Raw genomic sequence first — 57,671 nt, 5'->3', positions numbered from 1 at the left:
CTCTCTCTTCAGCATTGATGATAGACCCAGATTTATTGCTTGTTGATGAGCCCTCCGCTGGACTTGCTCCAGATCTTGTCGATAATATGTTTGACCGACTTGTTGATATTCGCGATGAAACGAATACGGCGATTTTGATGGTTGAGCAGAACGCTCGTCAAGCGCTCAGCGTGTCCGACCGTGGATACGTTCTTGATATGGGAGAAAACGAGTTTGAGGGTGATGGGACAGCATTACTCGAAAGTGATGAGGTAGCAGCATTATATCTCGGCGAATGATATGCACTCAATTGTAAACAGCAAACAAAATAGCCGCGGGTAGATATCGATCTCTGAAGGTATATACAAGAATACACTGAATATCTCAATAGTTAATTTAATTTCAATTCAATGCTGAGGGCTCGTCTGCCGTATTAACATCATCAATCTCAATGAACTCATAGCCACACCCATCACAAGCCCATTTGATTTTTGTCCCGAGGTGGACTTCCGTCGATGCTGTCTTCCAAAACTGTATTTCTCCACATTCAGGACACTCATACTCTCGTTCAAGACTCATACAAAGAACTGTGAGCGACGTATTATTGAAAACACTGATTTAATAATTGAAGAGAAATTGAATCCAAATTTTGATTTCTAACTAGACCTGCTCAACGCAGCGTTATCAATATATACGACTGATATGGATCAATTATGCTCACATTTATTAAACCACACGGCGAACGCTACTGGGCTTGACCACAAGGGAATTCATTGAGCACACTCTCGCTGTTGTATATTCAAACATAAAATTATGAATCTTATACCTCTGAGCACCTGTCGAGACGTTTACGTTCGTTGATGTTTAGATACTGATGTGGACGGAGATCGCCTCGTCGTCGGAATCGCAGCCGTCTTTGCAGGTATCACGACTTTACTGACAATACTCTCGTTCGTCTATCAGTTATTCTTACTTGTCGTTGCTGTCCCCTTCGCAATAGCGACGTATCTTCTTTGGTATCATGCAAGTGGACGCATTGAGAAAAAAATCCGTGCAGGTGCAACCCGACAACGGGGTAGTCGCCGTCGTGCGAATCAATCCAGAAGTGCCGCGCGTGGATCAGGTAGTTTTGAGGGATTTGGACCAGGACGGCGTGCAGCAAACCACCGGCAGACCCGCGAGCGGAGCAATCGAACATCACGACGCTCGAGTGGACTTAGCACTGTAGAGGCATATCAAACACTTGGCGTTGATTCTGATGCTGATCAAGCAACGATTAAACGTGCATATCGTGAGCGGGTCAAAGAGACTCACCCCGATACCGAAACAGGTGATGAAGAAAGGTTCAAACGCGTGAATAAAGCATATGAATATCTCTCTGAATAAGTAATCGCAATCATATGTTATTCTTTACCCCATTTGATTTCGAGGAATTATCGTGACTACCCACGTCACCAACTAGCGTGGACATCAGAGGTTTAGTGTTTATTGACTGTTTCAGTCATGACCCATATGCGAGATAATAAAACCCAACGAGGATTATTAATATGATTATACCATCTGATGTGACTCAGGATGCAGCTTTGAGCTTCTTGAATAACAATAGTTGAACTCAATCTTTCGCTTGCATGATACTGTCGTGTTAATTGATATCCACAGTATATCTCAATATCACTAGTGTGAGAAGGGAAGCCACACCACGAAAAAGGTTTTATTAACTCATTACGTACCAAATAGTATGAGCGCTGATCGAGCCGCTCTTGAGGCGGCTCTTGATCGCGGCGAGGAGGAGGGGGGCAACGTTGAATTTAAAGAACGACTCTCCCGTGAGGTGCACCTCGCAGACGGGCGACTCGAAAGCCTTGCAGCGCAACTACGTCACCGAGTACTCTCAGGTGATGGCACTGCAATGTATGTTATCGGTGTAACCGACGATGGTGGCATTGCCGGTATTTCTGCAGATGCGTTCTCAGAGTCTATGGATGTTCTTTCTGTGCTTGCTGAAGAGGCTGGAGCGCATATTGAAGATGTTGAGACTTGGGGCGTTGGCACTGAGATAGAGCGTGGTCGTGTCGGGGTTGCAACCATTACTGAAGGGTCGATGCTCAATGTCGATGATGATCACATCGTCGTCGGGACAGCCGGTCATGTTGATCATGGAAAGTCGACTCTTGTAGGCTCACTTGTTACCGGGACTGCGGATGACGGGCAAGGACAGACCCGTGGATTTCTTGATGTTCAACCTCACGAGGTCGAACGCGGTCTTTCGGCTGACCTCTCATATGCTGTGTATGGATTCACCAGCACCGAGACCGTCCATATGGATAATCCACATCGAAAATCAGACCGAGCCCGGGTCGTCGAAGAGTCTGATCGTCTTGTTTCATTCGTTGATACAGTAGGTCATGAGCCGTGGCTCCGAACAACTATTCGTGGACTTGTTGGTCAACGACTTGATTATGGTCTTCTCGTTGTCGCCGCTGATGATGGTCCCACAAAAACAACACGTGAACATCTTGGTATTTTACTCGCAATGGAACTTCCGACGGTTGTTGCGATCACAAAAGTTGACATGGTCGATAATGAGCGTGTTGCTGAGGTTGAACGCGCCGTTGAACGATTACTTCGCGATGTCGGTCGAACGCCATTTTTAATTGAGCGACATGGAGTCGCTGCGGCTGTCAATGAACTGAGTGACTCAGTGGTCCCGATTCTTCGAACGAGTGCAGTGTCGATGACTGGACTTGATGACCTTGATTCGATGTTTGAGTCGCTCCCGAAGACGACCAACCATGATCGAGACGACTTCCGGATGTACGTTGACCGAACGTACTCAGTGACCGGTGTTGGTGCTGTCGCCTCAGGAACAGTCGAATCCGGTTGTGTTGAAGCTGGTGATGAGTTACAACTTGGTCCAATGCCAGATGGCTCATTCCGCGATGTTGAGGTTCGTTCAATCGAAATGCACTATCATCGCGTTGACCGCGCGGAAGCAGGAAGAATTGTTGGCATCGCCCTGAAAGGCGTCGATGAAGAAGAAATTGAGCGCGGTATGGCACTTCTCCCAGCAGAGAATGACCCGATTCCTGTTCGATCATTTGAGGCTGAAATAATGGTTTTAAACCACCCGACGCGAATCCGAGATGGATATGAGCCAGTTGTTCATCTCCAAACAGCGAGTGAGGCTGTCATTTTCCACCCAGACGATGGACAACTCCTTCCTGGTGACACCGGCATTGCGACTGTTGAGTTCAAATTCCGCCCGTATCTTGTTGAAGAAGGACAACGATTTGTGTTCCGTGAAGGGCAGTCGAAAGGTGTCGGAACGGTTGTTGACATTACTACCTCTATTGACACATCGGACTCATAGCGTTCAGACCGCTTGTTATAATGTTTCCTCTTGATTGATATTTATACCTGTAATGTTTGATATCAACAGTCATGACTCGCGGTGTTTATTCTATCTCAAAATTCAGAGTACGTCACAGTCATAACATGTGTTCCTCCCGAGAGATTGAAACTGTCGGCTCCCAATGATTTAGATATGCTTTCGATATCAACCCCAGTCATTGGACTTACTGTCCTACTCGTTGGTGTACAGGTGTTGTATTCAGCACTTGATGCAATTAATATCAGCTATGGGACCACGGCTGTTCGCGATGCAGACACGTGGATCCGTGAGGGACTCAATATTTCAGACCCCGAGCGAATACTTTCATATCAACGCTCAACAACAATTCTCTCACGGATTCAATCATGGGTTGGACTCGCAACTGTGCTAGGCGTTGTATTGACCGGTGCCTACGCTGGTCTGGTACAAACACTCACAAAAACTGGATTTGGTCCATCGGTACAGGGTATACTACTCATTGCCGGTGCTGTTTTTGCGTCGCGTTTGTTCAATGCACCATTTGATATATACAAGACATTTGTTATTGAAGATCGATTTGGATTCAATAATCAGTCAATAATGTTATGGCTCCGTGATTGGATTATCGGTCTTGTCATTGGACTCATTGCAACGACCCTAATCGGGGGGGTGGTCCTTTGGGTTATACAGGCTGTCCCATCGTTATGGCCCGTTCTTGGGTGGCTCGTTGTAATTGGCGTATCACTCGCAACAATGGTTATTTACCCACGAGTAATCGCACCACTGTTCAACGATTTTGAGCCGATCGAGTCTGGAGCGCTTCACGATGCAGTCGAAGATGTATTTGAGCGAGCTGGATTTGATTGTGAACAAATATACGAAATGGATGCAAGTCGTCGCTCCTCGCATTCAAACGCGTACTTTATTGGATTTGGTCGTGCGAAACGAGTCGTATTGTTTGACACTCTTATTGAACAGATGAATACTGACTCAATTCAGGCGGTCCTTGCACACGAGCTTGCGCACTGGAAGAGAGCACACATCTGGAAGCAACTCGCTGTGTCTGCAGTCCAAATGGGAGTAGTCTTTGCTTTCCTGTGGTGGATTACTAGTTCTGGGTGGGTATACACTGCATTTAATCTCCCATCAGTGACGTACGCTGCATTAGCGATTGGGCTATTATACGCCGGACCAGCTCTTGGATTACTTTCACCTGTGACAAACCGGCTTTCACTGTCGCATGAACGCGAAGCCGATGATTTTGCAGCTGAGACCATGGGTGGATCAAGAGCCATGACACAGGCGCTTCAAACGCTTGCTGGTGAAAATTTACAGAATCCATTTCCACATCCAGCATACGCCGCATTCCATATGACTCACCCACCGATTCCGACGCGTATCCGCCGACTCCGTGAGCAGCACGGCAATAATGATGCTGATGATGGTCTTCTTAACACGGATGACTCATCCACTGAGACTGATGGAGACACCGATGATGATCCAGCAACACCAGCAGCCTGATATTAATTTTAGCTTCAGCGGGTTTTGTGAACCTGATGTCGGTTATTATGTACGCTACAGCAGTACAGATGTCAACAACTTTGTGACTAATATGACATTCACCGAACTAATGAAATAAATACGTAATCTAAATGATAGGATCACGGAGAGTATGATCAATAATCAAATGATTCAGCAACAAGTTCCTCATTTGTGTCACCAAGAACATGCGTTGGACCGTCAATTACATCAACCGTCACTTGTGCAGGCGCAAAGACGCTTTCCGGAACGTCATAGAAATCCCAATCTGCCTCGGCGAAGATTTCTTGAAACGGTGTCCCATATTTATTATGAGCAGTCGAAGGAAGCTGTTCAAGCACAGGATCATCCGTTGTGACGGTGAGATGCACGGTACCTCCATATGCTAATGCATCGTTTGTTCGCCCCATTGCAACGCTTTCATTATGACTGATTGGTGCGATTGGTGCTGACCCATAGGCTGAATGAACGTTTCGGACATCGTATCCAAGCTCAAATAATCGGAATAATGCAAGCTCTGCAGCCCGTGCTGCGGCTGTGACACTACCGACGATGGATCCAGTGGCATATGTTGGGAGCATAACTCCACCCGGATTTACATCTGCCTTCTGGGCAACATGGTCAATGACAGTCTTAGACGGGAGTGAAATGCTTTCAATACTAAGCACAGCCAACTCAAACTCATCAAAGTACTCTAAAGTGCGAAATTCATCTTCTTCGGCGACAAGTGCACGAGCTGGTCCTGCTCCAAGCCCTTCGAACACTGGGTCATCGAATTCAAGCTCCCATCCTGCCTTTTGTGAGCATAATAATGCTACTGCCGGATGGTCTGTTTGAACTTCAACATGCGGCGTCTGTACGCCTGCAACATCATCCATCCGCGTCTGTATCGTCGCCAACCCGGCAGTCTGGATCTCAGCGAGCAATAATCCGGCCTCAACACCACCTTCTGCGTTTACACCAAAATCAAGTACTCTCGCACCGGAATCTAATTCCTGTGGAGTGATTCGGAGTTCCTCAGCAAAATCAATCGCTTCGTCAACAAGCTCAACCGCCATCCGGTTGATTGAGTCCATACTCAACATTGCGGGGCACTAGATAAAGGGGTTCGCTCAAGCGTCAGAGGTAATCATTTTGTTATTTTTATTATTTGCGCAGACATATCTAATATACGCAATATGACATACAAATATGATACAATATCTGGATGTCAAATCTAAAATTTCTAACTTCTGCCTCGGCTCTACATCCAGCTTTATGAACGTTTTTATTATACCCGAGAACAAAATTAGAGGAATCACTCACTAATCATTTGTCTCTGCTTTTGTCTTCGATTCTTCGGTTGGCGATGTAATACCACTTTGAGCAGGTCGACCGAGATTCTCTTCGACAGCATCAACCTTCTCCTGAGCAGTCGTCTCGCGTGCCCGCTTGTCGTCAATTTTCAAAACGGTACTCACACGATCTGCGTCGACAGCATCATGAGCAGCCTGTGCAGCAGCAAACAGTGTCTCCGTATCATCTGCTTCAATAACTGTCCCCATTGGATTTGTCTCATAACTAACTGGGAACTCATCAAGTGCTGCCACGGCATCCGCAACATGACTTGCCATACTCTCTTCGATAACTGGTGCAACGCTCAACAGTGCAATCACACTCATTGTTAGCTGTCCGTTATCCAGTAAGAAAATCATTCGCTCGTGGATGGTGATTCTTATTGAAGAATCATACCCACTAGTATTGATAGATTGATTGAACAATTATACTATATCATTGATGTCAACTATGATCAAATTCAATCCGGATTACCGTTGCACGCTCAATATGATACAAGCTCATCCGCGAAATCGACGATCCCTCACGATGATCGTGTACTCTCATCTAGATTGTAATAATAGCGCTCGTCTCGATGCACTCAATAATGTCACGCGCGATATAATCATCAAGAGTAAATATATTATCACGATTTAAACATACCTATTGCTGTTTGTAATGTCTGCAGATTTACACTCAGTTGGATAATAATCAGTATATCGCGGGAGAAGAAAGCAGGATATAGAACCGAGGGGATATACTCGATATATGAGACTATATGTTCAATCGAATTTTATTACCAACAGATGGGACCGATGCGATGCAGACGGTCATCGATCATGTGGTTGACATTGCTACTCGCCGCGATGCAGTAGTACACATTCTATATGTTGTTGATGATCGAGCATTCCTTACCCTCCAGGACGGCATGAAAGCCGACGTAATCGCTGAACTTGAGACCGAAGGCGAGGCTACTCTTGAAACGACTACTCGTCTGTTCCATGACTCTGACATCACAACAACGACTGCACTTCGTAAGGGCGACCCAGCTGATGAGATTATCTCATACGCTACTGAAGCAGATATTGACCTAATCACAATGGGGACCCGTCGATCTGATTATACGGAAAATCTCGTCGGTAGCGTTTCACAGTCGATTGTTGCCCGCGCAGATATCCCCGTATTAACAACGAACCTTACACACGATGACGATAGCTGAACGTATCAGTGTCGCACGTGATGCTGCGCGTGCTGGTGCAGACGTTGCTGCTGATAATTTCCGAACTAAACTTATTATTGAAAAAAAAGATGCCAAGACAGATGTAGTAACACAAGTCGATCGCGATGCTCAAACAGCGGTTATTGAGTCGATCCGTGCGACATTCCCTGACGATGCTATTGTCGGCGAAGAAGGGGATGCACTGAAAATGGTTCCTGAAAATGGTGCTGCATGGGTTATCGACCCGATTGATGGCACAAATAACTATGTTCGTGGAACGCGAACGTGGGCAACGGTCGTTGCTGTCGTGTGCGATGGTGTTACCACTGCTGGGGTCATCACACTTCCAGAACTCAACGATGATTACTGGACAGATGGCGAATCAACATATCGGAACGGTTCCCGTGTATCAGTTTCGGAGACAGCAGACCCAGAGGCGGGCGTTGTCTCCCCAACGATGTGGTGGGATTTCGATTCACGCGATGAATTTGGCAATGCATGTCAAGCTGTCGTCGATCGTTTCGGTGACCTTCGCCGAATCGGTTCTGCACAGGCTGCTCTCGCCAGTGTTGCTGATGGTTCGCTTGATGGTGTTATTACAAATCTTCGGACAAACCCCTGGGATACACTTGCCGGTGTAGCGATGGTTCGTGCTGCCGGTGGTACTGTGACAGATATTCACGGTGACACCTTCCGACACGACTCCGTTGGGCTTGTTGCCTCAAATGGCGTGATACACTCAGAGGCTCTTTCAGCAGCACAGTCTATCGGTAATCCAGATGCAACCACAAAATGAACCAATATGGTATTTGTGATCTTTACTACTCCTTATCTAGAATAACCCCCCGATTTAACTCAGTATTATGACAGATATCTGCCTGCATTATAATGCGTCATCACGCAGATATTATGAACTGAAACACAGACTCGGAGGTGTGCGGAAATATGTCAATTTTCGTCTGATCTTCAGCTCGGAGACTGCCTGTTTATATGATATTGTCAGATATCATCTGATAGTTCGTTAGAAATTATTGCATCGGCACGATTGGTAGACACCTAATGATGCGTATACTTCATTCACCCGCAATTGAATGATCGATTATTATAGAGTAATCAATAGAGCTGTCGCCGCATGCTTTGAATTAGACCGGAATTCTCAACAGTGATGCCATCGCCAATATATATATGTCTACTGTCGCTGCTCGCTTCGATACTTCCCCAGAACGTCTGTGGGTCGGCACCGTATCAACGACAGTTGCTGTGCTTGTTATTGGGTCGCTCATTGCCCCAGAAGCAGTTTATGATAGCTTTCTCTGGCATTATTTCTGGGGACCGGTTCAGGCAGACGCCAACTCTGCAGTCTGTGCGGTTAGACCTGGATCGACAGTGCAATACCTAACTAGTACGGTAACCTGTGCTAACGCTGCTGAGCCTGTTGCTTATCCTGGTTATACGCTCGTTTCTGAAATTGGATACATGATCACCCTACTTGTCGCGCTAATCGGGATTGTATTTCTCCTTCGGCAACTCAACATTGGATCTGATCGACAACTATTCTACGCGCTTACCCCATTCGTCTTTTTTGGCGGGGCACTCAGAGTCATTGAAGATGCAAACGATGCAATACCGTCCGCTGACGCGCTCATTAGTTATCCACTCAACACACTTGTTATCAGCCCGATTATCTATTTCACCGTTTTTGCAGTCACACTCGCTGCTGTCGGACTCACTGTTTGGGCAGAACGTCGCGGTATCGTCGGTCGATATGACCGACTTCTGTTCATCACTGGAATAGGTGTACTCACACTTGCTCTTGGGTATCTTATTTCACTCGTCGTTACCTCTGCTCCTAGCGTTGAATTTTACCCACAGGTGCTTCTCAGTGTACTCACTGGGGCAACTCTCGTAACCGGAGTCACATGGTGGGCAATCAAAACACTCGCACCGTCTATCAACCGTGGTACAGAACTTATTGGATTAGTTATCATCTGGGGACATGCCGTCGATGGAGTCGCAAATGTAATTGGGCTTGATTGGATGCGCGCGATTGGCGCTGGACCGAATCTTGTCCCGAAACACCCCGTTAATCAACTCGTTGTCGACGTCACTGGATCGATACTTCCGGTATCAGTTCTGAGTATTACCGGTGACACATGGCCATTTCTCATTATAAAGCTCCTTGCAGCGACATTCGTCATCTGGGTGTTCGAACCAGAGATATTCGAGGAGAGTCCTCGGTATACAATGTTACTTCTTATTGCGGTCTTGGCGGTTGGATTAGGACCAGGCACGCGTGATATGCTTCGAGCGACATTCGGAGTTTGATATTTTGAGTTATAGATGCAATATAAAATCAAATTTCTAAATCTATGATCGTGGCTACGTTGTTATCTAATATGATATCTTTTAATCTTATCTTGATACCCGAGCTGTGATACCGATCTGATCACTTTGCCAGTAATACCGGCAACTACCCCAATCTGGATATGACTAGCTGCACGAGTACTGTTGGTAATGGTACGCGGTCATGATGAGCTACTCATACAGGTCAACTGTCATGGGAATGGGTGAAACGATCGATCAAGCCTTGAATTGAAGCCAAACTCGCGTGGTATATTCCTAGCACGCTCACCAAAGAAACTATTCTGTTGAAATAGAGGTTGTGCTCTTGGAATAAGCACTCTGACAACTTCAAACCCAAGTTTCGAAACATCGCGCGTCGTTATTCGTGTCGCATACACGTCAAGATCAACCTCAATCACACGGTCAATGAGCGACTGAACTGCGTGTTCCCCGGTTGGTATTGGTGAGGGTGCTATATCTTCCGCTGAAATTGTGTTTTCGCTCATAATGAACTCCCGTGCACGATCCGGGAATGTTGCATACTCACCAATCGCCCCGGCAGCATCCGATGCATCATCTTCTCCCATTGCTCGCAACTCCATCCAATTTTGTAACGCCTCTGTAAGCGACCCTTGTGCGGTTGTAAACGGGTCAAGACCTGCGGCTGACCCAATAGCGAACCGTGGCCACTCACCATCATTACGGTAAACCGCAGTTGCAATCACGGGAATATCAATATCTTGAGTGAGTAAAATTGTCTGTACATTGAGTCCTACTCCCTGAGCGCGCTGACAGAGTGTCTGATACTGTTCATCATCAACTGTCAGTTCAATTGGTTCGAACGTTGAATACCAAGCGAGCATTGCTGCGTCGCGTTCGATGACCTCAGAGAGCCCAGCACGCAGAGCTTCAACGCCTCCATTCCCAAGTCCGAGACCTGTTGTGATTGCTGGACGGTATCGCTCATCTGGCGGTGGATGGTAGACGAATGTTGCCGGCAGTGTCACACGCTCATCATTTGACAGATCTACGCCGGGAACCCATGAGATTGGCGTGCTCGGATCGTATGTCGGCGTTTCCTTTGGTTGCACGAACTGTTGAGGAGAGACCGGTCCATTCTGTGCATGCTCGGATGCTGTGATAAACATCTCAGTTCGGTAGACTCCTGCACAGTATCGCTCAAGTGCTTCTCCGAGTGCCTTCATATATGCAGCATTCCAGTCGATATCAACACCAGCAGCAAACTCAACGGCACGAACATCACTAATTGACTTCGTTGATGCTGTTTGTGCGATATAATATGGAGCAGGGAATGACTCACGCTCACCAACCTGTGTGATGATCCCGAGTCGATCATCGACAGCCCGCTCAGCACGAGAAAGCGATACTTCAAGATCTACATTGCGGGTTGTCTGCTGTGGAATGAACTGCTCAACTACATCACCACTGTGAGTGCTTACCTCCGGGATATCTATTAGATCTCGTTCAGGTCCGACTGTTGTTCCCGAGATCTCGAGCACGGTTCCGGAGACATCACTGTCACTATCGCCATCAGATCTATTGCACATTGCAACAGCTCGCTGACCAGCGAGTGAACCTGCTGTGATGATGACTCGGTCTGTAAATTCTGTATTGCTCGATGATCTCGCCGCTATAACACGTGTTTGCAATGTCTCAAAAGTGGGTCCACATACAGGGAACGCGGTAATTGCAGCATCAACCTCGTCGATAGAACATCCACCCATTCCACCGAATTCAACAAGAACTACAGGTGAGCCAGCAGTGAGTGCTTCCGAAGTTACTGCCGTTATATCATTCGTTGCCTGATTGGTTGTCGTTATAACGACAGTTACATCTGCATCTATCGGTGAATCAGTGCGAATGAATGTTGATTTTGACTTTGAGTTTGACTCTGAGCCACCTGCATCAGGGTCTGGATTCATATCAGATACGATTACCTGGCTTGCAGCATTAATCGCAGCAGACGGCCCTGATCCGACAACCGCAAATGCATAGCTCACAGGGATGAGTCATCAGCCAATAATAAAAATACACACGAATATACAATGACCTACTATTGTCATTGCTGATTTCAATCTATGCGAGTAGATTTTTTGCGACACCAGCTAATTGATCGGAACTAGCACTCACAAGCCGATTATGACCAAGCTTCAATCGAAGCCGCGGTCGACCGACATCAATTGGGACTTTTTCAGTGTCAATAAGACCTGATTCTTCAAGTTCCGTTTTTGTTCGTGAGAATGTTGCCTTACTTGCAATTCCGACATCTTCGCCCCATTTTGAAATATCATAGAGGAGCACATTATTTTTTGCAGCGACCAATAGGCTAATTGTTACTTCGTTGAGTCCCTTCCCATCACCACGGGCGGTCTGTAGTGTTGTCAGCATCGAATCAAAATCTGATCGTGTCTCATCACCAATTTCACTTGCGAGTGTTGACCGGACGGATGAAATCGCTGGTGTCCGTAGTGGATACGATGCTGCTGATTCAAACGTCTGCTCATACAAACCGCGTACGTCGGCAACAAATTCGGTATCATCCGCAACCATCCCAGCAACTCGATTATTCACTTGAACTATAGTAACAGTTGAATTCGTGGTCACAACCAATGAGTTCGGCTCTGAAATGTCACCTGTTCGGAGTGTAAGTACATCTGAGTCGACGAGTTCGGCTGCATTGCTCGCAACAATAAAATCATCCATCACATCCTTCAGTAGTTGTTCATTAGACAATAATCGAACATTAGTATTACTGATGAGCGTATCAGAACAGTCTGTAACGAGTGCCTTAGCGAGATTTTGAGTTGGATTAATCATATACACCGTTCCCGTCGCTTCTGAAAGCACGGAGCCAAGCACATGCGCCATATCTGTGCCAAGCACATTCGCATCAATACTCATGGGCGATATAGCGTACTACAGCGTATTGAAATTTATTACAAGCTAAATTTCGTGGAATACTCTATGAAATCTGTTTATTACCGTCAAAGCACTCGTTAAAACGGTATTTGTATCTATAGATGACCATACACAAATAAAATAATTGTTGACTGATATATTATGGATTAGTTCATAACTGTAGTGATACAAATGTCGCTAACTTATGTTGAACGAAACCACCTGCATTTATGAAATATCAATTTAGTCTTATTCTAAATATACAATTACCGACACGACGAGGGAAAATAGACAGGTAAAATCACGGGAAGTGGACACACTTATTGGAGTAACGCCCTCGATGATTTGTATGGAACGTAGTCATATTCGCGATGTCGATCCGGATGCAGCCGATGCCCTTTCGAATGAACGACAGCGTCAGGAGGATACGCTCGCGATGATTGCGAGTGAAAATCACGTCAGCGAAGCCGTACTTGAAGCACAAGGAAGCGCACTGACAAACAAGTACGCTGAGGGATATCCCGGTGAGCGATATTACGCTGGCTGTGAATACGCTGATGACATTGAGACACTTGCAATTGAGCGCGCCGAAGAACTATGGGGTGCTGAACATGTTAATGTCCAACCACACTCCGGGACTCAAGCGAATATGGCTGTATATCTCACTGCGCTTGACCCCGGAGATAAAATACTCTCACTGGATCTCACACACGGTGGGCATCTAAGCCACGGTCACCCAGCAAATTTCACCGGACAGACGTATACTGTTGAGCAGTACGAAGTTAACCCTGAAACGGGATATATCGATTATGAGGGTCTCAAATCAAAAGCTGATGAATTTAATCCCGATATTATCGTTTCTGGATACTCTGCATATCCACGAGAGGTCGAATTTGAGCGAATTCAAGAGGCTGCAGATCTTGCTGATGCATATCATCTTGCTGATATTGCCCATATCACCGGTCTTGTTGCAGCCGGTGTTCACGCCTCCCCCATCGGCGTAGCAGACTTCGTGACTGGATCAACACATAAGACAATTCGTGCAGGACGTGGCGGTATTATTATGTGTAATGAAGAACACGCCGATGATATCGATAATTCGGTATTCCCAGGTGCACAGGGTGGACCGCTTATGCACAATATCGCTGGGAAGGCAGTCGGATTCAAGGAAGCACTCTCCAGTAACTTCGAGGCATACGCTGAACAGACACTGAAGAACGCGGAGGCACTCGCAGATACGTTCACCGACGCTGGACTTTCTGTTGTCTCCGGTGGTACTGATAATCATCTTGTTCTTGTTGACCTTCGACCATCACACCCAGAAACAACTGGAAAAGAAGTTGAAGCAGCCCTCGAATCAGCTGGCATTATCATGAACGCGAACACGGTCCCTGGTGAGACACGGTCAGCATTCAATCCAAGCGGTATTCGTGTCGGAACTCCAGCACTTACTACCAGAGGATTTACTGAGTCGACAGTTCGCGAGGTTGGTGAACTTATGATTGATCTTATTGACAATCCAAACGATGATGAGTTGATCGCCACTGTCAGTAACCGCGTCGATACATTGACAGATGAATATCCGCTATACGGATAACTGAACTACTCTCTGCAACTCAAACGCTGCTGAATCCCTCTGCACGGATGCTATTTTTTGTTTCATCTCAATGGTTACCTCCTAATAATATCTAACTAAGTTACTTTTCGATATCTCTCCTTGATCGAAAATCAACAGTAGATAAACACAATCTGATTGATTACAGCGGTAGCAAGGCGAAAGCCCACCCCCGCCCCGTTTCCGGCTGAGATCAACCCGACAACTGCGAATCAATCCACGCTCGTAGCCACGGCTGGAGTTGGATGCTTACGTAACATCATTAGCTGAGGCTGCTCTATATATTGATGATGCCTCGTTGTGTTCGACAGGGAACGTACCAATGTCCACAAACCCCAATCCCACTTCATCTGATGCCCGAAGTACTGCAAATCGGCACTAACGAGCGAGGCACGTGACCGTCTTGAAGAACTCATCGAGGAGAAAGCCGACGACCTTGACCTCGAAATACTGGAGTTGGCGATTCGCCCCGACCACGTACACCTGCTCATCACAGGCGACCCGACTCTCGCCCCAAACAAAATCATGCAACAGCTCAAAGGCTACTCTTCGCGCCGACTTCGGGAGGAGAGGAGTTTGAGTTCGGCTTGCCGTCGCTATGGACACGCTCGTACTTCGTCTCAACTGCGGGCGACGTATCCAGCGAAGTCACTGAAGAGTACACCGATGTCAAAGCAAAGCAGGTGAGTAGCATAGCATGCAACGGAACGGAACGGAACGTCTCAACCACGGTGGGGGTTAAAATCCACTCGCTGATCATCAAGAAAACCGACCTACTCGCCCGTGAGTACGAAGCGTTCCAGACGGCTGTTCACGGCGGAGACGCTGACCTCTACCCTGCGACCGGTCAGCAGGCGTCGAAAGTACAGCGACAGAAATGTATGAATCCCGGCACTCAAGAACCTGTCGTCCTTCGCAACGACGTGTTCGACGTGTCCCACGACGAGGACACCGTTCTTTCGTCGTGGTGGGTCACAGTCCCCGTCTACGACCCTGAACAGGCGGGGAAACTCCATCTGGCTCCTGCCCACGTCTCGTACAAGGACTACCAACTCGTCCGTGAGGGTGATATTCGGGACAGCGAGTTAGTGCGTCGTGGCGGTGACTGGTACATCCACCTCGTCGTCAAGCGGTCTGTGACCGTCCAAGACGAGTCCGACGACGTGCTGGCTATCGACATGGGCAGGCATGGGTCGCCACCTGCGCGTTCCTCTCCGACCGCTAAACCACCTTCTACGGCGAGGAAGTGCGTCGTATCCGCGAACACTGCGAGCAGTTGCGGAAGTCCATCGGGAAAGCGAAACCGTGACAAGGGCAGCAGGTCATGGGACGCATCGGTGATTCGGAAGCGCGGAAAGTAGATGACCGACTCCACAAGATTGCTCGCTCCACCGTGGAAGTCGCCGAGAAACGGAACGCCCTTACAATCCGGTGGGATTCACAAGGGTAATAATAAGGCTGGTACGTGAATGACTAGACCCACAAGATGCCGTTCGTCCGCCTGCTCAACTACATCGAGTACAAAGCCCACGACGCGGGTATCGAGGTGCAGTTGGTCGAAGAATACGACACGTCGCGTCGCAGACGTGCAATCGGTGTGTGAGAGGTTCGAGACACGCAGGAACACTTCGAGTCGAGTGTCCAGAGTGTGGGCTGGACGGGACGACAATGCGGACAAGAACGGTGCGCTGAATACTGGGAAGCGAGCCTTTGGGCAAGTTCCCGAAACCGCTGTCCGAGGCGGGGCGGGGGCTGGACTGGCACAGCCCGACACGCAGATCATCGTCCAACGTGACGAGGAACCTGCGAACCTCTCTGTATCCGTATCCGTAGATTCAATCCCCAGCGGGGGAACCGCACAGCGTTAACCGTGGGAGGATGTCAGGTTGCTAAATCACAGTCATAATATAATTGATACAGAATGAATCCTATCTTTATTTCTGATATAATACACTCATATTGCATCTCATCCACACCGATGATCTGTCACGTATAAACAGCATCCACATATACCAGATACCATGTCAGGAGAACATCTGCTGACAAGTTCATGCCTGTGAGCCAGTATTTGTCTCAACACGACACAGTTGTTTATTTACATATCGAGGTTTCGGTGAGCGACCAAATTAATGCGTTTCAAGTATGTCGCTGTTGAGTATTTCTGTATGACTCAGACACAGACACGACTGATCGATGGCACAGAAGTCGCCGCATCGATCAGATCTGAGCTTATTAGCAGTGTTAGACGAATCGATAATACTGGAACGACGCCACAGTTGGCAACGGTCTTGATGAATGATGATCCAGCAAGCCAGACGTATGTTTCAATGAAACACGATGACTGCGAGGAAGTCGGAATTGCAACACGGGATATTGAGATTGATCCGGAGGCACCAGCTGCTGAACTGTTTGATACAGTCGACGAACTAAATGCTGATCCATCTGTACATGGAGTCCTTGTGCAGATGCCCCTACCCGATCATGTAGATGAACGTGAGGTCCTTCGTCGTGTTGATCCGAAAAAAGATGTTGATGGGTTTCACCCCGAGAATGTTGGGCGGCTCGTTGCTGGACAAGCGCGATATAAACCATGCACACCGCATGGGATTCAAAAACTGCTAACTGCGGCTAATGTCGAAACCGAGGGAGCGGACGTAGTCGTCATCGGTCGATCAAATATTGTTGGAAAGCCAATGGCAAATTTGCTCATTCAGAAAACTGACGGAGGAAATGCAACAGTGACCGTATGCCACTCCCGAAGTGATGACCTGGCTTCAAAGACTCGCACAGCTGATATCGTCATCGCTGCTGCTGGTGTTCCTGAGATGATTGATGGGGATATGCTCTCATCCGGAGTTGTAATTATCGACGTCGGAATCAATCGCGTCGAGACTGAAACTGGAAGTGAACTTGTTGGTGACGTTGCATTTGAGTCTGCAGCCGAAAAAGCAGATGCAATCACACCTGTCCCTGGTGGCGTGGGACCAATGACGCGAGCGATGTTACTGTGGAATACAGTGAAAGCAGCCGCGGTAGCCACAGAGGTGTCCATCGAACTCCCCTAGACGAGAGAGAGTCGAGATCTTTTTTAATTAACTTTAGTCTCAGAGTTACGCCCGATGTCACTGAATATTGAAACAGCTCGTGAGATTCATTCTGTAGCTACAAACGCGAATCTTCCGTATATTTTTATTCTGCAGGACTGTTATCGTCGAAATCCACCTGGACCATCCGGGCTGGTAGGACCGTTCGGTTTGGATGGACCTGCTGTATCAGAGGCAATCCGCACCTGATCGGTATCGGGTTGAGGTTCGATTTCATTACCATTCTCGAATCGAACAAATGAGAGATAAAATGTGCGATCACAGGGGCTGGTCATAGTTGGATTCTCCACATCATCTGCATTACTCTGGTCACCTGTCCATCGGATTCCAGTTTCTGTTTGACCCACATCCGATTCTGGAGGCATTTCTCCACAGACAAATCGAATTCCATCAACTGACTCATACGATGCATTCGCTGAATCATGTGGATCAGCGTATGTCCATCCTTCAAGTGGATATGGTGTGACCGACTTATCAGCGAGGTACCCCTCGCGTTCAATCTCTACGACAGCTCCACAGTGTGGACAATAATATGTCACGGGATAACTCATTAAATCAATGTATGTCCTGGACCTGATTGACCATATCGGTCCGTTCAAGCTACCCCGTGATGCTCATCTCAACTACCGTCACTCTAGGCCCGCATGAAAGGGTCTCCGTACTTGCCTCAGATCGCTCTGAGGAGGATATATTAGTTCATACCGTAGTAGTTTCCGCATATCGGAAAGAAACACCAGCCCGCTCAGCTGTCGTCTCGTCTCGTTTTGAGTCGCCAATAAAGACTGCTGTATCTGGGTCCACAGAGAGTTCATCAAGAGTATGTAATAATGGGTCCGGTTCAGGCTTTTGTGCCTCAATAGTATCTCGACCGATAACCGCAGTCAAATTCGAATCAAGATCTTGTATTTGGAGCGCGATCTTACAGGCAGCCTCGCAGTTGAGTGAGCAAACTCCCTCCTGAGGAGCAACGCTCCCGACATCATTCGCGTGTCTTAATCGGTCAGCTGCTCGCGCTCCGCGTCGCTCGTGCTCGGCAATAACAGCCTCAACATCATCGCGAATCCCTCGTTTAGACGCGAGATTCAACATTTCCCACAAATCAATACCACCAATATCAATACCTGCTGTCTGAAAAACTTCTGCGACATCAGCAGCAACAATGTCCCAGTTGACAGATAACTGCACTAACGTTCCATCGAGATCCCACACAACAGCCTCAAACTCCGACAGTGAATCGTAATCCATCAGTGACTATCTCATGCATGCAAAAAAGAAGGTTTTGAATATTGAGAACAGAATCAGCTCACCATTCAATGTCTCCTCGTAATGTCTCACTATCAAATACCTGAGATAATACCCAGAATTAACTGAAAATCAAATGACAGAAGCCGTCCAGGACAAAAGAAGATGATGATAGCTAGACTAACTTGACTGTCAAGATTTATTCGTCTGCTCTCCGTTTAATATGTATGTCAGCCGATGGCAACCGGACAACAACTGTCGCAGCATATGTCGTCATTATTGCTGCTGCTGTTGTAATCGCATCAGTTGCTGCTCCGGTCGTTTTTAATACGGTCTCTGGATCTGGGTCTGGTGAAAATGGTGAATCAAGCGTAGCTGTCATTACATTTCGTGGTGGAACAACAAGTGCGAACGTCGCTGCCGCCACGGAATCACTTCGTGATGCACGAACAAACGGATCTGTTGATGCAATCGTGCTTCGAATAGATAGCCCCGGTGGTCCTGTCGACGCAAGTGAAGAATTTTATCTTGCCGTCAATCGCACAGCAGCTGAGATGCCTGTTGTCGCATATGTTGAGGGGACGGCTGCCTCGGGAGGATACTTTGGGATTGCTCCCGTCGATCAGATCGTCGTCAAGCCGAGCTCAACGGTCGGAAGTATCGGTGTTATTATTCAGGCGCCACTGAGTGCAGTTGAGAACATTGAAAATCAACGACAAGTCTTCATCCGGTCAGGTCCTGATAAAGCCCAGATTACTCGTGATGGGCTTCGGGAGAATCTTGAGTTACTTCAGGAGGCATTCGTTGATACAATCATGACGCATCGCGGCGATGAACTTTCACTCAGTCGAACAGAGGTTGCAACTGGACAAACATTCCTAGGTCCGCAAGCCGTCGAAAACGGATTTGCTGACCAGACTGGTGACCTCAATTTCGCTATTGAGGAAGCTGCTGAGCGTGCTGATGGAATCTCCGGAGACGAATATGATGTATATTACAAGTCAGCGGGCGCACAACAACTGAATGTCATCGTTCTTGGTGAAGATGAGTCCAGTCCGCTCGGAGAGAACACTGCTGATACTGTTTATGTTGACGCGCGTCCAAACGACAATACAGAGGCGACTGATCAATTCGTTGAACCAATCAAGTATTATGCTGTTTGGGGCGTTCCGCAAACAACAAATCAAACCGTGGAGGTAAGCAGTAATGAGTGATCGTATAATCAAACCACTCGCCGTATTCATTCTTGTTATCGTTGTTATCCTTGCTGGCACAGCGTTGATTGGCCTTCTTTCAGGAGCCAGTGGAACACCTGATGGACAGCGGATTGATGGGCAATCGCCATCACAATTTCAAGCATCGAATCTGAACCAGGATGTCGACCCAGAATCGGGATCCATCACAATTGAATCTGGGATAGCTACGACCAACGGTAATGGTGGGTCTATTCTTGTTGATTTACGCCACGGCAATGCCGTTACGCAAGCTGAAATTGAGCCAATAAAGAGTTCAATGTTTTCTGCTGGTCACTCAGTTGAGTTTGATAATGGTGAGGATCCACTCAATGAAACACTTGATGAGTATGATGGATATCTCATTATCCAACCAACCGAAGGATTCTCTGAGTCAGAGCGTGAGGCAATTGATGAGTTTACTGCGAACGGAGGACGCGTTGCTATCCTTGGCGAACCGACGCAACCTCGTGTTGTTTCATCAGGACTTTTTGGAACGTCGACTTCGCTTGTTTCATTTGGGGCTGAGGATCTGACTGATGAATACGGAGTTAGGATTGGACCAGAATTGCTGTACAATACTGCAGATGAGGCAAATGACAATGGATTCAAAAGTATCTATACAACGCCGGTTCGTGGAAATCAGCTGACCGAAGGCGTTGAAACGGTTACATTTGATCGTGGTGGCTATGTTCTCACGCGTGAGAATAGTGGTGCAACGACCGTCTTCACTGCAGTCGAGGGTACACAAACACTCGAGACGCGTCGGACAGGCACGTACTCGACCGTTGTGCGTAATGATGACATTGTTTTTGTCGCAGATTCAACGTTTATCAAACCAATTGAGGTGTATGACGCTGACAACGAAGTATTCATCAGTAATCTAATGGAGTTCTTGCTTAGTGGTGAAGACTCTAGAGGTGTCAGCGAACCGGCAGCCTCTGACGCTCAATCAGCACAAAACGAATCGACAACTCCAACTCAAGACTGAGTGATCTCTGTAAGAGATTTCAGCGGATTACTATCAAAGTTTCAACTAGTAACACCGACTATTAGTATTAAAAATGGTTCATGCCCGGGGTGGGCTCCGAACCCACGATCTCCGCATTTCCCAGGTCCGAGGCTCGGCGGGCCCCGTAGGGCGGCGGAGGCTTCCAAGGCGAATCCGCACCGAATCTCAGGAAACCCTATGAGTGCGGCGCTATGTCCAGCTAAGCCACCCGGGCTCAATTAAAATTAGTCTGATGGAGTTCTTAAACCTTCGCAAGTAAGTCGCTAGACGACGGGGTATCTCATGCATAGATGCCTATTGTGAAATGAGATTGAGGACATGATATACATATTCAGTGATAGAAATCAGGATTTCATCAATCTGGGAGTCAACGGAACTTGGGAGAAGCTGAAATATCTCAAATAGGTCCCTGGAGCACCGAAGAGAGCAATAAATATACCCTACTGACCCCCGGTCAGAAAACCACATCCGGGAAATTACCCCTGGATTTATTCTAAATGAGATGATGCGTCGTCATATGAACTTTGATAATGCCGATAGTATACCACAGTCGGTTCGTGAGTTGATTGACACTGATCAAATCATTGCACGCATCGACCTTGGAGGAGGCGATGCAATATTCGTGACAGCAACGCAGACAATACAATATCAATCACAAAGACTCCTCAACAATGAACTGACAGAAACGTATCAACATGATATTGAGCGAATTGCCGTCTCAGAAAAGAGAAATAAACCAAATAGAACCCTAATGTATGACGTTGCAGATACTGCTGAGTCTACTGTCACAGTGGCTCAGATCGATGATATACTTACATCCATACTCACTGGTATGCTCCACACGATTCATGCAATTACCTCTGATGAGATAGTCTAGCGTATCTTCCGATTCAACGAACTTACTACCGTAATTACGGAAACAAGACAAGACTGCTCAAACACGTAGGTGAGGATGTCTGGAGCACAGAGTTTGAATCATATCAGTATAATATCGTGAATGACCTCGCATTTGAAGAGGGAATCGCATGCAACGACTGTGATTCTCGCTGTTGATGATGGAACAGAGCGATTCAAAATACCACAACAAGAGGCTAATGCGGTTCGTGATACAGTTGAATCAATTCTCACGGCACATTATGGCGTAAAGTCAATTGCGCAACATCGGACACAAAACCGGTCGACAGTAACCACTCCAGAGATGGAGTCAGCATTATCTTTCTTCCAGAACAAAAGCCACCTGTCTGTCGATGGGACTGATTCAGTTGGTGCTACGACAGAAGACGATACCATCACAAAGTCGAATATTGATATCGATACTACTGTGACTGAATCTGAAGAAAGTATCAATGGTTCTATTATATGCTCAGATGCGGATTCGCATTCGAGCACAGACACAAACCCAACGACAATACCATCAGAGTCGAACTTCTCAGGTGATCAGACAGCATCACAATCTCAGCTATACATGTTCAAAGAGATTATATTGAGAAGATATGTGATGTTCACACAGAGATAACACAACTCCGCCAGTTAGTCGAAACGCACCAATAGACAGTTAAGATGCATAGTAAGTTACTCAATTAACTTATTACGACTCTTGATGATGGTACCGGCGAAGATTCATGACTCCAGACCAAGCACAATTCGGACACATGATGGTCCAAACGGTCCAAGTTCACCTGCTGGCAACTGTAGAAAATGACCTGTCGATAGATCTGAACCACACCGACGACATTCATACTCACCATCGCGCTTGATTACTTGTTTATCGAATCGAATAGCTGTTCCATGCTTGACTTGTAATTGACCGTCCGTGCGGTCAATCACATCACGCATCACTGCTGTATCAAGGATCTCTCGTGTCAGTGATGGATCCGTGGTCACTGTCTCAATCCGGTCTACTGCAGCCGATAATGAGAGCTCTTCATCTTCGATACATGCAAGTAAGTTGATCCCAAGTTCGACACGCGTTGCGCGATCAGCTGTCGCTAATGTATCTACATACTCATTGTCGCCTGACTGCGTGTCACAATGGTCTGCACTATCATCTCCAGACACGGTATTGTAGGTATCCGCATGGAGTTAACAAAAGTATATGTTCTTGTGGCAAGCAACGCTGGTCATGAGGCGGTGGATTCGCTATCTATCTAAGCGCCAATATCAGGTTGCAGGTGGCATCCTCGTCATCACTATCCTCATTGCGGCAGTATCGGTGTCACCAGCGGTCGTATTTAATCACCTCACATGGACTGTCGCTGACCCAGTTCGTGTCATCCTCGTGGCAAGCGGGCTTGCGATTGTACGTCCATTGTTTGCTTGGCCAACAACACTTCTCGCGATTATTATTGGATATGGTATTGGATTTACCGGATTACCATTTGCACTCGGGTTGATTACATGCACTAGCATTCCACCATATTTTCTTGGGCGTCAATATAACAAAGCAAACAGCCACCCAAGGGTTGTAGCAGAATTTGTTGAACGAACTGGTGATACTCGAAGTGTTGTTGCGACACGACTCACTCCAGCCCCCTCTGATGTTGTCTCAGTTGGTGCTGGAATTGCTGGCGTCTCCATGGTTCCATTTACGATTGGCACAGTTATTGGTGAACTTCCATGGGCAATCGCTGGTGTTCTCGTTGGTGCGTCTGCAGAAACACTCGTCGGTGGCGTGTCGGTGACCACTTTAATCCATCCACGTTTGATTGCTGCTGGGAGTATTGTCGCAGGGATTATTATTGCCCCGCCAATCTGGGCATGGATTCGCGAGTAGAATGTGGTAATCGAATATTGATAACTCTCACATATCGTCTATTTAATTAGTGAGGTGCCTGTCATTGCTGCTGGCTGTTCGACTGACATTATTTCAAGCAGTGTCGGGGCGATGTCACATAACGATCCCTCATCACGAATTGTGTAGCCTTCCCCACTGCCATCTGGTCCAGTATATATGATAGGCACTGGATTTGTCGTATGAGCAGTATGCGGACTCGCCGCCGTTCCCATATCATCAGCATTTCCATGATCCGCAGTAACAATTGCATGACCATCGGCAGCATATATTGTCTCGAGAAGCCGGTCTAACTGCGTATCGACAGCTTCGATTGCTTCGACAGCAGCAGTAAAATCACCTGTATGACCGACCATATCTGGGTTTGCATAATTAAGTATGAGCAGGTCAGGATCGATAATATCGATTTGCTCAATCGCGGTGTCAGTTACCTCATTGACGCTCATTGATGGCTGTTGATCGTATGTTGAGACATTTGGACTCTGGATAATTTTGCGGTGTTCATCCTCAAAGGCTACTTCACGACCACCATTTAGAAAATACGTGACGTGTGCATACTTTTCTGATTCAGCAATTCGTAACTGTGTCAATCCGGCAGTTGCGATTATCTCACCGAGCGTGTCGCGTGGTTCATTGGGTGGAAATGCAACGGGCAAAGGAAATGTCTCATCATACTCTGTCATTGTTGCAAGTTCAACCGCCGGTGGAGCCGTCTCAAACGACCAGACTGGATTAATATCGCCAAGCAGACGAACAAGTTGCCTGACGCGATCTGGTCGAAAATTAAAAATAAACACCGCATCACCATCGGTAACTGCAGGGGTGTCATTGATTACTGTCGGTTCAATGAATTCATCCGATTCTCCGCGATTGTATGATTCGGTGACAGCCTCAACGGCTGTGGGTGCACTATGTGCTGCTGTTCGATTCACAATTGCATCATAACTCATCTGTGTCCGCCTCCAGTTTTTATCGCGGTCCATCGCATAATATCGCCCTGAAACAGTCGCAATATCTCCCGTTCCATGGGTATCAATAACATCTTCAAGTGTCGTGAGATATCCCTCACCGTTATGTGGGTTAGTGTCACGACCGTCAGTAAACACATGTGTGATAGCATCAACATCGCGGTCACTTGCTAACTCGATGAGTGCATGGAGATGTTCCTGTTCGGAGTGGACACCACCGTCGCTGAGCAGCCCCATGAAATGTATCCGTCCATCGGTTGCCACAGCATGGTTGAGTGCTGCATTGACTGCTGCATTCGTTCGGAGACTTCCATTATCGATCGCATCTTCAACCCGTGTATATGCCTGCTTCACCACCTGTCCAGCGCCGATATGTAAGTGTCCGACCTCGCTGTTACCCATCTGACCTACTGGAAGCCCGACTTGACGACCAGAGACATCAAGTCTCCCATCTGCACCCTTCTCAATGAGGCGATCAAATGTCGGCGTTGACGCTTCCTGCACCGCATTGCGTCTACTGTGATCACCAAGTCCCCAGCCGTCAAGAATGACCAGTGCGGTCTGCATATCTCTGTTGTGACCTCGGTTGTGTGAATAGGCTTCGTTTCATCGATACACGAGATGCTGTAGAATTTCTATGCTCATACAATTATCATCAATAAACCGCGTGATAACTATTAAACTAATAACGTCTCATCGAATAAATGATATATTTTTGCATCCTGTACGCTCTATTATATGCTATCCTATCCAATTAGGAACCATTGATGATACTTCGAGAGAATTATTTTTGATTATGAAATAAATATAAAGATCGAATCACCGGCATTTGATAGTGCCCAAACGGAACGTACCTTTCGCTGGACGACACGATAGGTTCTTTCCGACGCTTACCATCATCCGATGTGATGAGTTCCTCTGAGGATGATGGAGTTGCCCAGTCTCGTGGGTGGCATGGACGACTCCCTCAACCGTTCCCAACACGCTGGGTGCAATATTATCTTACAAAACCTGCGAGTCTCGGATGGCTTCTCATCGCTGATGGCGTTGCATTCCTTGTCGGCGTGAATTTCTATGTTCACAGCGAGCCTTCGCTCCAAGCTGTAAGCGCTCTATTATATCCGTTGTTTGGTGATTCGCCGACAGGACTTGCATTAGCATCGCTGTCAGTTGCAACTATCCTTCCATACGTCAAACGCACGCAGCCACAGTTGCTCGCGAATATGCCCTCAAATCACCTTGTTTCAATTCTCCATACACTTGCATTTGTGTGGTTAATCAAGTATGGAATATGGACTGGTATTGCGCTCAATCTGCGCCCAGATCTCTACATTGGATTCACTCCAGCACTCCTATGGGAATATTGGGGAATCTTACTCACGCATGCGTTCTTTATTCTCCAGGCAATGACAATTCCATATTACGGCGAAACGTCACGCACAGCGCTCTTCATTGCACTTGTGCTTTTATTGAGTAACGATGTATTCGATTATGGATTTGGACTTTATCCGCCACTTCGATACGAAGCTGGCACGATTCTTGCGATGATTACACTTGGATTATCCGTTGCTGTTATATTGCTCGCAGCCGACGCATTTGACTCCCATTCCACCTCGCTGTCCGGCGATTAAGCAAGTATCATCGACGCCACCCTCTTATACGTCTGGAGTTTACCTATTGTCATGGACTCTGCGGTGCTCCTCGATCTCTTGGGAAATGAGAACCGGCGTCGCATTCTCCGACTTCTCTCGCACAAGCCATGCTATGTCACGGAGATCAGCGAGTACCTTGGTGTGAGCCCGAAAGCAGTTATTGATCATCTCCAACGACTCGAAGACGCCGGTCTTGTCGAGAGTCGAACTGATGACCGACGACGAAAGTATTTCCATATTGCACGAAATCTTCGACTTGAGGTATCCGTTTCACCACATGGTTTCGGTGCAAAAAGCGCATATCCCGCAAGTCGAAGTCTCGATATGCGTGGTCGATGTCAGTATCTTACAATTGATGTGTCAGATGAAATAACAAATACCGGCACTGAGGACACAGCTGACTCAGGCTCTAAATCACGGCGCCTCCCAGCACAGGATCATAAACGCGCACAGACACCTGAGGAGAATGACCCTCAGACATCTGAATCTGCTGAGAAAACGTCCTCAACGTCACAATCTAAGGATATTACAAGACTCGCACAGCAATATCGTCGACTCAATGATCTTGAAAGTGAACTCTCACTCGCACAACGGTGGGTTCATGGTCGTCTTACGGATATTTTAGATACGTTTGAGGAGCAACTCGACGCCGAGGCAGATAGCCGATTCTACGCTGATGTCCTTGCAGCAATCACAACCGAATCAAAATCAGTGTCGGCAATTGCAAACCGGATGAGCGCAGACCCAGACCGCGTTGAAACAACACTCAAACATCTGGCACAGCACGGATTTGTCACCCGTGGTCCAGACCGGCAGTGGCGAGTTAGTAAGTAGCTTCATTTGATGTGTAATGAATCAAGAAACATTGTATGCAGAGATATGTCACTCTCATCATTTGATAGGTAAGAGTGCATAGTGCTTAGATATTTTTTGTCAGACCACTGCGTAAATCCCGTCCAAAGTAGTGACCAACAACTGCTATTATGGTGCCAACTCCTACGCCTGCACCGGCGATTGCGATTCCATAATCAGACAAGAACTGTACTGCAAATGGTGTGAATACACTTGTGAGTGTTCCGAGTATTAATAATACGCCTGTCACTAATCCACCTCCAATTGCACTTTCGGCATACCGACCCTCTGATCCGATAGCACCAATCAAGAAACTCATAATAAACAGTCCAATAAACTGTCCAATCGTTCCGATGATTGGAACTGACCCACCAATAATAAATCCAACAGCCGACAGTGCAATGACGAAAAGAAGTGATCGAATCGTCGGCAAGCGTCGATCATCTTTACCTGTCTCAGTAGCAATATCTGATCCAAGATTGGTATCTACATCCCTCCCGATATCTGATTCACCCTCAAAATCAAAGCTCTGATCACTCGCTGTCGATGATCCGTTCGAGCCAGTCGTTGCCTCTGTTTCTCGTTCATCCGAGCGTTGCATATGTATATTAGTCAATATACAATACTTACACCTTTTTGTCTTGCTAGTCATCTTCAATCCATCACGGGTGTGACTCACCACATATGTCTAATTTTCTGGATATCGCTTCCTCACATTCATGTTAGTGGCTAAACACATGAGGTACATTCCGTCGAATCTGCCTCTCACAGGCATAACTGAATGATAAATACGATATTAGTTGAAAACGGCAATATCAGAGATTTCCTGCTATGAGTGCAGGTCACGGATTATGAAATCAATGTATTTCAATTATAATTTATAATTATATGGATACGTACAGATTGAATTTCAACCGGTCGTCTCAACAGTAATATAACAGAAATTACACCAAACTTAATTATCTATCACATGTTAACGGTAAAATACTATATCTATTTATTCTTATAATAAATCATATACGAAGTTATTCAATAATCTGTATTTCCCTGCTCAATCGTAACTATTTGTTCAGCATGTTGCGGAGTTTCCATCTCGCGAAGGAATTCAGGGAGCTCATCGCTTGAGATTTCATATTTTCGATACTCAGGAGTGTCAGTGTGGCGGACAACAGTTAAAATAATAAAACTATCTGGTGGCGTAACGCGCTGGTAGTCATCTCGAAGTGACATATAGCTGTTTACATCTATATTCAGAACTTAGATCGGATAATTTCATCGCTGCTCCCTCTCAATATGGTTTTATTGACTATTGTGTATCTCTAATATCGCCAGTTTATCCCGACGATAATGAACTCAATCGTGAGAGGATCTGTTTGCAGACGTAGTCACATTATTCAAACGTGTGGCTGCGATAGCAACTGTATATGAATCCAAGTCCGGGGGACCGAGTTCGCGTTGAACGGGCGGATGTCATGAGTGAGGGGATCTTGATGCCTTCCTCAACATCAGATTATTTTGTTATTAAACTCGATGGTGGATATAATATTGGCGTTGACCGGGCAGATGCGTCGATTGATCTCGTTACCCCTGATGCGTACGATATCGGTGGAACACAGACTGATTCTGGCTCTGGATCTGGCGCTGGAGCCGAATCAGAATCTGCATCTAAGACCGAGTCGGAGGCATCAGCGGTTGCGTTTGATGAATCATTACCGACGGTGTCGTTGATTTCAACAGGTGGCACAATTGCATCAACAGTCGACTACCGAACGGGTGCTGTTACCGCACAGTTCGATGCTGAAGACGTCCTTCGTGCCGTTCCAGACCTTGCTGGTCGGGCGAACTACCGTGGACGAGTGGTCAGAAACATTCTCTCTGAGAACATGACGCCCGCTGTCTGGCAGGATCTTGCTGCTGCAGTTGCCGATGAAATACGTGCCGGTGCTGATGGCGTCGTTGTGATGCATGGAACTGATACGATGCAGTATTCTGCTTCAGCGCTATCATACATGCTTAATACGCCCGTTCCAATTGTTTTCACAGGAAGTCAACGATCTGCGGATCGTCCATCTTCAGATAATGTTATGAACGCTGTTTGTGCTGTTGAAGCTGCAACAGCAGACGTTTCGGGAGTCTTTGTCTGTATGCATGCATCAACCGCGGATGACACCTGTGCGCTTCATCAGGGCACGCGCGTCCGCAAAAATCATACCTCTCGTCGTGATGCGTTCGAGACTGTGGGTACCACTCCAATTGGGACAGTCGATTATGATACTGAGACTGTTTCATTCCACCGTGACCATACCTCACGGGACTCAGTCGATCTAAATCTCTCTGCTGATCTTAATGAGGATGTAATGTTATTGAATTTCACCCCTGGAATGAACATTGACCGACAGACAGAACTACTTACCAATTCCACTCCTGACGGGCTCATTATTGCCGGCACTGGACTTGGTCACGTTCACACTGAATTTATTCCAGTTTTATCAGAACTCGTTGATGATGGGGTCGTCATTGCAATGACGAGTCAGTGTGTCGAAGGGCGTGTCTGTGACCGTGTGTATGACACTGGCCGAGACTTACTGGACGCGGGCGTTATTGAGGCTGGTGATACGCTTCCTGGTACCGCCAAGGTAAAATTAATGTGGACGCTTGCAAATCATTCGGATCCTGCAGAAGCAATGACAAAGCCACTTGCTGGCGAATTACAAACACGGTCAGTCCCGTGGGAGTGAGTTGAGTGGACGTACACCATACGAGCACATCTGCATCTCTCCCACTCCCAGTGCATACAACAGACAATACTGGGGCTGCTATGACCGTCCGAACCGCGGAGCTGGCTGATGCCGACGCTGTAAAGCGGATAACAGAAAACACGTGGTCAGATCGCTCCGAAGATGATTATCTTGGCTCCGTTTTTCCCGAATGGGTTGCAGCTGATGATGGCAAGACAGCACAAACAATTATCATTAGTGTTGACTCACAATCGCAGTTGCCGTCAGATAACGATAGCCTCAATCCTGACCTTGATTCTAATCACAGTGATGATGCAACAAAACCTGTCGGTGTCGTGCAGGTATGCACACTTTCTGAAACGGAAGCGTGGGTACAAGGGCTCCGCATTGCGCCCGAATATCGTGGTCGGGGGCTTGCAACAATCCTTATTGAGACTGTCTGTGCTGTTGCGCGTGCGATGCATGCAGCGGTACTTCGAGGAATTGTGTTCTCATGGAACTCAGCTAGTCTCGGGTTGCTCCGACAAACAGGTTTTGACCCTGGGATTGAGTTCCGATGGATCCAGCCAGACCCATACAATGCATCGATAGAGACTGTTTCAACGTCAAATAATAATATCCCACTGTCAATCCAGACCGGAGAGGACACTTCTACAGAGGACGTCTGGTCTTTCTGGCAGAAATCACAAATAAGAGATGCGCTTGATGGAATTATCATAGATAATGCCGAATCGTGGGCACTGTCTACTCTCCGTCGACATCGGATCCAGCATGCAGCGACGACTGGTCGACTGATTACCGTCAGGTCGAACTCCTCAACAGATGCTGTCCGTGGGTTTGCTATCCGAACCCGAACGTATGAGCCGATGGGAGAGGTATCAACACCCGGTGTTGAGTATGCTATCGGTGCGTGGGAACCTGGTGATGAGGCGGCTGTACAGTCGCTGTTGACAGCAGTTCGACGGGATGCAACATTATTTGATTCGACGATCGACCACACTCGTGTTCTTGTTCCTGAGGATACTCGTTGGCTTTCTGATGCGGCAGTGACCGGTGTTGGGATGTGGTCAGAACCAATTTTCTTGATGAGTCGTCGACTCCTCGGTGAGGTCACTGGTTGATTTCATATCACATACCATCGGTTAGAATACCTCTATTCGACATTATTGGTTATATGAATGAATAAGATACTTACATATAACAGTTAATTTGCAGATCAGAGTTAGTTCATAATCGCCCGACTATGCTCCTTCACTAATTCTCTGAGACAGCGTCAGTTAGTTATCAACAACGACAGCATGATCTGAACTAGTAGCTGTCTTACTGTCAGCGTCTGGTTCAGTCATTTCAAGAACTTCATCGAAGAAACCAAACGAATCGTGTGGTCCAGGATGTGCCTCTGGATGGTACTGGCGTGTGACCACGTCGAGATCACGATTTAGTAGTCCTTCAGCAGTTCCATCATTAACGTTTATCTGGCATACATTTAATATCTCACCAGGGTCACCAACGGTGTAGCCGTGATTTTGTGTTGTCATGACTACCTTGCCACTGTCGAGATCGCGGACTGGTTGATTAACTCCACGATGTCCAAAGTTCATTTTCTCAGTCGTTCCACCGAGAGCCCGTGCGACGACCTGTTGACCGAGACAGATTCCAGCGATTGGAATTTCACCGGTATACTCCTCAACGAGTGTTTGTGCAGCCTTGAAGTTCGCTGGGTCACCTGGTCCATTTGAAATAAACAACAGGTCGGGATCTAGGTCTGTGAGCACTTCCGACGTTGTATCGTATGGAAGCACATGGACAGCAGCCCCTTTATGAGTGAGTGAATCAACAATCGACATCTTCGCACCACAGTCGATGAGCGCAACATCAGTCTCAGCATCCATATCGCCGTATGTTGTATGCTCGACAGTTGTGACACGCTTGCCGATATCAACGTGTTCGCTCATATTAATACACTCATCGAGTTCAGCTTTTGCGTCCGCTGGTGTCACATCAGGACCAACGGCAATTCCACAGTTCATCGCACCCTCTTCACGAATCGATGTAACAAGCTCACGTGTATCGATATGATCGATCGCAGGAACATCTTCATGATCGAACCACTCGACTATCTCGTCTGTAAACTCGCGTGCAATCGCGGCTCGTGGATGAACACGTTCAGACTCAAATCGCTCATTTCGGACGCCATAGTTCCCGATGAGCGGATATGAAAATGTGAGTACCTGTTCTTCATATGAAGGGTCTGTGAGGCTCTCCTCATAGCCTGTATAAGCGGTCGTGAATACTAATTCACCACGAGTGCGCCCGGGAGCACGACCGCGCGCTTCAATGACACGACCATCTTCTAAGGCTAGATAGGCGTCCAACATTACGAGATACACATGTAATCCCCGGTCATAAGTGTTACTTTCGAAGCTGAGTTACGAATTTCGTAATCGGTAAGCCAACAGAAAAGTATCAACTGATATGGACAATCTCGATCGACGTATTCTTGATATTCTTCGTCGAGACGCGCGGACACCCTACACTGAGATTGCAACACAGGTCGGCACCTCAGAGGGAACTGTGCGTAACCGTGTTGATAGACTCACCGAAGAGGGGATTATTGAGCGATTTACGATTTCGACACGCACAGGAAATATTAAGGCAATGATAGAAGTATCGGTGAAAGTTAATGTTAATACAACGAGCTTGTCTGAGACAATGGCTACCTGGGAGCAGGTTGACTTTGTGTGGCAAGTTTCTGGTGAGGAAGATGTTGTTCTTATCGTCGATGCAGCAGATACACGTGCAGTCAATCAACTCATTACTCGCTCACGTGAGCGTGATGAAGTAAAAAATACGAAAACGCGTCTTATTCTTGATGAGCGTCTCGGTGGTGTATCATCGTGAGGTCCCTGTAGGCTGTCATACTCTTTGGTTGGCGATTGCTGAGTCTCATTTATGATCTCTTACTCTGTTATGCTCTAACTCAATTGCCGTTATCAAGATTGTCATGCCGGTCATTCGAGTATATGAATCTATACACACTAATCACTAATACGGTAGATACGATTGTGATTGTAATTAATAAAATACGTCATTGGTACTGTTCCTATATCCTGGGGCATACTCACACATGCTCCGCTCCAAGCCGAAGAAGCCTTACTAGCTCCAATCGAGAAATCGAATATGAGTACGGATCAAAACAGCGACTCGAACACTGACCAACCCACATCGACACATGATAATGCGGGTGAAGATGTGATTGCTGTTTCCAGCGATAATGCCCAGGAAGGACTTGTTAATCGATTAGACGCACACACTGGTGATGGAATCCGCCATCGAGCATTCACCTGTCTTATATTTGATTCCGATGGTCATCTTCTTCTTGCTCAACGCGCACCTGAAAAACGTCTCTGGGATACACACTGGGATGGCACTGTTGCGTCGCACCCAACGGAGGATCAAACACAAGTTGAAGCTGCTCGCCAGCGTCTTGATGATGAACTTGGTATTACACCGGATCAGTACGACACTCTCCAAGTCACTGACCAATTTGAATATAAACGGTATTATGAAAATGCTGGACTTGAGTGGGAAGTTTGTGCTGTTCTACAAGTTACACTTAATGATATAGTGCTTGCCCCTGATGAATCTGAGATTGGCGGTCTTCTGTGGGTTGAATATGAGCATCTCAATGAACATCCAGAGTGGTACCGACAACTCCGATTGTGCCCTTGGTTTGAAATCGCGATGCGGCGTGATTTTGAGTAAATATAATATTACAATTGTTCTGACATTTTGAGAAGTTATTCGATGATACGATGATAGATTACTCTATCACATATCAGTAAAATTGGTCTTGATAACAGAATAAAAACAGAACGCCCTTGTCAAATCGGTCTTTCATTCTGATAATGCCCTCAACCCCCACAAATAGTACCGATTCTGAGATTATTTCTGATCCATCACTATACGATTCGCTCGATGGACAAGTTGCATTTGTTACTGGCGCGAATCGTGGTCTTGGTCGGCAAATCGCGGCAAATCTCCATGAGCTGGGTGCGAATGTCTTCGCCGCAACACGGTCGATTACGCATGAGATTCCAGATTCGTGGGAGCATTTGCTAGTCGATGTGACCCAGTCTGGTGAAATCGCGGACGCCGCAGATGAGATATTTAATACTGCTGGACGACTAGATATAGTGGTCAATAACGCCGGTATCAGTGGTGGCGACGGTGATCTCGTTTCTGAATCGATAGACGATATTAATCGAACCCTCTCGACAAACCTCCGTGGTCCAATGCTTGTCTGTAAACATACTGTCCCGCTATTATTGCAGAATGATGGTGGTCGTGTTGTCAATGTCAGCTCCGGTCTTGGAATGCTTTCACGAGATCAATCTGGTGGCAACCCAACCTATCGCGTGTCGAAAAGTGGACTCAATGGACTGACCACGTATCTTGATGGCGAATATGGGTCAGATGGTCTTATTACGAATTCAGTATGTCCAGGATGGGTTCGAACAGATATGGGTGGTCCTGAGGCTGACAGAAGCATTGAAACGGGAGCCGAAACCCCAACCTGGCTCTGTCGCTTTCGCCCTGGGTCACCACATGGTTATTTTTGGCGCGATCATGCGGTTCTTGAATGGTGATTGTCCTATAGAGTATTTTATCCATATCTGAAACCACGCGGTTATCTTCTCAATCTGCGATTTAGTATGAATCCTCCATTGCGATCAGCTGCCGAATCGTTGGGAAATTAGCTCTGAAACGCTCGGTCTGGTTTTGATTTTGATAAGGGCTCTGGAGGTCGAGATCTTTTGTTCGCCTGTGATAATAGCTGATGTAACGAATGTGGCAGTCACGTGATTGCCGTTGTGGTCACAGTGATGAGTCCGTTATCTACGATATGTTCCGTAACATGTGAATTGAACATATCAAGATTGACCCGGGCGTTTTGAATGCCAATAGCGATTCTCGAGAGATCAATCTACAGAGTATTAGCGATAAAATCCACATAAAAAAGTATCATCTCTGCGTTTGCCACACCAACTCGTAAACGACCACGGGTCGGGTGACCCGTGGAACTCTCGCTGAAATATTTAGAGACACGAGCGATTGAATCAATCGATCCCAAGAAACTCGACTCACACTATCATACAAAGTAAGGAGAATACTCGCGCTTCAGGCGGAGAAAGGTGTCAATTACTCTCCGTCGTGACTTCATGAGCGGCGAAATGATCTAGCAGTTGGTTTTGAACTTGAGTCCGTTCTTCATGTGTGATCCAATGTGTCGCCTGTTCAAACATCACAACCTCGGCGTTCGTGCAGTATTGCGCGCTGTCATCAGCCAGTGAGCGAGTGAGGAACGTGTCTTGTGCACCCCATAATAATAATGTTGGTGTGTTCACCTGTGTTTGCACTGGTTGTGGATTTTCTCGAACAATCGCCCGATACCAATTAATCATTGCCTCATATGCCCCATTAACTGTCCATGCAGCTCGATATCGCTCAAAATCAGCTGCATCAAATGTTCCATCACGACTTGACCGTTGCATCATTGTCGTGACACTCCGCCAATTACCAACCCGTGCGAGTGCTTCAGGTATCCGAGGAAGTTGGAAAAATCCAATATACCAACTTCGCAGCACCTGCTTTGGGTTTCGCCGAATATTCTGTTTAAATGCCATCGGATGTGGAACATTAATCACTGAGAGTGTCTGAAGACGCGCTGGATAATGAAGCGCTACCCACCATGCAACAAATGCACCCCAATCATGTCCGACAATATGTGCTTTTTCTGCGTCTGTTGTGTTTAGTATTCCACAGACATCTGTCGCCAACGCATCTAAATGATATGCCGAGATTGCATCAGGACGCTCACTACGATGATAGCCACGCTGATCAGGAACGACGACGCGATAGCCTGCAGTTGCCAGTGGAAGAATATACTCATGCCATCCATACCAGAATTCAGGAAAACCATGTAAAAGCAAGACCACATCGCCATCCGGTGGTCCAGCAATGACACAGTGCAGGGTTACATCCCCTACATCAAGTAATTCTGATTTAATCTGAACATCATCGCTGCTCAATCCAACATCCTCAGGTCCAATCCCGACGTCAATCTGCGCATTTACCTGCATACTTTTATGAGGAGTCGTTATTAAAAATATACCGTTGGGGTAATAACGATACTGTCTGAGGTCAGAGATTAGATCCGACGACGGAGCAGTCGATATACTCAATCACACTGCGGTCGCCCATACCTGATATTCATCCGGGCAGTCATACACTTCAGTAAAGACTCGATCAGCAAACGCTGCAAGACGATTTGCATCGGAGCGAGCGGTAATCCGTACATTTGTAGCTTCAGCATCCTCAGGCGACTCTAGTTGATCAACTCGAAATTCAGGAAACTCACCTACAAGTGTATGAACCCGCTCAAGTTCAGACTCTGTCACGTCAATGTTAAACATGTTTTCAGAAAATTGTACCCATGGTCTCGGCACCTCTTCGTTTTCACTTTCCGGGTCTGTGTTAGGGTTAGAGTCAGCCTCGAAGGTGCTAAATGCGCTTGCTCGCTCACGATGTGCTGTAATCGCCTCAGCAAAGAGCGTCCTGCGCTCCTGGGGTGTCCTTGCATCAAATCTAGTCATATAATTTCGCTATGGAATTACCTGGTATGAATGTAATCACTCTACCTGATATATAATTTGTATTGTGATTATTAGCTTAAATATCAGATAGTTTACTCAGCAATGATTTCTGTATATGCACATTCACACGCCAGCGATATATCTTCAATGTTATACGGGGAGAGACAGACATCCGGTATGGAGGAACATGTTTTGCTTCTCGGTCCCCCAGGTGCCGGAAAGGGAACACAATCAAAACGTCTTGCTGAAGAATTTGGTCTCGAACATGTCACTACCGGTGACGCATTAAGATCAAATAAGCAGATGGACATTTCTGAGATGGATACTGAGTATGACACTCCAGGTGCTTACATGGATGCGGGCGAGCTAGTGCCTGATGCAGTCGTAAATAAAATCGTTGAAGAAGCCCTCTCAACTGCCGGTGGCTATGTCCTTGATGGGTATCCTCGAAATATCGAGCAGGCTGAGGTGCTCTCATCAATCACCGAACTTGATGTTGCGATATTATTATCAGTTGATGAACAAGAACTTGTTGACCGTCTTACCGGACGACGCGTGTGTTCTGAGTGCGGAACAAGCTACCATGTTGAGTTTGAACCACCCGCGGAGGAGGGTGTTTGTGGTGAATGTGGTGGAACGCTCACACAGCGTGATGATGATACTGAAGAAACAGTTCGTGACCGACTCCGTGTGTATCATGAGAATACAGAACCAGTAGTCGAACATTACCGACAAGAAGGGACACTAGTCACTGTTGACGGTGAAACGACACCAGATGATGTTTTTGACTCGATTGTCGACGTGATCGGTAGCTCGTAGAAAATATCGGAGCGAAGACTACAAGCTTCATTACTACCGACTCATTATGCTGCATTAATGCCACGAACCGAATCGAAAGTGCGTGATCTCATCGCTGGTGATGATGGGATGCGTGCGGCGGTTGAGATTGTTCTTGACCGAGCTGATGATAGTGATATCAAGTGGATTGATGTCAAGGATGAACTTTCATCAGGACGATGGGGTCGGCTTATTGAAACTGGCGTACTTGTCGAGGGTGAAGAAGGATTCCAACTCGCTGACCGAACAGCAATAGAGTCAGGACTTGAAACAGATGATTCAAACACCGATACTGACTCGAATGTTGCACTTGAGACTGAGGTTGATGATGATGAGTCCTCGTGGTCAACGTATGACAAGGGTGCCGGAGTTCTCACGATCGGATTATTCGTTGGGTATTCATGGAAACCTCTTCGTGATCTGATTGGAAATGTAATGGATATACCGCTTGGTCCTCTACAGGATCTTCTTCCATTCTATGCGGTTGTTATGATCCTCGCACTTGCAACAGGGCTTTACTCAACATTGCTCCAAGCGAATCTTATGGATATGGAAAAGATGTCTGCGTATCAATCGCGCATGAAAGAGATCCAAGAGCGACGAAAGGAAGCCAAAGAAGAGGGAGACGATGACGCGCTTGATGCAATTCAAGATGAACAGATGGACGCAATGGGCGATCAACTTGGGATGTTTAAAGAACAGTTCCGCCCGATGGTCTGGATTATGTTCCTAACTATCCCTGTCTTCCTGTGGATGTACTGGTCAATTGGTGTCGGTGCAAACGCAGAAGCACATGGTGTGCTTGGTACACTTGTCCTCCCGCTGGTCGGTGAAGTTGCATGGACTGATTCAGTGCTTGGTCCGATCCAGGCATGGATTGTCTGGTACTTCCTGTGCTCAATGGGCTTCACTCAAATCATCCGTAAAAGTCTGAATATTGATATTTCACCATCGGCTAGCTAGCTAGGACGGTACTACACGCAAAGACAACCCCTTTTACCCAGGTCAACCGAACAATAGTATGTTGTTGACCGTTTCTGGTCCGCCTGGTGCAGGTAAGAGTACAACGGCAGATGCGCTTGCGGCTACATTCGGACTTGAACATGTTAGTGGTGGTGATATTTTTCGTGAACTTGCCGCTGAGCGTGGGCTAACCGCCGTTGAATTGAATCAACAAGCAGAAGATGATGATCAAATCGACCGTGACCTTGACCAGCGACTGCGGGCGATTGCACTAGAGCGCGATGACGTTCTTTTAGAATCCCGACTTGCTGGCTGGCTTGCCGGTGATGCCGCAGATATTCGAGTTTGGCTAGATGCACCACTCAATGTTCGCGCTGGTCGTATTGCTGATCGCGAGGATAAATCAATCTCGACAGCACGCGAAGAAACACGCACCCGAGAGGAAAGTGAAGCCCTTCGGTATCAGAATTATTATGATATCGATATTCACGATCACTCGATCTATGATATGCGGATTAATACCGCGCGATGGCCAAAAACTGAAGTTCCCGATATTCTCGAGGCTGCGATTGCAGCATATGAACCTGCCGCAGATGAAGGTCGATTCCCAATCGAAGATATTATGTATGATTTTTGACTGCAAGCGATAGATGACATCAACGCCAACACGACTCCATGAATCCCCGGATAATAGATCGCTCAAAAGCACCTGTAACTTTGGGGTCATAAATTTCGATAAACCTGTAGGACCATCAGCTCATCAAGTCTCAGCGTGGGTTCGCGATCTTATTGGTGTTGAACGCGCTGCACATGCTGGAACACTTGACCCGAAGGTGACCGGTTGTCTTCCAATTCTCCTTGGTGAGGCGACACGCCTCGCGCCGGTGTTCCTCGAGGGAATTAAAGAGTATATCACAGTGTTAGAGTTTCATGCACCCCCACCAAATGACTTTTCGACGATTATTGAAACATTTGAGGGAGCAATCTATCAAAAGCCGCCACGCAAAAGCGCTGTTTCACGTCGTCTGCGAACGCGAACGATCGAGACACTCGAAATTCTTGAGCTTGATTCAGATACTCAACAAGCGCTCCTCCGCATTCACTGTGAAAGCGGTACGTATATTCGAAAGCTATGTCACGATCTTGGACTTGCAGCTGGGACAGGTGCACATATGGGTGATCTCCGGCGTGCAGGAACAACACCATTTTCCGATATAGACTTGATCTCAGCTGCTGACCTGACGGATGCAGTTGTATTCACAATTGAAGAGACATTAGGTTCTAATGAGCAGCATACGACCACAAATCACGATGATTCGGCTGCTGCGTATTCGCTACTCGAGGATATTGCTGCTGCAGATATAGATACTAGTTCGGTCCCACCAACAGATCACCTCGAAAAAGTCATTACTCCTGCAGAGCGGGCACTCCAACATCTTCCGACGGTCACAATCGCGCCCTCTGCAGCCACGGAAGTGGCGATGGGGGCACCAGTGTATGCGCCAGGTGTGATCGAGTTTGACACCGCCAGAGGAGCTGCAGATGACATTGCCGATAATGCCCTTGTCAGCTGTCACACGCCAGATAAGACCGCTGTTTGTCTTGGTCGTGTCAGTGGTGCATTAGACGCAGAAAGTGGTGAAGTTGTGTCTTTAGAGCGAGTGCTTGTCTAAGCACGCATCACTCAATTGAGACGAAGGAATTAAATTCAACAGAGTCATTAAATTTGATCGTATTCGGGACCGTGGGGTAGTGGTATCCTCTGCCGATGGGGTCGGTAGGACCTGAGTTCGATTCTCAGCGGTCCCATACTGTTCCGTTGTCAATCTCAACGAGTATAACAATCGCGATGACCGGTCATTACTGACTGACTCTTGCTTGACCTGTACGACTAGATGTCTAGACTGCATCTATCGGTTGCATGGTTTCATATGAAGATATTCGATGGTATCCTTGCACTGTCAAATGATACTCCGATAGCTGGCCGTATCCTTACGAGCTTCGTGGCACTCACGCCGTTTTTCGAGTTATCGGGTTTGTCTTTGCTCGACCTTGTTCAGCTCAATCAACAGGCGAAATACAGCCTTAACCAAATTTGCATCAACATCAAAATTCTCTGCGTTCGCTCCAGCCCGCTCCATGACACGCGCTTCCTGTCCCTCATCGGTCGTCGGAAGCCCTTGCTCAGCTTTGACTTGCGCAATTGAATCAGCTACATATGTACGGCGTGCAATCAACTCAACGAGCTCACGATCAATTGATTTGATCTCCTTACGAAGTGATTCAAGTGAATCCGACTCTGTTGTTACTATACCTCCATCCATCTTTGACTCAGCATTCACTGCTGTGTCTGTGTCCGCGTCTGTGTTCGTGTTCGTGTTCGCATCTGTGTCTGGTGTCATACTGTAATTCCTTGCCACATCATTTTCGACATCATCTTTGTAATAAATTTTACTGGAGTCTATTATATTCTACTGGGCTCTATATTTCATCAGAACGCACCGATGATCCCCTTCGTATCGGCCGAGTTGTCGTCTCCCAGACAGTCCCGCCACGATTCCGCCAGTGACGTGTCACAGCTTCTAAGTCTATTTCATCGGTCTCACTATTACGGTCAGCAACGGCAACAACACTTGGTCCAGTACCAGAAAGAGAGACACCGCCCACATACGGCATTGCCTCAACTGCTGGAGTTGGGTCAAACCCAAGTGCGGCTGAAAATGCCAACCCATTGAGTGTCATCGCCTCCGTGTATCGGTTATCAAGTGCCAGATCTGCGACTAATTCAGCCATCGATGCGATATTCGCACACTGCTCAACGTCTGCATCGGCAGTATAAGCACGCTCAGGCGGTGTCCACACAACTACATCCCATTCAACAGCATCATGCGCGAGAATAGTATCTTCGTTATTATTCGTAACGGTGACTCCGCCTAACATTGACGCGGATGCATCATCGAACGCACCTGTAATTGTCACACCAACATCACGCGCCGCGCGAACGCCAAGTCGACAGGCTGAAACTAGATCTGGAGTGATACCGAAGGCATCTGCTGTTGCAAGTATCGTTGCATTCGCAGCAGCACTTGAACTCTTCAACCCAGCTGCCATCGGAATATTACTGTTAGTCTGTATATCAGCGTTATACACTGTATCTGATGATCCATATGCTTCAATTGCCAACTCGACACATCGCTCGATTAATTGTGTATCACCGTTCTCAGATCCTGTAATCTTCCCACAAACAACAGTACTGTCACGTGTATTTTCGGTAGTAACATCGATTGTTGCTGTCGTTTCGATGTCAAGAGCAAACGCTGAGCCGACACCTGTCGCAAGGGCATTTAAAATTGTTCCTGCTCCGAGTGCGACCCCACGACCGTGCATATCACTATGGCCTTGAGCGAACACAAAGGTGTAGCGGTCCATCCCTGTTATCAAACTAAATCGTATCTATCGATCTGGTGCTTGACCTTGTGGACGCGACTCAGAGCACGCACCACCGTTCTTTTGAGTAATCCATGTTCATATTAAATTAATGAGCGCACGAAATGATATTGCTCCGGAAACCATCGATATTGAATTACTTGATCATGGAATTGCTGTTGAGTATATCGATGGTCGACAGATACTATATCGTGGCGTCCCGCAGACAGTTACAGATTCGCTCACCACGCCACCCGGTAAACAGACACATATTCTCGTCACTGATCCAACTGAAACTGAAGGCGTGTTGATGTATATTAATGATCTCAAAACGCATGATGATGTACTTGAATCCAGTGGTGTCGGTCGTGTTGTTCTTGAGCAAGGTTCGTCTGAGACAGTTTTCCCTGGGGTCACTATATCCCGTCCCGGCGGGATGCGAACAACAATCGAGGCTGACCCTGAAACCGCCCGCGGTCGTGTGTTCGCCTTTGTTGAAGATGACTGGAGCGAGCAATCATATGAGTTCATATCGGAATCAGCTGAATGATAATTTAATCGCGTAGGTAGCCCTAATCTATACTACTCGAACAACTTGTTCGTACTGACCACGTTCGATCGATTGATCTAGAAATCTTAGAGTCTCATCGACTTATTTTGAATAGTTACTTTTAGGATCTACATTAATTTTAGACTCCCCGGAAACAATATTTCTCGTTGAATGGTCTGGAATAGCATAGCTATATTATACGTGCCACGACACTCTAGGTACATCTCTGTGCAAATATAAAGAAGAAATCCGTTGCTTTGTGAATCGGATACATGCTGATCCTTGATAGGCAATTTCAGGATTATATCATGCTGATCATTACTGTAAGTATGATGGCTTCTCATCACCTTTGCAGTGTTCTTCATGCGTTTGGGCGTCAGACTCGTCGTCGAATAGCATCTCACACTCGTCGCATTGGTACCATTGATTACTGTCACGTGTAACCATCGACACCATATCAAGGAGATGAGTATGATCACTCAAAACGTTTCTGTTGATTTTTATTCTTCTTGAACTGATACAAACCATCTAAGATAATATCAACACGATATTTAGAGCAGTTTCATAGTTATCGTCCAAGATATAAATCTCGAATTTGCTGGGATTTTTGAATATTCACAGCATCACCTTCGAACCGATTTTCACCCATCTCAAGGACATACCCACGATCAGCGACTGATAACGCAGCATGTATATCTTGCTCAATAATCAACACTGCCGTTCCGTTCTTTCGTATCTGTGCGATATGATCAAATGTCCGGTCAATAAGCTGTGGTGACAGCCCTGCAGATGGTTCATCAATAAACAATAGATCTGGATTCGGCATCAACGCTCGAGCCATCGCCAGCATTTGCTGTTCACCTCCAGAGAGTGTCTCAGCAGTCTGTGTGACTCGTTGTTTCAATTGTGGAAATAATTCTAATAACTCTGCGCGTCGTGGCTCAGCGTCGGTGAGATGTATTGCACCGATATCAAGATTCTCAGAAACGGTGAGATTCGGAAATACATTTTCGGTCTGTGGAACAAACCCAATCCCATGTTCAATCATCTGATTTGAGCGGACGTCCGAAAGATCTGATCCATTAATTTCAATCGTTCCACTCCAAAGCGGTAATCGTCCATACAGAGCTTTGATGAGTGTTGACTTCCCAGCTCCGTTTGGACCGAATACCAACACAATCTCATTCTGGCGAATATCGATATCAACACCGTGCAGTACCTGTAATTCTCCATATCCTGCTTCGATATCCCGCGCTGAAAACAGCGCATTATCGATCACAGGAATTGTTTCAAGATCTTGATTACCCATAATCGAAGTCCTCTAGATACGCATTGACGACACGTTCGTCATCTTGGATGACCGATGGTGGTCCGCTCGCGAGTGTTTGACCATTGTGCAAGACGACGACCTGATCACAGTGATTCATTATGAGATCCATATCATGCTCGATGAGTAAGATCGTTCGTCCGCGATCAGTAAGTTCATGAAGTCGATCAAGTAATTCATCTGTCAACGCTGGATTGACCCCTGCCATCGGTTCATCAAGCAGAATCAGGTCTGGATCAAGCATTAGCACACGACCTAGTTCGAGTAATTTCCGCTGACCACCAGAAAGTCCACTGGCGTATTCATCGGCGAGATGATTTAACGATAGAAACTGTAGTGTATTCTCGACTTGAGACTGAATTGTCTTTTCCTCGTCTTTAACAAGCTGAGAGTGAACTAAAGCTGATACCGGTCGCTCACCACGCTGCTCAGGTGCGGCGAACGCAAGATTTTCTCGAACGCTCATTCCACGGAATATCTTCGGTGTCTGGAACGTCCGTCCGAGTCCATGCTGTGCGATCTGATTCGGAGATTCTTTTTGAATTTCTGTGTTATTTAATTGGATCGTGCCTGAGTCGGGTTGAGTAATTCCGGTGATACAATTAAATAATGTTGATTTACCAGCACCGTTCGGTCCAATGAGCCCTGTGATTGTGTTTGGATCAACGGTGAAAGAGACGTTATCGACCGCTGTTAAACCGCCAAACCGCTTCACAATATCTTTAAGAAATAACATTGACTCATCAGGTGTCGTCATCTTGTTTGAGTTCTCTTTATATTCTGTTCTTCCCTTGTCCTGACTCATTGTTCTTCTTCTCCAATAGCCTCAATCTCTCGTGAATCGCCCAAGACACCTTCCGGCCGATATCGAATCACAAATACAATTAATACCCCAATAACGACGAACCGTAGGCTTGGGACAAATGAAGGATGATCTGGAAATGGTTGGACTGCGACACGCAACACGCTAGTCATAATCTCAGGTAACACTACGAGTAATCCATCGTATATATTGGTTAGAAACCGCGTCGATTCTTGAAATCCAACGAGTAAGAATGCACCAAGTATAGCACCGCTGTTTGAGGCAACCCCACCGAGGAGCAACGCCGCCCAGATTGTAAATGTGACTGATGGCACGAACTGCTGAACAACGACACTTCCAATATAATGCGCATAGAGACCACCAGCTAGCCCTGCGACTGCCCCACCAATCGCGAATGAAGTGAGTTTCACCTGTGTAATGTTTTTTCCAAGCATTTTCGCAGCATCCTCATTCTCACGAACACCTTTCAATAGACGACCAAACGGTGAATTGCTCAACCGAGTGAGCACAATCAGTACACCAACTAACATCAGAACAACAAAAATGAAATATAGTAGTTCCCACTCGGTAGCACCCATTGTTGCACGTCCGGGTCTTGGAACGTTATTGAGCCCAAATGAGCCGTTTGTTAGCCATGCTTCATTCTCAAGAACGCTACTGAAGATCCCTGCGAGTGCAAATGTCGCAATTGCGAGATAGTGGCTACTAAGACGAGCGCTTGTCATACCAATACATATTGAGAGAAGCCCACCGGCGATTGCAGCACCAATAAGACTGATTGGAAGACCGAGTGGCATCGGGAGGTTTAATCCAAATATGTACTCTGCGCCAACAGTTTGTGCCGCTGGCGGGACCGTCAGTAACGCTGCGGTATACGCACCTGCTGAAAAGAATGCTACATGTCCAAAATTGATCAATCCGGTGTATCCATAATGAATATTCAATCCAAGTGTCAAAAGTGAATAAATGGCTGCGATGGTGAGTGCAGTGAGAATAAATGACCCCCAACCAGGTAGTGAAATAAGTATTATCAAATTTATAACGCTCATCAGATTTCACTCCCGGCAATGCCAGTTGGATTAAATAATAATACACCGACGAGAATAGCAAATGCGTACACCATTGTATATTCTGCAGAGACATATGTGCTGCCAAGACTCATTGCGACTCCAACGACGACTGCACCAGCCATTGCCCCATATGGACGACCAATGCCTCCAAGAAGCGTCGCAGCAAAAATAACGATGAGATACTCAAATCCAATCGTTGGGCGGAACGGTGCAAATAATGTCGCATAAAGAACACCTGCAAGTGCACCTGCACCTGCGGAAATAAACCATGTCTTCCGAACGACACTATCGGTATTAATCCCGGCAATTTCAGCGAGATTGCGATTACCACTTGTTGCTCGCATTGTTTTGCCAAGCATCGTATAGCTAAGAAGAATGTGAACAAGTAGCATTGTTGTGATTGCAATAACGAACACTGTCGCACGAATCGGTGTTGTGCCGACGCCAAGAAATTCAATCGGACGCATTAGCGGTACTGGAAGCTGCTGTGCGGACACGCCCACAGCAGCTGTTAGCGAATATCGAAGAATGAATGCAACGCCAATTGAGGTGATGAGCAGTGGTATTGGTCCACGGCTTGATACTGGCTCGAAAAAGATACGTGAGATAATGACTCCAAAGACTCCCACCAGCACAACTCCAATAATTGCAGAAATTGGAAGCGGCAATGAAATGCCAATACCGGTCCCAGATAAGAACAATGTAATATATGCACCATATGTAAGGAATTCTCCATATGCGAAGTTAATAAATCGAGTCACACCGTAAGATAATGTCAGCCCAACCGCGCCAACGGAGATGACACTACCCTCAATTAGCCCATAAATCAATGTCTGTACGAATTGTGTTATGACTTCGACCATAGAATAAACCGAGCGCTATAGTTCACTTGGTGAGATTGTGCTGGTCTCTACCCAGTCTCCATCCTCTGATTGCATGATCGCGAATGGCGAGCCGACATCTCCATGTTCATCAAAATCGATTGGACCGATGAGCCCCCGGTAATCAAGCGTGTCTTGTTCACTGGCTGTGCTGAGTGTGGATACACCCTCTGTGTAGTTCGTGACGACTGTCCCTGATGGGTCTGTGACAGTTCGGATATTCTCTGCAACAGTTGTTGATGTAATCTCCGTATCAGCGACCGCCGTTGCATTCATCGCGAGACCGAGAACGTTCATTGCATCATACGCATTGCGCGCGAATAACTTTGGTTCTGAGCCGGTGAACTCCCGTACACGCTGTTTGAATGCATTAATTCTCCCTTTCTCTTCGGCAGCCTGATATGTCGCTGATTGGAGTCCCAATATATTTTGCGTGACTTCTTCTGGAGCTTCATCAAGGAAGACCTCAGTCGTCTGATCTTGTGTAACATACCAGTTACCCTCATACCCAGCCTGGAATGCAGCCCGCATAATTTTAATACTATCATCTTTCGACCCGACAAGAACGGTAATTGCCGGATTAGCGTTCATTACGCTCTGCATTTCACTTTCATACGATGCTTTCCCAGTTTTGAAATCAACTGTCTCAGTGATGGTGCCACCAAATTCGGTGAATGATTGCTCAATTGGTGACTTGAATGACTGAAATACCTCTTTATTCCCAATCATCAGTGATATATCGGAATAACTGGCAATATTATTATACTTTTTATTACGTAGCGCCTTCGCAATAGCACGCCCGCCGAGCGCATCAGACGGCACTGTTCGGAAAACGTATTCACCACCACGATTATCAAGTGATGTCGTGCCTGCTGTTGGTGTCACAACTGGTACCTGGTTAGTCTGAAATAAATCAAATACTGCAGACATCGTAATTGACGTTGGACCGATGATTCCAGCTACATTTTCGACAGTGATTAGCTTCTTTGCTGCTGACAATGAGGCAGAGGGTAACCCTTCGGTATCACCCTGGACAACTTTCAGATTCTGATTATCAATGCCGCCTTGTTCGTTTATCTCCTGTGCAAGCATCTGTACAACAGGGAGCACATTCTCACCAACCCATGCATATTCACCGGAGAATGGTAATAATACCCCAACCGAAATTGCTTCACCAGCAGTCTCACTCTCATCTACACCGACTGTCGTTTCGACAGTATCCGCTGTAGCGTCTCCTCCACTGGATTCATCGCCAGCGTTTGAACTGCCAGAACAGCCCGCCAACGCAGCAACCGTGGCTGAACCAGTCCCAGCTATGAATTTACGTCGTTGTATCATAGAGTATATTCAACAAGATGGTTTTATAAATGATATGATACAACTGAGTATGCTACCCTCACAGTGACTCACGGGAATGCGAATTAGATATTGACATTAGCAGGGCATACCCCAGATGATGCAGTATAATTCATACCATATGCAGCGGATAGAGAGACAGTAATACCTCAGATATCCTACGAAGCCCGATACAAGAGAGTATCAACACCGTGATTCAACTGATAGACGGACAAGACAAAAGAGCGCGTGAGCCCAATGTGATATATGAATAAGGACAACGCCGTCTCTCTGACTGTTCGCGGTGCAGAAAAACGTGATGCGGGACGTGGGATTGCTCGTCTTCCTGAATCGGCACGACAGCAACTCGGTGTCCTTAGTGGTGACACAGTACTGATCGTTGGTGATGGTGAAACTGTCGCCAAAGTGTGGCCAGCGAGTGGCGGGGTCTCTGGAAACGTTGTCCTGGTTGATGCTGACACGCGAACGAACGCTGATGTAACCATTGGTGATACAGTCAGTATTCACCCAGTCGATGTTGATGATGCTAGATCAGTCACTCTATCGATGCCTTCAGATGTTACATTTGCAGATGAAGACCGTGCTGTCGAGCTAATCAAGCGGGCACTTCGTGATCGCCCAATTCAAGCTGATGGTCAAATCCGATTTGAATCGGTAAGCAATGAGCCGTTCACCGTCACTGCAACACGTCCAAAAGGGCAGGTTCGTGTCACAGATACGACGACACTTCGTCTCACCCGACGAGGACAGTCATCAACGGACGACCGTGTCTTCTCAACCGGAACGGAAACACAGCGTGGCGAGGCAGATGATGAGACACCGAGCGATAGTCAACCCGATGCAATCGATAGCGGATCATCAGCCCCAGAATCACCGACTGTTACATATGAAGATATCGGTGGGCTTGATAATGAACTTGAGTTGGTTCGAGAGATGATTGAACTTCCATTATCATCACCAACAGTTTTCACACATCTTGGTGTTGATCCTCCGAAAGGTGTGTTATTACACGGCCCCCCAGGAACGGGGAAGACACTCATCGCAAAGGCTGTCGCCAACGAGGTTGATGCGACGTTCATCAACATCTCTGGACCAGAGATCATGTCGAAGTATAAAGGCGAATCTGAAGAGCAACTTCGAGAAAAGTTTGAAACGGCTCGTGAGAAGGCTCCTTCAGTCGTTTTCTTCGATGAAATTGATTCAATCGCACCGGCTCGTGATGATGGCGGTGATGTCGAAAATCGTATTGTTGGACAGTTGCTTTCGCTTATGGACGGGCTTGACGCCCGTGGCGACGTTGTCGTCGTTGGAGCGACAAACCGTGTTGACACACTTGACCCAGCACTTCGTCGTGGTGGTCGATTTGACCGCGAGATTGAGATTGGCGTTCCAGATGAACAAGGGCGACGTGAAATCCTCGCTGTTCACACACGACAGATGCCGTTAGCGGACACTGTTGATCTTGACCGTCTTGCATCACAAACACATGGATTCGTTGGTGCTGATCTTGAATCACTCACCACTGAGGCAGCAATGACAACACTTCGTCGTGGGCGCCGTGATGACGATGTTGGAGCGCTCACTTCACTCTCAGTCACACGTGATGATATGATGGATGCAATGGCAGCTGTTGATCCATCAGCAATCCGTGAATATGTTGCTGAGTCGCCAACAACAACTTTCGATGATGTTGGTGGGCTTGATGCAGCGAAACAGACACTTGAACGAGCGGTAATGTGGCCACTCACTTACGGTCCGCTATTTGATGCGGTTGAAACGGACCCACCAACAGGTGCACTATTATACGGACCACCAGGGACTGGAAAAACGTTGCTTGCACGTGCGATTGCCGGTGAAGCTGATATTAATTTTGTTGAAGTCGCTGGTCCGGAGTTACTTGACCGATACGTCGGTGAGTCTGAAAAAGCCGTCCGAGAAGTGTTTGAACGGGCTCGACAAGCCGCTCCAGCGATTATCTTCTTTGATGAGATCGACGCTGTTGCGGCAAGCCGAGAGGGCGGTGGGACCGACAGTGGCGTGAGTGATCGCGTCGTGTCGCAGTTGCTCACTGAGCTTGATCAAATCACTGACCATCCAAATCTAATTGTGCTTGCAGCGACGAATCGACGAGATACAATTGATTCTGCATTGCTTCGTCCTGGCAGGCTTGAATCGCATATTGCGGTCCCGCGTCCGGATGCTGCAGCACGTCGTGCTATTCTTGAGATTCATCTTGCTGGCAAGCCACTTGCTGATGATATTGATCGCGATGTACTCGTTGGCGAAACTGCAGGATACGTTGGGGCGGATATTGAGGCGATGGTTCGTGATGCGTCAGTGCGTGCAATCGAATCTGTCACTACCCAATACGATGGCACTGCTGCAAACGAACACGCTGATGAGATTGTCCTTACACGATCACATTTTGAAACAGCAATTGAATCAATTGAACCAACTGAGAATCGTGTCGAGGACAATACTATGGCTGACAACAGTGATGAACTATATTGATATTTCATCTACTTCTTTAGAACGGTTCACTCACCTCTCCTAGGAAGAAATTACAGATAACTAGCTAAGTAGGTGAGTGTGATAGTGTAGAAGTCATAATAGTTTAGCTGGCATGACAACCTCATTACCTGCGGTATGAGTGACTAATCTGCGTTGACATAGTCAGTCCCAAAATGACTGTGTTCGTGCATACTGCTGTTCTTGTTTGAGGATATCCCGATAAAATTCTGTTTCATCCTCACGGAGATTTCCAATAATCCGGGCGGCTGTCTGTGGTCCCACTCCACGAGCAGCAAGGGCAATCGCTGCTTGTTTACCATGAGCTTGAATAAGACTTGCAGACCGATGTGCACGCCGCTGAAGCCTATCAGCGTCGGCGTCTTCGCCGAGTGTCCCGCCACGAACTGCTGTTGGAGTCTCCTCATCCCATGGATTCAAGCATGCGATACGCGTTGCCTCACACTTTGGGCACCGCGGTTGGTCACGAACCCGCCGTACTGGTTTTTTCTGCTCCCAATCAGTGCAATGTAGACAAAGTAATCGCACATTGTCATCTTGAATTCGATCACGCACCGCTTCAATTATCCCAGCATCAGCGTTTGAGGGAACAAGGAGTTCTTGTCCATGTGACCGCCCGTCAATTCCGATTGGTGTCCGTTCGCGGGTTGTTTCTATCGTTAATTCATCAGTATGATACTGCTCAAGAAGTGTCGTTGTTTCTGGAACTGCAAGGTCTGTATGAAATACCTCTCGAACTGCTTCATCATACACCGGTGTATCCTCAAGTGCAGCGACAAGTCGGTCCCCGCCAAACCGCTCCCGTCCTTGATACCGTTTGAGTGCACCAAACTTTGCAGCAACTTGTGCAAGGGTGAACTTTAGTGCATCTGCTTTCTTTAGTGCCAACTCAAGAATCGCTTCGACATGCTCTGGGTCTGTCTCATCGAAAACAGCGGTGACATCACCAATTGATGCCTGTCTTGGAAGTTCCAGTTCAATGCGATATGGACTTACATCTAACCCAACAGAGGCACCGGTTCGCTGACCAACAAGCGCTGCGAGTAACCGCCCCAGTGTCTCATTTATCCGATGTCCATGCGGGCTATTTATGACAACCGTTCGTGCTTGTGCCTCAATCACGAGACGATCTGCTGTTGGAATCGGATACTCACCAATTACCTGTCTTTCAATCGGCTCAATTGCGGACATAATCGTCTGGACGTCTGCAGGGTATCGCCTCTTGAGGTCCCGAGCTACGGCTTCTCGATCTGCACCTGTCACAAGCTGTTTTGCAGCCGTATCGCGTATCTCACCCACTTCATTCGCGACATGCGCTGGGACCGGGATCTCAGCACCAGTCCATGATGGCACCTCACCACTTGGGTCTTCAATCGGTGTTACATTCACCTGGGTCTCATCATCATCAATATCGTTAATCCGCCACATCTCTCCGCGCTGAATGAATGCAGCTCCCGGCTCGGCAAAATTTAGGACAAACCGTTCATCCAACGTGCCAATCTGTCCTCGCGAGGAAATATCATACACTTCATATGTCTCTTCATCAGGGATCATCGAGAGATTTGCATAGAAGTACTGCCACGTTCCACTGGATTTCTCAAGTCGATCTGCATCTTCCTCAAGCCACACGAGACGATTTGATGATAATTCTCTTATGACCTCTCGAAAGGTCTGTGTATCAAGATCGGTGAACGGATATGCAGCTGTCACAATCTCACATGCTCGACGAGCTGATATCTCTCCCTCATCCATCACGACTCCAATTATCTGATTCGCAACAGTATCAAGACTTGCGTGATGAATCCGTGCAGGCTCAACAATACCCTCTGTGGCGCGGCGAGCAATCGCAATCGCCTCAAGTGTATCATCCGGTGATGAAGTAATGATTGTTCCATGTGAGACGCGATCGCGATGATGTCCAGCTCGTCCTACTCGCTGTAAAAGCCGTGCTACCTCCCGGGGACTCCCATACTGTACGACGTGGTCAACTTCTCCAACATCGATTCCCAACTCCATCGAAGAGGTACAAACAAGTCCATCTAGTGAGCCATTCTTGAATCTATCCTCAACATCGATACGCACATCTTTTGAGAGTGACCCATGATGAACTTCGATTGGCTCATCAAGTTTCTTAAATCGTGACCCAAGCGCTTCAGCTGTCTGTCGCGTATTGACGAAAATAAGCGTCGAGCTATGATCTGAAACAATATTTTGAATGACACGAACATGACTTGCAATCGTCTCATCAGTTGCCAACTCGCGTGCCAGTTGTTCATCTTTTTCTGTAACTATTGGATGATGAACAGAGAATTCAATCGCGCTCCCGACATCAATCTCAATCACCTCAAACGACCGGTCACCTGTAAGAAATCGAGCGACCTCTGTCGGGGAGCCGACTGTTGCTGAGAGTCCAATTCGCTGGAATGTTCCTGCAAGGGTTTGGAGCCGTTCAAGTGCGACTGATAATTGAACACCTCGTTTTGCAGCAGCAAGCTCATGCACCTCATCAACAACAACATGATCAACTCCAGAAAGCGCCTTTCTAAGCTTCGACCCTGTGAGCATCGCTTGTAATGTCTCAGGAGTCGTCACGAGCACATCTGGTGGATCCTCGGCTTGCTTACGTCGTTGATATTGGGTCGTATCACCATGTCGTACATCGATCTCAATATCAAGCGTTTCACCCCACCATGTAAGTCGATCACGCATATCCCGGTTGAGCGCTCGAAGGGGCGTAATGTACAGTGCAGAGAATCCCTCACGTTCTGAGTCATCGGAGTCACTTTTTGCAATTGCATCAAAGACAGGGAGCATCGCTGTTTCTGTCTTTCCTGTTCCTGTCGGGGCAATGACGAGTGCGTTCTTGCCATGCGCCAATGGTGGAATCGCACGACGCTGTGGTTCTGTTGGTGTATTGAATCCTCGCTCAGATAGCGCCTCTCGAACTGGCGCGTCAAGCTCGCTAAAGGCGTCTACGCCTCGCGTGGCGGTCCCATCTGCCATTGATTATATTAGTGTCGGCGGTCGGATAACGGTTATTAACACATACTGCGAGTTGGAATTATGATATGCGTAATTATCGAGACGGATGTATTCTCTCTTGCATGACTCTTCAATTCATTTCAGATACAATATCTATACAAGTATAATAATCTTCAGACCGATAATATCGCGTTGGAAAACTCAGCGTGATTTTATAGCTCGTGTGAATTGAGTAGAAGCAAAACGGTTAGTCTGGGTATATTCCCCACAAAAAATAAATATTAATGTACAAACCTAAATGTTTCCCGCCATACTACAAATATCACCATCGGAGATCCAATTTTGATTGAGACTCTCACAAAATCCAGTTATTATGCCGAGAAATATCATTTGTGCGCATTTTAACCTGACAATTGAATAGCTTTGTATTCGACAGTTGCACTCTTTGCCCTAAGTATATAGGGTAGGTACTAAATGGGGACCCACTCATTGTACTACGTGAGGATAATTCAATGTCAAAAAGTAAACCCAAACTGAGTACGCTTGTGGAACATTGTGACGTCTGTGACGCGCGGACTCCTCATAACGTATCTATTGATCTACGGACCGAGAGCACAAAAGAAACAAACCGTGCATTCTCACGTGAACCATACCGTGTGACAGAATGTCAACACTGTGGTGAGGAATCTACTCAGCGCATGAATGATGCCTGACGACAGCCAGATTCAGTATTGTTACTGATGTATTGATGATTATTTTCCCGGTGAATAATTCGAGTAACATGCAGAGTTATTTCAACAGATAATTATTAGATTGCTCAACCCTGCTCGCGTATATTGACCCTATGGCACGGTCTGAGAAATTCATCAGTGATACCGCCAATATGGATGAATCAAGAACTCCTGAATCAGAGACACTCAGGAAACATTATCATCAAAATCATGTCTACATCCGCCACACGAATATCTGAATAAAATCTAGGGGCTAATCGTAGATAATCTATCAACACTGCACCGTGACGATGCTGACACAGTCATCACATATGTGCCCACAGTGTGAGGACACGACCTGGGAGGATGCCGAGGTCTGTGAAGCACACATAAAACATATTTATCATAAAACCAGTACTACACGGGTAATTACTGATTATCGAATGCACATACGATTAAGGAATATCAGACATGTATGTGGAAGTTGGCTCTCCAAACTCTCGTTATCAAACATCATCATATGATAATTTGACATAGCAGGATAGAATCACCTACCCTAATTCAATTGCCATTATTACCACAAATATCTGTCACGGGTATTTTATACGCCCACTTCCCCGCAAGTGTTGTATGCACATCGGCTTCGTGGTGAATCCCATTGCTGGGATGGGCGGTCGTGTCGGTCTCAAAGGCACTGATGGAAAAGTCGATACAGCTCGTGACCGTGGTGCTGAACCTCATGCACCAGAGCGAGCAAAACGAACACTACAGACGCTTCGTGCAAACATTGATACTCATGATGAGTGTCAACTGTTCACCTGGGGAGCACCGATGGGTGAAGCAGTAGCGACAGACACTGGCATGAACCCAGTCGTGCTTGGAACACCAACAGCAAGTAAACAGGCGAACATGCAACAAACAACGGCAGAGGATACCCGACTGGCGGTTTCTGCGTTTGTCGACACTGATGTTGATCTTATTTTATTTGTCGGTGGCGATGGGACAGCAGCAGATGTCGCTGCTGCCCGGTCAGAATCAACGGTTCCGGTTCTTGGAGTCCCAGCTGGTGTGAAAGTATATTCTTCTGTTTTTGCGGTTGCTCCTGAGGACGCTGCACAGGTCGCGATGAGTTTTGACCGCACAGAGCGCCGCGAAGTCGTTGATATTGATGAAGAAGCATATCGGGCAGGTGAGGTGTCAGATCGTATCGACCCTGACCTACAAGCGATTGTGCCTGTACCGGTTGCTGATCGGGTTCAATCTGCGAAACAACGCGGCGACGGAAGTGTCGAAGCAGTAGCCTCGGGCGTTGCTGCCGATGTTCAAGCTAGTGACAAAACAATTATTTTTGGATCTGGCAGTACTGTCGGTGCCATCGAATCTAAACTCGACATTGAATTCACTCCGCTTGGTATCGATGTGTGGTCTGATGGGGAGCTTCAGGTTCGCGATGCAGCTGAGAGTGAGATTCTTACACAGATTGATAGAGATAATGAGAATATCATTATCGTCTCTCCGATTGGTGGACAGGGATTCATATTTGGTCGTGGTAACCCACAGCTTTCCCCTGAAGTTATTCGTCAATGTGAGATCAAAATCGTCGCATCCCCGACAAAACTTGAGACGACTGGTCAATTACATGTCGATACAGGCGACCCTGCACTTGATGATGAACTCCGTGAGTGGACTCGAGTCCGCATCGGCCGAGTTGAGAATCAAATAATTGAAATAACATAATTAACCCCATATAGTGAAGATTAAGGGTACTGAAGTTATCAAATGACATATGGAGACACGCAAGGTACAGCGGCTCGGCCCTTCAACACTGGCAATGACCTTGCCAGCAGAATGGGCTAAAGAACATGATGTCAACAAGGGTGATGAGGTGTCCCTCAGAATGGGTGGAAAGGGAACACTGACAGTCCTTCCAGAGTCTGCAAGTCAGGAAGATTCATCGGCGTCGATCGTTGCGGACAATCTGAATGCAAATGCACTTGAACGTGCTATTGTTGCACAGTACGTTCTTGGACGACGAGTTATTCATATTGAACGTGAAGACGCCGCACTTGATTCTGAGCATATTAACGCCGTATATAGTGCAGAAACACAGCTGATGGGTCTTGGGGTCATCGAGGAGACACCAGAACGAATCGCCATCCGTTGTTCAGTTGACCCAGAAGATTTTACACTTGATAATCTGCTTGAGCGACTCGAAAACACAGGGAGCACGATGCGTGGCGAGGGAATCAAAGCACTTGCGCATGGGAATGCTGATCTCGCACAACGAGCATTAAACCGTGAACGACAAGCAAACAAGATTTTCGTTCTTTTACTGCGACTAATTTTCACCGCATATCAAAATCCAAATCTCGCTCGTGCTGTTGATTTAAACTCCGGATTCCCGCTTATCGGATACCGATCTGTTGCAAAAAATCTTGAACTGATTGCAGATAACGCTGAGGATATTGCGACGATTGTCGGTGATGCGGATGAACACACACTCAATGTTGATAACGGAACAATGCGTCGCATCCGAGAGTTCACCGATCAAGTTGATGAGATCACTCAAATTGCCGTGAGTGCTGTTGTCGAACGAAATTATGATAAAACCATCACTGCTCGAAGCTTATTCCAACAGATCAGTGACCGTGAGCATGAAATTCTCTCTGACCTTCCTGAAATGGATAACGATGACTTACTGCAAGTTCGTGAAGTGCTTGTTAGTTTGCAACAGACAGCGCAGTATGCGATGCGTAACGCGGAAATCGCAGCCAATCTCGCATTAAATGAAGAATCTGAACACGTCAAGATTGATTAATCACAGTGAACGAATAATGTAACTCACCGCCTCCAAAGCGATCTATCATGGGAGCCGTTATGACTACTCTTGATAACGGATTTGGACTGACGATTCTATTTTCATTACTTACGCTAGTCGGTGTTGTTGGAATGTTCGCTGCGGGGTTCACTGGTGGTCAATTAGTTGCGGCAAGTGGATTTGCGCTTGCTATGATCGCCGCCTCATTTGCTATTTCAGCAAACCATCTGTACTCATAATGTCGAATTAGTCCGTTGAGACCGTTTTGAGATCCTTCTCACTCTGGTGTATTCAATTTCGTTTCGGTTGTAATGATTGCGTTTGTCAGGATTTCAACACCGTGTCCAATTGATGCCTCATCAATATCAAACGTATCTGTATGATGCCCACCAGGATGGTCCGTTCCAACCCCAATATACGCTGCTACGCCGCCATTTTGTTGCACCCGCCGCATAAGGAATGTAGCATCTTCACTTCCACCAAGATCATCAGATCTCATCACTGAATCGATATTATCATTATCGCTTGCGACCTCAGCGACAATATTTGCAAGTATATCATCGCTTGTCGCAGACGGTGCCCTGCCTGCCGTGGTCATTTCAACCTCACAATTATGCATTGTTGCTGCTGATTCGAGCACCTGTGTTGCCTTCGACTCGGTGTATTCCATCAGTTTTGTTGTTTCACCACGAACTTCGCCATTTATACTTGCATGCTCGGGAATAATATTCGTCGCCGTTCCTCCGGAGACGACACCTGCGTTGACTCGAGTCGCACCATCGGTGTGTCTTGGGATCGCATAGAGATTCTGCACTGCTGTCGCCATCGCTTGAACCGCGTTATCGCCATCTTCC

General features: G+C 46.9%; 57 protein-coding genes, 2 tRNA genes and 1 pseudogene (2 of these 60 cut by a window edge). 35 read left to right on the top strand and 25 right to left on the bottom strand.

Annotation, left to right across the window (positions count from 1 at the left end):
* Positions 1 to 278, top strand: partial view of an ABC transporter ATP-binding protein gene (locus tag J07HQW2_RS05910; protein WP_021054508.1) — the 3' end only. 430 nt of this gene lie to the left of the window's left edge; the window shows 278 of its 708 coding nt (coding positions 431-708); its start codon lies off the left edge, out of view; the stop codon is at positions 276 to 278.
* A 103-nt stretch (positions 279 to 381) separates the two neighbouring features.
* Here the strand turns inward: J07HQW2_RS05910 and J07HQW2_RS17950 are convergent, their stop codons facing one another.
* Positions 382 to 558: a DUF7838 family putative zinc beta-ribbon protein gene (locus J07HQW2_RS17950; protein WP_021054507.1), complete on the bottom strand. Its 177-nt coding sequence runs from the start codon at positions 556 to 558 to the stop codon at positions 382 to 384.
* 297 nt (positions 559 to 855) lie between these two features.
* Here J07HQW2_RS17950 and J07HQW2_RS05905 point away from each other — a divergent pair, with 297 nt between their 5' ends.
* The 3 genes from J07HQW2_RS05905 (at position 856) to J07HQW2_RS05895 (ending at position 4,870) form a co-directional block, all read left to right on the top strand.
* A complete protein-coding gene (locus tag J07HQW2_RS05905) occupies positions 856 to 1,365 on the top strand; it encodes a J domain-containing protein (RefSeq protein ID WP_021054506.1) in 510 nt (169 codons plus the stop codon).
* A 352-nt stretch (positions 1,366 to 1,717) separates the two neighbouring features.
* On the top strand, positions 1,718 to 3,349 hold the full coding sequence (locus tag J07HQW2_RS05900) for a GTPBP1 family GTP-binding protein (protein ID WP_021054505.1): 1,632 nt from the start codon (positions 1,718 to 1,720) through the stop codon (positions 3,347 to 3,349).
* A 174-nt stretch (positions 3,350 to 3,523) separates the two neighbouring features.
* Positions 3,524 to 4,870 carry a M48 family metallopeptidase gene (locus J07HQW2_RS05895; protein ID WP_021054504.1) on the top strand — a complete coding sequence of 449 codons (1,347 nt, stop codon included), beginning with the start codon at positions 3,524 to 3,526 and terminating at the stop codon, positions 4,868 to 4,870.
* Positions 4,871 to 5,025: 155 nt separating this feature from the next.
* Here J07HQW2_RS05895 and mch read toward each other — a convergent pair whose 3' ends face one another.
* Positions 5,026 to 5,964: a methenyltetrahydromethanopterin cyclohydrolase gene (mch, locus tag J07HQW2_RS05890; protein ID WP_021054503.1), complete on the bottom strand. Its 939-nt coding sequence runs from the start codon at positions 5,962 to 5,964 to the stop codon at positions 5,026 to 5,028.
* A gap of 228 nt (positions 5,965 to 6,192) precedes the next feature.
* Positions 6,193 to 6,549, bottom strand: coding sequence for an MTH1187 family thiamine-binding protein (locus J07HQW2_RS05885; protein WP_048075513.1), 357 nt, complete (start codon positions 6,547 to 6,549; stop codon positions 6,193 to 6,195).
* A gap of 431 nt (positions 6,550 to 6,980) precedes the next feature.
* Here J07HQW2_RS05885 and J07HQW2_RS05875 point away from each other — a divergent pair, with 431 nt between their 5' ends.
* From J07HQW2_RS05875 to J07HQW2_RS05865, 3 genes are all read left to right on the top strand, one after another.
* A complete protein-coding gene (locus tag J07HQW2_RS05875; RefSeq protein WP_021054501.1) occupies positions 6,981 to 7,421 on the top strand; it encodes a universal stress protein in 441 nt (146 codons plus the stop codon).
* On the top strand, positions 7,408 to 8,217 hold the full coding sequence (locus J07HQW2_RS05870) for an inositol monophosphatase family protein (protein WP_021054500.1): 810 nt from the start codon (positions 7,408 to 7,410) through the stop codon (positions 8,215 to 8,217). The genes J07HQW2_RS05875 and J07HQW2_RS05870 overlap by 14 nt, the downstream gene beginning before the upstream one ends.
* Before the next feature lie 389 nt (positions 8,218 to 8,606).
* Positions 8,607 to 9,746, top strand: coding sequence for a DUF63 family protein (locus J07HQW2_RS05865; protein ID WP_021054499.1), 1,140 nt, complete (start codon positions 8,607 to 8,609; stop codon positions 9,744 to 9,746).
* A gap of 230 nt (positions 9,747 to 9,976) precedes the next feature.
* On the opposite strand, the gene J07HQW2_RS05860 is transcribed toward J07HQW2_RS05865, so the two are convergent.
* Together J07HQW2_RS05860 and tbsP are read right to left on the bottom strand one after the other, a co-directional pair.
* Positions 9,977 to 11,785, bottom strand: coding sequence for a YcaO-like family protein (locus tag J07HQW2_RS05860; RefSeq protein WP_021054498.1), 1,809 nt, complete (start codon positions 11,783 to 11,785; stop codon positions 9,977 to 9,979).
* A 76-nt stretch (positions 11,786 to 11,861) separates the two neighbouring features.
* Positions 11,862 to 12,680 (bottom strand): transcriptional regulator TbsP, encoded by an 819-nt coding sequence (gene tbsP, locus J07HQW2_RS05855; protein WP_048075512.1) that lies wholly within the window; start codon positions 12,678 to 12,680, stop codon positions 11,862 to 11,864.
* 352 nt (positions 12,681 to 13,032) lie between these two features.
* Here tbsP and glyA point away from each other — a divergent pair, with 352 nt between their 5' ends.
* The 5 genes and pseudogenes from glyA to J07HQW2_RS05835 all read left to right on the top strand — a co-directional run bounded on the left by glyA (position 13,033) and on the right by J07HQW2_RS05835 (position 17,363).
* Positions 13,033 to 14,280 (top strand): serine hydroxymethyltransferase, encoded by a 1,248-nt coding sequence (gene glyA / locus J07HQW2_RS05850; RefSeq protein WP_021054496.1) that lies wholly within the window; start codon positions 13,033 to 13,035, stop codon positions 14,278 to 14,280.
* 318 nt (positions 14,281 to 14,598) lie between these two features.
* Positions 14,599 to 14,975: pseudogene (gene tnpA, locus J07HQW2_RS17945) on the top strand (IS200/IS605 family transposase); the annotation flags it as partial.
* Between the two features lie 809 nt (positions 14,976 to 15,784).
* Complete coding sequence (locus tag J07HQW2_RS17940; RefSeq protein WP_303703992.1) at positions 15,785 to 15,901, top strand: zinc ribbon domain-containing protein; 117 nt, start codon at positions 15,785 to 15,787, stop codon at positions 15,899 to 15,901.
* A 43-nt stretch (positions 15,902 to 15,944) separates the two neighbouring features.
* Positions 15,945 to 16,166: a hypothetical protein gene (locus J07HQW2_RS17935; RefSeq protein WP_303703991.1), complete on the top strand. Its 222-nt coding sequence runs from the start codon at positions 15,945 to 15,947 to the stop codon at positions 16,164 to 16,166.
* A 261-nt stretch (positions 16,167 to 16,427) separates the two neighbouring features.
* Entirely contained in the window at positions 16,428 to 17,363 is a 936-nt protein-coding gene (locus J07HQW2_RS05835) for a bifunctional methylenetetrahydrofolate dehydrogenase/methenyltetrahydrofolate cyclohydrolase (RefSeq protein WP_021054493.1), read from the top strand.
* 140 nt (positions 17,364 to 17,503) lie between these two features.
* Here the strand turns inward: J07HQW2_RS05835 and J07HQW2_RS05830 are convergent, their stop codons facing one another.
* Positions 17,504 to 17,953: a DUF7969 family protein gene (locus J07HQW2_RS05830; RefSeq protein WP_021054491.1), complete on the bottom strand. Its 450-nt coding sequence runs from the start codon at positions 17,951 to 17,953 to the stop codon at positions 17,504 to 17,506.
* Between the two features lie 145 nt (positions 17,954 to 18,098).
* Positions 18,099 to 18,647, bottom strand: coding sequence for an HAD family hydrolase (locus tag J07HQW2_RS05825; protein WP_021054490.1), 549 nt, complete (start codon positions 18,645 to 18,647; stop codon positions 18,099 to 18,101).
* Between the two features lie 224 nt (positions 18,648 to 18,871).
* On the opposite strand from J07HQW2_RS05825, the gene J07HQW2_RS05820 reads away from it, so the two are divergent.
* Positions 18,872 to 19,858 (top strand): S49 family peptidase, encoded by a 987-nt coding sequence (locus J07HQW2_RS05820; protein WP_021054489.1) that lies wholly within the window; start codon positions 18,872 to 18,874, stop codon positions 19,856 to 19,858.
* Positions 19,851 to 20,867 carry a DUF4350 domain-containing protein gene (locus J07HQW2_RS05815; protein ID WP_021054488.1) on the top strand — a complete coding sequence of 339 codons (1,017 nt, stop codon included), beginning with the start codon at positions 19,851 to 19,853 and terminating at the stop codon, positions 20,865 to 20,867. The genes J07HQW2_RS05820 and J07HQW2_RS05815 overlap by 8 nt, the downstream gene beginning before the upstream one ends.
* Before the next feature lie 81 nt (positions 20,868 to 20,948).
* Here the strand turns inward: J07HQW2_RS05815 and J07HQW2_RS05810 are convergent.
* Positions 20,949 to 21,102, bottom strand: a tRNA-Met gene (locus J07HQW2_RS05810).
* Positions 21,103 to 21,405: 303 nt separating this feature from the next.
* Between J07HQW2_RS05810 and J07HQW2_RS05805 the strand changes: the two genes are divergently transcribed.
* Both J07HQW2_RS05805 and J07HQW2_RS05800 read left to right on the top strand, forming a co-directional pair.
* Complete coding sequence (locus J07HQW2_RS05805) at positions 21,406 to 21,765, top strand: DUF7115 domain-containing protein (protein ID WP_021054486.1); 360 nt, start codon at positions 21,406 to 21,408, stop codon at positions 21,763 to 21,765.
* Positions 21,766 to 21,885: 120 nt separating this feature from the next.
* Complete coding sequence (locus J07HQW2_RS05800; RefSeq protein ID WP_021054485.1) at positions 21,886 to 22,404, top strand: hypothetical protein; 519 nt, start codon at positions 21,886 to 21,888, stop codon at positions 22,402 to 22,404.
* A gap of 104 nt (positions 22,405 to 22,508) precedes the next feature.
* On the opposite strand, the gene J07HQW2_RS05795 is transcribed toward J07HQW2_RS05800, so the two are convergent.
* A complete protein-coding gene (locus J07HQW2_RS05795) occupies positions 22,509 to 22,946 on the bottom strand; it encodes a DUF5830 family protein (protein ID WP_021054484.1) in 438 nt (145 codons plus the stop codon).
* Between the two features lie 37 nt (positions 22,947 to 22,983).
* Here J07HQW2_RS05795 and J07HQW2_RS05790 point away from each other — a divergent pair, with 37 nt between their 5' ends.
* Entirely contained in the window at positions 22,984 to 23,661 is a 678-nt protein-coding gene (locus J07HQW2_RS05790; RefSeq protein ID WP_303703990.1) for a TVP38/TMEM64 family protein, read from the top strand.
* Positions 23,662 to 23,699: 38 nt separating this feature from the next.
* Here J07HQW2_RS05790 and gpmI read toward each other — a convergent pair whose 3' ends face one another.
* Positions 23,700 to 25,214 carry a 2,3-bisphosphoglycerate-independent phosphoglycerate mutase gene (gpmI, locus tag J07HQW2_RS05785; protein WP_021054482.1) on the bottom strand — a complete coding sequence of 505 codons (1,515 nt, stop codon included), beginning with the start codon at positions 25,212 to 25,214 and terminating at the stop codon, positions 23,700 to 23,702.
* 338 nt (positions 25,215 to 25,552) lie between these two features.
* Between gpmI and J07HQW2_RS05780 the strand changes: the two genes are divergently transcribed.
* Both J07HQW2_RS05780 and J07HQW2_RS05775 read left to right on the top strand, forming a co-directional pair.
* The gene (locus tag J07HQW2_RS05780) at positions 25,553 to 26,278 is read left to right on the top strand and encodes a DUF1405 domain-containing protein (RefSeq protein WP_048075168.1); all 726 of its coding nucleotides are present in this window, start codon (positions 25,553 to 25,555) and stop codon (positions 26,276 to 26,278) included.
* Positions 26,279 to 26,329: 51 nt separating this feature from the next.
* Positions 26,330 to 27,133, top strand: a complete 804-nt coding sequence (locus J07HQW2_RS05775; RefSeq protein ID WP_021054480.1) for an ArsR/SmtB family transcription factor — start codon at positions 26,330 to 26,332, stop codon at positions 27,131 to 27,133.
* Between the two features lie 85 nt (positions 27,134 to 27,218).
* Here J07HQW2_RS05775 and J07HQW2_RS05770 read toward each other — a convergent pair whose 3' ends face one another.
* The gene (locus J07HQW2_RS05770) at positions 27,219 to 27,752 is read right to left on the bottom strand and encodes a hypothetical protein (RefSeq protein ID WP_021054479.1); all 534 of its coding nucleotides are present in this window, start codon (positions 27,750 to 27,752) and stop codon (positions 27,219 to 27,221) included.
* A gap of 428 nt (positions 27,753 to 28,180) precedes the next feature.
* Entirely contained in the window at positions 28,181 to 28,381 is a 201-nt protein-coding gene (locus J07HQW2_RS05765) for a hypothetical protein (RefSeq protein ID WP_021054478.1), read from the bottom strand.
* A 194-nt stretch (positions 28,382 to 28,575) separates the two neighbouring features.
* Between J07HQW2_RS05765 and gatD the strand changes: the two genes are divergently transcribed.
* Both gatD and J07HQW2_RS05755 read left to right on the top strand, forming a co-directional pair.
* Positions 28,576 to 29,889 (top strand): Glu-tRNA(Gln) amidotransferase subunit GatD, encoded by a 1,314-nt coding sequence (gene gatD / locus J07HQW2_RS05760; protein WP_021054477.1) that lies wholly within the window; start codon positions 28,576 to 28,578, stop codon positions 29,887 to 29,889.
* Positions 29,890 to 29,894: 5 nt separating this feature from the next.
* Entirely contained in the window at positions 29,895 to 31,010 is a 1,116-nt protein-coding gene (locus J07HQW2_RS05755) for a GNAT family N-acetyltransferase (protein WP_303703989.1), read from the top strand.
* A 156-nt stretch (positions 31,011 to 31,166) separates the two neighbouring features.
* Here J07HQW2_RS05755 and carA read toward each other — a convergent pair whose 3' ends face one another.
* Positions 31,167 to 32,267: a glutamine-hydrolyzing carbamoyl-phosphate synthase small subunit gene (gene carA, locus J07HQW2_RS05750; protein ID WP_021054475.1), complete on the bottom strand. Its 1,101-nt coding sequence runs from the start codon at positions 32,265 to 32,267 to the stop codon at positions 31,167 to 31,169.
* Between the two features lie 97 nt (positions 32,268 to 32,364).
* Between carA and J07HQW2_RS05745 the strand changes: the two genes are divergently transcribed.
* From J07HQW2_RS05745 to J07HQW2_RS05735, 3 genes are all read left to right on the top strand, one after another.
* Positions 32,365 to 32,790, top strand: a complete 426-nt coding sequence (locus J07HQW2_RS05745; RefSeq protein ID WP_021054474.1) for an Lrp/AsnC family transcriptional regulator — start codon at positions 32,365 to 32,367, stop codon at positions 32,788 to 32,790.
* Between the two features lie 279 nt (positions 32,791 to 33,069).
* Positions 33,070 to 33,654, top strand: a complete 585-nt coding sequence (locus tag J07HQW2_RS05740; RefSeq protein ID WP_021054473.1) for an NUDIX hydrolase — start codon at positions 33,070 to 33,072, stop codon at positions 33,652 to 33,654.
* A gap of 143 nt (positions 33,655 to 33,797) precedes the next feature.
* Complete coding sequence (locus tag J07HQW2_RS05735; RefSeq protein ID WP_021054472.1) at positions 33,798 to 34,538, top strand: SDR family NAD(P)-dependent oxidoreductase; 741 nt, start codon at positions 33,798 to 33,800, stop codon at positions 34,536 to 34,538.
* A 549-nt stretch (positions 34,539 to 35,087) separates the two neighbouring features.
* Here the strand turns inward: J07HQW2_RS05735 and J07HQW2_RS05730 are convergent.
* Together J07HQW2_RS05730 and J07HQW2_RS05725 are read right to left on the bottom strand one after the other, a co-directional pair.
* Positions 35,088 to 36,032, bottom strand: a complete 945-nt coding sequence (locus J07HQW2_RS05730) for an alpha/beta fold hydrolase (RefSeq protein ID WP_021054471.1) — start codon at positions 36,030 to 36,032, stop codon at positions 35,088 to 35,090.
* Between the two features lie 102 nt (positions 36,033 to 36,134).
* A complete protein-coding gene (locus tag J07HQW2_RS05725; protein WP_021054470.1) occupies positions 36,135 to 36,545 on the bottom strand; it encodes a DUF7975 family protein in 411 nt (136 codons plus the stop codon).
* A gap of 177 nt (positions 36,546 to 36,722) precedes the next feature.
* Here J07HQW2_RS05725 and J07HQW2_RS05720 point away from each other — a divergent pair, with 177 nt between their 5' ends.
* The 5 genes from J07HQW2_RS05720 (at position 36,723) to J07HQW2_RS05700 (ending at position 40,154) form a co-directional block, all read left to right on the top strand.
* Positions 36,723 to 37,364, top strand: coding sequence for an adenylate kinase (locus tag J07HQW2_RS05720; RefSeq protein WP_048075511.1), 642 nt, complete (start codon positions 36,723 to 36,725; stop codon positions 37,362 to 37,364).
* A gap of 57 nt (positions 37,365 to 37,421) precedes the next feature.
* Entirely contained in the window at positions 37,422 to 38,345 is a 924-nt protein-coding gene (locus J07HQW2_RS05715; protein WP_021054468.1) for a DUF106 domain-containing protein, read from the top strand.
* 58 nt (positions 38,346 to 38,403) lie between these two features.
* Positions 38,404 to 38,982 carry a (d)CMP kinase gene (gene cmk, locus J07HQW2_RS05710; RefSeq protein WP_021054467.1) on the top strand — a complete coding sequence of 193 codons (579 nt, stop codon included), beginning with the start codon at positions 38,404 to 38,406 and terminating at the stop codon, positions 38,980 to 38,982.
* A gap of 13 nt (positions 38,983 to 38,995) precedes the next feature.
* Positions 38,996 to 40,018 carry an RNA-guided pseudouridylation complex pseudouridine synthase subunit Cbf5 gene (locus J07HQW2_RS05705; RefSeq protein ID WP_021054466.1) on the top strand — a complete coding sequence of 341 codons (1,023 nt, stop codon included), beginning with the start codon at positions 38,996 to 38,998 and terminating at the stop codon, positions 40,016 to 40,018.
* A gap of 65 nt (positions 40,019 to 40,083) precedes the next feature.
* Positions 40,084 to 40,154 (top strand) — tRNA-Pro (locus tag J07HQW2_RS05700).
* 218 nt (positions 40,155 to 40,372) lie between these two features.
* Here J07HQW2_RS05700 and J07HQW2_RS05695 read toward each other — a convergent pair.
* Together J07HQW2_RS05695 and J07HQW2_RS05690 are read right to left on the bottom strand one after the other, a co-directional pair.
* Entirely contained in the window at positions 40,373 to 40,669 is a 297-nt protein-coding gene (locus J07HQW2_RS05695) for a chorismate mutase (protein ID WP_048075510.1), read from the bottom strand.
* 157 nt (positions 40,670 to 40,826) lie between these two features.
* Positions 40,827 to 41,732 (bottom strand): shikimate kinase, encoded by a 906-nt coding sequence (locus tag J07HQW2_RS05690; RefSeq protein WP_048075509.1) that lies wholly within the window; start codon positions 41,730 to 41,732, stop codon positions 40,827 to 40,829.
* A 151-nt stretch (positions 41,733 to 41,883) separates the two neighbouring features.
* Here J07HQW2_RS05690 and J07HQW2_RS05685 point away from each other — a divergent pair, with 151 nt between their 5' ends.
* On the top strand, positions 41,884 to 42,321 hold the full coding sequence (locus J07HQW2_RS05685; RefSeq protein ID WP_021054463.1) for a DUF5796 family protein: 438 nt from the start codon (positions 41,884 to 41,886) through the stop codon (positions 42,319 to 42,321).
* Between the two features lie 318 nt (positions 42,322 to 42,639).
* Here the strand turns inward: J07HQW2_RS05685 and J07HQW2_RS17930 are convergent, their stop codons facing one another.
* From J07HQW2_RS17930 to J07HQW2_RS05655, 6 genes are all read right to left on the bottom strand, one after another.
* Entirely contained in the window at positions 42,640 to 42,777 is a 138-nt protein-coding gene (locus tag J07HQW2_RS17930) for a DUF7128 family protein (RefSeq protein WP_303703988.1), read from the bottom strand.
* 112 nt (positions 42,778 to 42,889) lie between these two features.
* Positions 42,890 to 43,630: an ABC transporter ATP-binding protein gene (locus J07HQW2_RS05675; RefSeq protein ID WP_021054461.1), complete on the bottom strand. Its 741-nt coding sequence runs from the start codon at positions 43,628 to 43,630 to the stop codon at positions 42,890 to 42,892.
* On the bottom strand, positions 43,623 to 44,453 hold the full coding sequence (locus J07HQW2_RS05670; protein WP_021054460.1) for an ABC transporter ATP-binding protein: 831 nt from the start codon (positions 44,451 to 44,453) through the stop codon (positions 43,623 to 43,625). The genes J07HQW2_RS05675 and J07HQW2_RS05670 overlap by 8 nt, the downstream gene beginning before the upstream one ends.
* Entirely contained in the window at positions 44,450 to 45,520 is a 1,071-nt protein-coding gene (locus J07HQW2_RS05665) for a branched-chain amino acid ABC transporter permease (RefSeq protein WP_021054459.1), read from the bottom strand. The genes J07HQW2_RS05670 and J07HQW2_RS05665 overlap by 4 nt, the downstream gene beginning before the upstream one ends.
* Positions 45,520 to 46,404 (bottom strand): branched-chain amino acid ABC transporter permease, encoded by an 885-nt coding sequence (locus tag J07HQW2_RS05660; protein ID WP_021054458.1) that lies wholly within the window; start codon positions 46,402 to 46,404, stop codon positions 45,520 to 45,522. Before J07HQW2_RS05660 ends, J07HQW2_RS05665 begins: the two co-directional genes overlap by 1 nt.
* A 15-nt stretch (positions 46,405 to 46,419) precedes the next feature.
* Positions 46,420 to 47,760: an ABC transporter substrate-binding protein gene (locus tag J07HQW2_RS05655; RefSeq protein WP_021054457.1), complete on the bottom strand. Its 1,341-nt coding sequence runs from the start codon at positions 47,758 to 47,760 to the stop codon at positions 46,420 to 46,422.
* 264 nt (positions 47,761 to 48,024) lie between these two features.
* Here J07HQW2_RS05655 and J07HQW2_RS05650 point away from each other — a divergent pair, with 264 nt between their 5' ends.
* Entirely contained in the window at positions 48,025 to 50,289 is a 2,265-nt protein-coding gene (locus tag J07HQW2_RS05650; RefSeq protein WP_021054456.1) for an AAA family ATPase, read from the top strand.
* A 162-nt stretch (positions 50,290 to 50,451) separates the two neighbouring features.
* Here J07HQW2_RS05650 and J07HQW2_RS05645 read toward each other — a convergent pair whose 3' ends face one another.
* A complete protein-coding gene (locus J07HQW2_RS05645; protein ID WP_021054455.1) occupies positions 50,452 to 53,310 on the bottom strand; it encodes a DEAD/DEAH box helicase in 2,859 nt (952 codons plus the stop codon).
* A 491-nt stretch (positions 53,311 to 53,801) separates the two neighbouring features.
* Here J07HQW2_RS05645 and J07HQW2_RS19935 point away from each other — a divergent pair, with 491 nt between their 5' ends.
* The 4 genes from J07HQW2_RS19935 to J07HQW2_RS05625 all read left to right on the top strand — a co-directional run bounded on the left by J07HQW2_RS19935 (position 53,802) and on the right by J07HQW2_RS05625 (position 57,056).
* Complete coding sequence (locus J07HQW2_RS19935; RefSeq protein WP_021054454.1) at positions 53,802 to 54,002, top strand: DUF7835 family putative zinc beta-ribbon protein; 201 nt, start codon at positions 53,802 to 53,804, stop codon at positions 54,000 to 54,002.
* A 627-nt stretch (positions 54,003 to 54,629) separates the two neighbouring features.
* Positions 54,630 to 55,736 carry an ATP-NAD kinase family protein gene (locus tag J07HQW2_RS05635; protein ID WP_021054452.1) on the top strand — a complete coding sequence of 369 codons (1,107 nt, stop codon included), beginning with the start codon at positions 54,630 to 54,632 and terminating at the stop codon, positions 55,734 to 55,736.
* 49 nt (positions 55,737 to 55,785) lie between these two features.
* Positions 55,786 to 56,817 carry a phosphate signaling complex PhoU family protein gene (locus tag J07HQW2_RS05630; protein ID WP_021054451.1) on the top strand — a complete coding sequence of 344 codons (1,032 nt, stop codon included), beginning with the start codon at positions 55,786 to 55,788 and terminating at the stop codon, positions 56,815 to 56,817.
* A 59-nt stretch (positions 56,818 to 56,876) separates the two neighbouring features.
* Positions 56,877 to 57,056 (top strand): DUF7525 family protein, encoded by a 180-nt coding sequence (locus J07HQW2_RS05625; protein ID WP_303703987.1) that lies wholly within the window; start codon positions 56,877 to 56,879, stop codon positions 57,054 to 57,056.
* Between the two features lie 38 nt (positions 57,057 to 57,094).
* Here the strand turns inward: J07HQW2_RS05625 and J07HQW2_RS05620 are convergent, their stop codons facing one another.
* Positions 57,095 to 57,671 carry the 3' portion of an amidohydrolase gene (locus J07HQW2_RS05620; protein WP_021054449.1) on the bottom strand. Its footprint extends 752 nt past the window's final position, so the window shows 577 of its 1,329 coding nt (coding positions 753-1,329); its start codon lies off the right edge, out of view; its stop codon occupies positions 57,095 to 57,097.

The organism is Haloquadratum walsbyi J07HQW2 (genome assembly GCF_000415985.1).
Lineage (GTDB): Archaea > Halobacteriota > Halobacteria > Halobacteriales > Haloferacaceae > Haloquadratum > Haloquadratum walsbyi_B.
Note: the sequence above shows the minus strand (reverse complement) of the source record. Positions and strands in the feature narration are given on the sequence as shown.

What these genes read in the sequence shown, in the direction of transcription:
- J07HQW2_RS17950 (WP_021054507.1), bottom strand. Translation starts at nt 558, where the DNA reads ATGAGTCTTGAACGAGAGTATGAGTGTCCTGAATGTGGAGAAATACAG.
- J07HQW2_RS05900 (WP_021054505.1), top strand. Translation starts at nt 1,718, where the DNA reads ATGAGCGCTGATCGAGCCGCTCTTGAGGCGGCTCTTGATCGCGGCGAG.
- J07HQW2_RS05895 (WP_021054504.1), top strand. Translation starts at nt 3,524, where the DNA reads ATGCTTTCGATATCAACCCCAGTCATTGGACTTACTGTCCTACTCGTT.
- mch (WP_021054503.1), bottom strand. Translation starts at nt 5,964, where the DNA reads ATGGACTCAATCAACCGGATGGCGGTTGAGCTTGTTGACGAAGCGATT.
- J07HQW2_RS05885 (WP_048075513.1), bottom strand. Translation starts at nt 6,549, where the DNA reads ATGAGTGTGATTGCACTGTTGAGCGTTGCACCAGTTATCGAAGAGAGT.
- J07HQW2_RS05875 (WP_021054501.1), top strand. Translation starts at nt 6,981, where the DNA reads ATGTTCAATCGAATTTTATTACCAACAGATGGGACCGATGCGATGCAG.
- J07HQW2_RS05870 (WP_021054500.1), top strand. Translation starts at nt 7,408, where the DNA reads ATGACGATAGCTGAACGTATCAGTGTCGCACGTGATGCTGCGCGTGCT.
- J07HQW2_RS05865 (WP_021054499.1), top strand. Translation starts at nt 8,607, where the DNA reads ATGTCTACTGTCGCTGCTCGCTTCGATACTTCCCCAGAACGTCTGTGG.
- glyA (WP_021054496.1), top strand. Translation starts at nt 13,033, where the DNA reads ATGGAACGTAGTCATATTCGCGATGTCGATCCGGATGCAGCCGATGCC.
- J07HQW2_RS17940 (WP_303703992.1), top strand. Translation starts at nt 15,785, where the DNA reads ATGCCGTTCGTCCGCCTGCTCAACTACATCGAGTACAAAGCCCACGAC.
- J07HQW2_RS05835 (WP_021054493.1), top strand. Translation starts at nt 16,428, where the DNA reads ATGCGTTTCAAGTATGTCGCTGTTGAGTATTTCTGTATGACTCAGACA.
- J07HQW2_RS05830 (WP_021054491.1), bottom strand. Translation starts at nt 17,953, where the DNA reads ATGAGTTATCCCGTGACATATTATTGTCCACACTGTGGAGCTGTCGTA.
- J07HQW2_RS05825 (WP_021054490.1), bottom strand. Translation starts at nt 18,647, where the DNA reads ATGGATTACGATTCACTGTCGGAGTTTGAGGCTGTTGTGTGGGATCTC.
- J07HQW2_RS05820 (WP_021054489.1), top strand. Translation starts at nt 18,872, where the DNA reads ATGTCAGCCGATGGCAACCGGACAACAACTGTCGCAGCATATGTCGTC.
- J07HQW2_RS05815 (WP_021054488.1), top strand. Translation starts at nt 19,851, where the DNA reads ATGAGTGATCGTATAATCAAACCACTCGCCGTATTCATTCTTGTTATC.
- J07HQW2_RS05805 (WP_021054486.1), top strand. Translation starts at nt 21,406, where the DNA reads ATGAACTTTGATAATGCCGATAGTATACCACAGTCGGTTCGTGAGTTG.
- J07HQW2_RS05800 (WP_021054485.1), top strand. Translation starts at nt 21,886, where the DNA reads ATGACCTCGCATTTGAAGAGGGAATCGCATGCAACGACTGTGATTCTC.
- J07HQW2_RS05790 (WP_303703990.1), top strand. Translation starts at nt 22,984, where the DNA reads ATGTTCTTGTGGCAAGCAACGCTGGTCATGAGGCGGTGGATTCGCTAT.
- gpmI (WP_021054482.1), bottom strand. Translation starts at nt 25,214, where the DNA reads ATGCAGACCGCACTGGTCATTCTTGACGGCTGGGGACTTGGTGATCAC.
- J07HQW2_RS05775 (WP_021054480.1), top strand. Translation starts at nt 26,330, where the DNA reads ATGGACTCTGCGGTGCTCCTCGATCTCTTGGGAAATGAGAACCGGCGT.
- J07HQW2_RS05770 (WP_021054479.1), bottom strand. Translation starts at nt 27,752, where the DNA reads ATGCAACGCTCGGATGAACGAGAAACAGAGGCAACGACTGGCTCGAAC.
- J07HQW2_RS05765 (WP_021054478.1), bottom strand. Translation starts at nt 28,381, where the DNA reads ATGTCACTTCGAGATGACTACCAGCGCGTTACGCCACCAGATAGTTTT.
- gatD (WP_021054477.1), top strand. Translation starts at nt 28,576, where the DNA reads ATGAATCCAAGTCCGGGGGACCGAGTTCGCGTTGAACGGGCGGATGTC.
- carA (WP_021054475.1), bottom strand. Translation starts at nt 32,267, where the DNA reads ATGTTGGACGCCTATCTAGCCTTAGAAGATGGTCGTGTCATTGAAGCG.
- J07HQW2_RS05745 (WP_021054474.1), top strand. Translation starts at nt 32,365, where the DNA reads ATGGACAATCTCGATCGACGTATTCTTGATATTCTTCGTCGAGACGCG.
- J07HQW2_RS05740 (WP_021054473.1), top strand. Translation starts at nt 33,070, where the DNA reads ATGAGTACGGATCAAAACAGCGACTCGAACACTGACCAACCCACATCG.
- J07HQW2_RS05735 (WP_021054472.1), top strand. Translation starts at nt 33,798, where the DNA reads ATGCCCTCAACCCCCACAAATAGTACCGATTCTGAGATTATTTCTGAT.
- J07HQW2_RS05730 (WP_021054471.1), bottom strand. Translation starts at nt 36,032, where the DNA reads ATGCAGGTAAATGCGCAGATTGACGTCGGGATTGGACCTGAGGATGTT.
- J07HQW2_RS05725 (WP_021054470.1), bottom strand. Translation starts at nt 36,545, where the DNA reads ATGACTAGATTTGATGCAAGGACACCCCAGGAGCGCAGGACGCTCTTT.
- J07HQW2_RS05720 (WP_048075511.1), top strand. Translation starts at nt 36,723, where the DNA reads ATGGAGGAACATGTTTTGCTTCTCGGTCCCCCAGGTGCCGGAAAGGGA.
- J07HQW2_RS05715 (WP_021054468.1), top strand. Translation starts at nt 37,422, where the DNA reads ATGCCACGAACCGAATCGAAAGTGCGTGATCTCATCGCTGGTGATGAT.
- cmk (WP_021054467.1), top strand. Translation starts at nt 38,404, where the DNA reads ATGTTGTTGACCGTTTCTGGTCCGCCTGGTGCAGGTAAGAGTACAACG.
- J07HQW2_RS05705 (WP_021054466.1), top strand. Translation starts at nt 38,996, where the DNA reads ATGACATCAACGCCAACACGACTCCATGAATCCCCGGATAATAGATCG.
- J07HQW2_RS05695 (WP_048075510.1), bottom strand. Translation starts at nt 40,669, where the DNA reads ATGGATGGAGGTATAGTAACAACAGAGTCGGATTCACTTGAATCACTT.
- J07HQW2_RS05690 (WP_048075509.1), bottom strand. Translation starts at nt 41,732, where the DNA reads ATGCACGGTCGTGGGGTCGCACTCGGAGCAGGAACAATTTTAAATGCC.
- J07HQW2_RS05685 (WP_021054463.1), top strand. Translation starts at nt 41,884, where the DNA reads ATGAGCGCACGAAATGATATTGCTCCGGAAACCATCGATATTGAATTA.
- J07HQW2_RS17930 (WP_303703988.1), bottom strand. Translation starts at nt 42,777, where the DNA reads ATGGTGTCGATGGTTACACGTGACAGTAATCAATGGTACCAATGCGAC.
- J07HQW2_RS05675 (WP_021054461.1), bottom strand. Translation starts at nt 43,630, where the DNA reads ATGGGTAATCAAGATCTTGAAACAATTCCTGTGATCGATAATGCGCTG.
- J07HQW2_RS05670 (WP_021054460.1), bottom strand. Translation starts at nt 44,453, where the DNA reads ATGAGTCAGGACAAGGGAAGAACAGAATATAAAGAGAACTCAAACAAG.
- J07HQW2_RS05665 (WP_021054459.1), bottom strand. Translation starts at nt 45,520, where the DNA reads ATGAGCGTTATAAATTTGATAATACTTATTTCACTACCTGGTTGGGGG.
- J07HQW2_RS05660 (WP_021054458.1), bottom strand. Translation starts at nt 46,404, where the DNA reads ATGGTCGAAGTCATAACACAATTCGTACAGACATTGATTTATGGGCTA.
- J07HQW2_RS05655 (WP_021054457.1), bottom strand. Translation starts at nt 47,760, where the DNA reads ATGATACAACGACGTAAATTCATAGCTGGGACTGGTTCAGCCACGGTT.
- J07HQW2_RS05650 (WP_021054456.1), top strand. Translation starts at nt 48,025, where the DNA reads ATGAATAAGGACAACGCCGTCTCTCTGACTGTTCGCGGTGCAGAAAAA.
- J07HQW2_RS05645 (WP_021054455.1), bottom strand. Translation starts at nt 53,310, where the DNA reads ATGGCAGATGGGACCGCCACGCGAGGCGTAGACGCCTTTAGCGAGCTT.
- J07HQW2_RS19935 (WP_021054454.1), top strand. Translation starts at nt 53,802, where the DNA reads ATGTCAAAAAGTAAACCCAAACTGAGTACGCTTGTGGAACATTGTGAC.
- J07HQW2_RS05635 (WP_021054452.1), top strand. Translation starts at nt 54,630, where the DNA reads ATGCACATCGGCTTCGTGGTGAATCCCATTGCTGGGATGGGCGGTCGT.
- J07HQW2_RS05630 (WP_021054451.1), top strand. Translation starts at nt 55,786, where the DNA reads ATGGAGACACGCAAGGTACAGCGGCTCGGCCCTTCAACACTGGCAATG.
- J07HQW2_RS05625 (WP_303703987.1), top strand. Translation starts at nt 56,877, where the DNA reads ATGACTACTCTTGATAACGGATTTGGACTGACGATTCTATTTTCATTA.